Genomic DNA, 54,694 nt, shown 5'->3' with positions numbered 1-54,694 from the left:
CCTCCCAAAAACCGGACCCTAAGCGCGGTACTCCTCCTCCCAACCGCGCTTTTCAGATCGGCCCGCTTCGCTCCTCCTCCCAATCGCGAAGCGGGCTTTTCTATTTCATGCAGTTGCGGTGCCCAATGTTGGCAACCGTTACATTCTGTTATTTCACCATTCGCTAATATGTCCATATCCTGGTGCCGCAAACCTTCTCTGGAATGCATCCGCATCGCATGAACCAGAGCCCCCGCCCCAACATGCGATGCGGAACTCTCTAGAACGGAATATCGTCATCCATTACGTCAGCCAGCCCGGCAGATACTCGGCCATAGTTTGCCGTAGGCACGTTGTCGTTGCTAGCCTCTGGCTCGTTGTCATTCGCAGTGCCCGCAATAGCGTCGACCACTTCCCAGTATTTCCCGTTGGGTTTCACGACGATCTCGGCTGTCGGCAGCAATTCGTTCTGGCGCTCCATGAATTCCAGCACGGTTTTCGGGAACGGTGCCTGACCGCCATGCTTTCGCCACCACCTGTCAGACTTTGACTTAAAGAAGCCGGTATGGGCTGGGCCGAGCCATTCGTTGATTGGCGACATACCAACCCAATAAGACACCTTCACGCTGTCCTGCTTGCCGCCCTTGCCTTCGTGGTATGCAAATGTGCGGCGCTCCACCTGGCGGGTGCTGGCGTTGTCCTTCGACAACATCGGCACGTCTTCGGCCTGCGCAGATATCTTCGGCGTTTCGTCGACCGGGAATTCATATCCGCAGTCAGGACAGGTATGCAGCGAGGCATGGATCAGCGAGCCGCAGCCTACTAAACCACGATCGTCAGGCTCTTGCGGACATTGCTTAACCGGCGCTTCCCCGTCGCCTTTTTTCATACCGGGCGGCGTGACAGCATCGATCGGGCCGTGCTTGCGAACAACACCCGCGAAATCCAAAAAGAGGCAGTTCTCCTTGCCGGGATAAAGCCGCAGACCGCGCCCCGCCATCTGGACATAAAGGCCCGCTGATAAAGTCGGGCGACAAAACGCGACCAGATCGATGATCGGCAGGTTCGTGCCGGTCGTAAGCACCGAGTTGTTTGTCAGAGCGCGGATCTTGCCAGCCTTGAAGTCAGCCAGAATCCGGTCGCGCTCACCGGTTGGGGTGTCGCCGGTCACCGTCTCACAGCTAAATCCCCGGCTGCGAATTTCATCCCGCATATGCCGGGCATGTTCGACGCCACTGCAAAAGCACAGCCATGCCTTGCGCTCCGCACCCGACGCAGTGCCATACGTGACGATCTCATCGACCACGGAAGCCGTGATATCGTCTTTATCGATAGCCGCCTGCAGAGCGTTCTGCTTGTAGTCCCCGCCCTGCTTGCCAACGCCGGACAGGTCGAAGGCAGTCGCCATGCCCTTTGAAATAGGACGGCAGAGATAGCCTTCCTCGATCATCTCGCCAATCGGCTTTTCAAAGCAGATGTCGTCGAAAAGCGCGCCGTCACCTTCCGTCAAAAGCCCCTCGCCCAAGCGATAAGGCGTGGCCGTGAGGCCGACCAGCTTCAGGTCTGGGTTGATGGCGCGCAGGCCTTCAATCAATTTGCCGTATTGCGTTTCCGAATTTCTGGGCATCAGGTGGGCTTCATCGACCAGAACGACGTCGATATGCCCGATCTGGTCGGCTTTGTTTGCGATGGTCTGCACGCCGCCGAAAACGATCTGCGCCTTCGCATCCCGCCGGCCTACGCCAGCCGAAAAAATGCCTGCTGGCGCGAACGGCCAGATGTTCAAAAGCTCCTGATAGTTCGAGAGAATAAGCTCGCGAACATGAGTCACCACGAGCACACGCATGTCGGGCCAGCCTTCAATCAGCTCCTTGCAGATCGTACCCAGCACGAGGCTCTTGCCGCCGCCCGTCGGAAGCACGATAAGAGGCGAGCCGGGTTGTTCGCGCCAGTAGTCGTAAAGGCCGTCAACCGCGGCGCGTTGATAGTCTCTTAGATGGAGCATAAATTGATCCCTGAACTTCAAATAAGTGAATGGATTGCTCTTGTGTCTGCCACTGGTGCGATCATCGCTGCTTCATTTGCGTGGTGGGCTGCGAAACAGGCCAAGCGACAGGCTGATGCGGTCCTCGGCGATGTTCCGCCCTCATTCGGGGCCTATCAACTACCGGACAACAAGAAAGACTATAGAAATAGGCTGGCGATTGAGATCGTAAACCATAATAGACTACCCCTATTCCTCCACTCTTTAAGATTAGAGTACCCACGCGGCGCTGTTATTCATCGCGACACTGACAACACTCGAGACCTGTTAAACGCGCTCTATGATTCGATCGTCTTAGATAAGACTGAATACTCTTTCGATGTTCCGCTGCGTTTATCTGGCCGGTTCAATTCCGAATTACCATCCGTTTCGACATCAATATTTAACGTCAGTTATGCATCAAATCAGGACCCATTCGGGTTCGTCGTTGGCGTAAGAATTCAGTACAAACTTGACGGCGAGAGACATCTTCATACCGCGAATGTCTCTGCCCAATTCGAACCCATCGATCCGGATTAATCTCCCTTCACCCCATCCACCCAAATCTCACCCGTCGCCAACCGGTACGTAACGGTCTCCGCAACCTCGTCCGCATCGATCTGCTCGCCGTTTATTAGCCCCGGCAGATAGAGGTGTGCCGGGCAGCCGTCGCGCTGCTCGTCGATCGACAATGGCTTGTTCCAGCGTGCGCATGACAAGTGGCAATCACCGCCATGCTCGGGCTGGACATGAAGGCAGGTGCGGCAGTTCACGCGCGGCTGGACGCCTTCGTGGCAGACTCCATGGTGCTTGCAGAACACGCAGCCGAAGAACTCCGGATCTTCGCTGATACGGCTGGCCGGCTCGTCCGAAAATACGATGCGTTCGCAGCGTGCCAGCAGTCGAAGGCAGAATTCAACGTCGTATTCGATGCGCTCGGCATAAAGCGTGTCGGTGTTCTTGCACGACGCCAGATACAGGCAGCGCGTCAGGCCGAAAGCCTGCATCCCGAGCTGGCACTGGGCGTAGTGAAGTGGCTTAGCTTTCTGGCAGCCGTGCTTCTGAAGTTCCTTGATGCCCTTCTCGTTGCTCGACTTGAATTCCAGCAGGTGTTCGGTCTTCGGCGCTTCGGGTACGCCCATTGCCTTGCCGTCGCACTTGCCACGGACAAACCCAGAAACCAGCCTGATTTTGTCCTGTTGTCCATAGACATCAACGCCGATGCGTTCGAGGTCGGCAACGAGGCGGTCTTCCTCGATATTGCCGGTGGCGAACAGTCGAAGCTGGCGACCCGAATGAACCTCATGCGCTGAGACCCAGCGGAAGCCGTACCACAAGGCGCGATCGCATTCGGTGCCGGCCTCACCCACACTGATACCCCACGGGTCCCAGGACTTAGCCTGGGCCTCGTAAGCTGCGTAGATGGCGCGGACGGTACTGGATTCAGCTTTTGGGAGGGGAGCCATTCTTAAACCCTCAGAGGCATCAGCACGCCAGTCCACTCGCCCTCGCCTTTGACGACGGCAGGCGAGCCTGCATCGCCGAGAGCAAAGCGCACGTTTGCTTCATCCAACGCGCCAAGCATGTCGTTGACGTACCGGGCGTTAAAGCCGATTTCCAAAGGCTCGCCTTCGAACGTCGCCTCAACTTCATCGCTAGCCTTGTCAACCAGCATCAGTCGCAGCACATCGCCGACGGCGAATTTCACGGCCCGCGATTTGTCGTCCGCAACAGCAGCGACACGTTCGACCGCCTTCACAAGCGCCTGCCGGTCGACGGTAAGCACGTTGCTATTGCCGGTTGGAATAACGCGCACATAGTCGGGGAACGTGCCATCGATCAGCTTGGAAGTGATAACCGTCGAGCCAGACGTGACGCGCACTTTGTTCTGGGAGAGTTCAACCGTAACAGCGCCCTTCGGCAGCAACCCGACCAGCTTGCGCGGCAGGATCACGCCGTAGTCCAAGTCGCCGGTGGGGCCGACATTGCGCATCAGCCGGTGCCCATCGGTTGCGACAGCCACCAAGCGCTCTTCGACGGCATGCAGATAAACGCCAGCCAGGTAATAACGGGTCTCGTCCGTCGAAATGCAGTGCACACACGGCGCCACAAGCGCGGCCAGATCCAGCTCGAGCGTCGTGTCGAACTTCCCAGCACTAAAGGACGGGAAGTCCTCTGCGGGCAAGACATCGAGCTTGTAACGGCTGCGACCCGAAGCGACGGCAAGGCGGCCTCCAGCGCTAGCTGCGTCGAGCTCAAGGGTAATGTCGCCAGTCGCGCGCTTTGCGATATCCGCAAGCATCTTGCCGGGAACGGTTATGCTGCCCGGTTGGCAGTCGAGCACCGGTAAACTGGTCGTAATCTCCACGTCCAGATCGGTACCGGTCAGGCGCAGCTTGCCGTCCTCGACTGCCAAGAGCACGTTGGCAAGAATAGGAATCGTGTTGCGGCTTTCGATGGCACGGTTGACAGTTGCCAAGGCGTGCGCGAGCTGTGAGCGGTCAATGCTGACTCTCATCAAAGTCTCCTCGTGTTCGGTGGTAGAAGGCGCGGCTGGCAACCGCGCCTGTTGTTTAGCTTAGCCCCAAGGTCGCTTCTTGCCTGCCGCAGCAGCCGTTGGCGCCGGCTTATTGCTGTTTGCCGCAGCCGGTCGGTTGTCATTGGCCGGGCGGGCCTGCGCTACGGGCTGGTTGGCGTCGATCGAAGGCTGGGGGACGTTGCCCTCATCGGGGAAGTAGTACTTCTTGATCTCGGCGCGAGCCGGGTATTGGCCGTCCTTGGAAGGCTTTCCGAGACCAATCTTTGCCGTAAACGCCTTGAAGTGCAGTTCTTCGGAATCCTCGACTTCCGAGACGCCGATCGCTCGGCAAAGGCTCGCGAACTGACGCTGTCCGATCTCTTGCGCCTGCGCGTTCTTGTGTTCCAGATTGTAGAAATTGAAGACCTTGCGGCCCTTGTATTCCTCAGGGCGAAGAACCGTCATCGTTGTCTTGAGGCCGGTACCGTTTGCGCCTTCCTTGACCTCCGACGCCTCGATTTCCAGTTCATAGTCGCCGTTCGGCAGCTCTTCGTAGTCGCGTTGCTCCGTATCGTGAGCAGTCGCATCAAATCTGCTGGCTAGTTTTGCCATCTATATATTCCTCGTGTAGTTGGTGGTGTGGTAGCGGCGAGGCCTACGCCTTCGCCCGATGAATGGCCGGGCGAAAGAACCCGCCGATGAAACCAAGCGAAGCGCCGATCTGCCACATCGCAAGGCCCGCCGCGTTGATGCCAACCGCGGCAAGGAAGGCGTGGATTGTTTCTGCGAAAAACAGGCCTACAACCCAGCCGACGAACGCGCCACCGAGAACGCCGATGAGCGGTGCGAAGAAGAGGATGGCTGCGATTGCTACAAGGCCAGCTAGGGCTTTTTCCATTAGGTTTTTCCTATCTTCATAGGATTGGTGTTGTCGTTGGCTGGTATCGCCAACGACGGCTGGAATGGCGCATCAAGTTGGGCGCCCTTCCTGATATTGTCCGCTGCCCACAAGGGCCTCAGATTGGACAGAGCCCAGCATTTCTGGAAGTCGATGTCTTCTGGTTTTTCATAGTTAAAGACCGATCGCGGGATGACGTGGTCTATGTGCCAGCCATCGTTTCCATAGTTGCCCCAAGACATTCCGGGCAGAAAACACTTCTCAAGATGAGCTATAAGTTCATCGACGGTATACCCAACTAGAGATTCCCATTTCCGACCGGCCTTTTGGTCTTTCAGGCTTTTGTATATTCCAACCTTGATGGTATTTGCGACTTTCCACTCTGGCGAATTTTTCTTCTTGGCATACGCCCTTGCCCTTTTTGCGATCACCTTATCTGGGTTTCGTCTCTCCCATTCTTTTCCGTAACCTGGATTGTCTTCGTGGAATTTCCTATTTATTTCCCTACGCTTCTCTGGGTTTTCTTTTTGCCACTTGGACACTCTGGCCAGTGCATCTTCTCGGTTGGATGCGTACCATTCCGCCCAATAGTTTGGGTTTTCTGCGATCCGCTTTGCGTAGTCTTCTTTGTTCTTATTGGGATTCCTAGCCCTATACTCGGCGTCAGTTTTGCGCTTGCATACCTTGCAGATGCTGCTGCGCCCGTCCTTGCGGCTTTTGTTGCGGTTGAATGCAATGACGGGCTTCACCTCTCGGCATGCTGTGCAGGTTTTCACCTGCGCCTCGCGTTCGCCCATTTTTTATGCAGTCTCCTGCCGGCCATTGTCATTGGCTAGAGACCAGTATCGCGCCAAGTCATCGAAACCCTGTCCTTTTTTGTAGGAAACGGTATCCGGCATGCTGAACCGGTTCTTCGCAACGAACCCCGCACCTTCGTTCAGGTGTATCTGTCGCTCTTTGCCACCTTCGGCATGAGCAACCTTCGTTTGACGGGCGACCTCTTTTTCTTTGATCGAAACGCGGTAGTTCAAGAACGCAACGATATCGACTTTTTCGCGAACCAGTGCGTTTGCTCTTTTATGTAGTTTGACCGAATATCTCGAGTATGGATCTGTGATAGGGCTGTCAAAGCGGACAATCTCCGGGTGCGCGAGCATCACCACGTATATTCCAGCCCTCGCCAGAGCCGACACGGCGGCCATCAGCTCATTCCATTCGGTGTCGGCCTCAACATACCCGCGGCCGAACCCAGGTTCTTCAATACTCGCCACGCCCAAGCGCGCGCATGTCGCACGCCAGACAAGTGGTTCCAGCCCGTCGAGGCTGTCGATAATCACGGTGCGCCGGTCGTGCTCTTCGGTCAGCAGTTCGCCGATGACGTTCAGCAGATCGTCGAAGGATTCAATTGTGCCTGGCGTTGCCATTTCGATGTCGGACGGCGGGCGCTCACCTTCGGTTGCGAGATAGATCGGATCTGGAAATTCTGCCGCGAGCGACGTTTTGCCGATGCCATCGACACCGTAGAGAAGTATCACAGGCGGATCGTTTCTCTTGGTCGACTTGAGGCTTGAAAGAGATAGAGCCATAGGTCTCCTCGTGTTCAGTAGGTGTGGTGGGTAACGGTGATTGCGGCGATGACGGCCGCAAGTATGAGCCAGCCTACGAGCCATGCCGGCGGGCTTGTGAGGTCGGCTGCGCAGTTGTCGCGTGGCGGTCTGAGGGGCATCAGTGCGCGCCCCACAGATAAAGCAGCCCGTAGAACGGCAGCAGCAGGTTCCAGAACAGGAAGGCCGCAATTGTCGTGGCGATTGCCAGCGCGAACGCTGCAAGCGCCAAGGACTGCCCGATGCGTCCGACACCGGGCTTGCGCCCGGGATCGATGAACGGCATGTCAGCCGTGGCTTTTGTGGCGAAGGAAATCATGCCAGCACCCATGCGTAGAAGCCGACCGTCAAGGCGAGCACAGCAACGACTGCCAAGCCCCAGAGAAAGCGGTCACCAAGGCCGAGCGTGGTTTCCGGCTCATATAAGGTGTCGCCGTCCGCGTAGTCTTTGGGCGCATAGTTGCGCGTGTGGCTGTACGTGGTGGAGGTCATCACGCTACTCCCCTCGTCTTGGTGTTTTTCGTCAGTTTCTCTTTTTTGGTGAAATCAACCGGAATGACGTTGTCATCTTCAGGCTTGTCAGCCTCGACACCGCCGTCGTCCTCTTCAAAATCTGGCTCGACTTCGAAGCGCGAGACTTCAAGTTGCACAAGGCCGGTGCCGGGGATCATGAAGCGCACGGTCAGCCAGCGAAAGCTGTCGCGCTCCTCAATGATGATGCCCTTCCATTTCCACAGTTTGTGGACGACTATCTCGCCGGGCAAATCCCAGCATTCACCGCATTCGCAGGTCATGCGGCACCTCTTTTCGATGCGCGGCGGTAAGTGACTGGCGCGTTGGAAACGTGCGTCCCATTCCGAAGCACGGCGTTCGCGCGCGCCTTTGCTTTTTGCGCAGCCGTCCGGTAAGGCTTGCGGTTTGTCATGTCCCGCTCGCCCGTTCGTGTATATTTCGTTTTCAAGATGGCCTCCTCGTCGGGAGGTTAGTCGTCGGCCCCGTCATCCTCGCGGTCGGCCTGCCTTTCGGCTATTGTGCTGCCTCAAAAGGCTAATGGACTGTGCCCGTAAACGGCCCGTCCAGAATGGTTATGCGGGGCAGTGAGACATAAATGTCCATGCATCCTCCCGAATAACCGCCGTTAAAAGTTGTGCGCCGCACAACGGTCTTCTCTGTTGGCTCTGGCGCCGGTAGCGTGGGCGATCTTTCCGAAAGCAGCGACCAGGCGTGGCCTCTGGTAATGCCCATCAATTCCGCAATCTTCCCGAACGACGCGCCATTTTTACGGTGCGCGGCGGCAGTTGCCTGCAGTTCGTGCCTTGATGAATGCTGCATGTCTCCTCGAGTGTGGTTTGGTGACTGTTGACAAGTGCCGTGTCTAACGGCATCTGTCTGGTCGCGCGGGGTGGTACCTGCGAAGGAAATCGCGGCGTAGAAGCGGCTTCGGCCCTCCTCGTGTTAACCGCGACGTACGGGCAGGCTGGGGTAACGGGTGGTGCCGACCCATAACAGCCTGCTTTTTAGTTGGCCGTCTTATACTGCGACCAGATAATCGCGGCGAATTCCTGCCGATCAGTTTCGTCTAGCGCGGCCCATGCATCCCAGAACGCTTGACGCTTTCTGTCTTTGTTTGATGCCACTGCTTTTGCGGCGCCCTCGGCAATAATCTCAAGTGCCTTATCGGCGGTTATTGGCTTGGGCTCCGGCGCTGGGCGTGCGCTGACCTTTTCGCCCCGCTCTGCTCGGCTGATAAGGTTTTCGCGTTCGTCGTCAGGCAGGCCAATTAGCGCGTCCATTTCGACGCCCTTGTCTAGGCTAGTGCCAACGATGCGTTGAATGTCATGGCCGAGTTTTTCGGCGCGAGATATTTTTTGATAAATCTGAGTTCGACTATTGCCAGTAATTTCAGAGGTTGACGTCGCGAACCGTTTTTCTTTTTTCGGCGGGTTTTTATATCCAATTCGATCGTCCGCATTCCGTACACTCGAATTGGCTTTATTCATCTCATCCCAGATTACCTTACGCCGCGCGATATGCGCCGCTTCCTCTGCCGGAGACAGTTCCGAACGGGCTAGGTTCTCGTCGATCTCCATGAGCTCGGCATGAAGATCGTCAACATCATGAACAACGCATTCTACATATTCATCGCCGTTCATTTTGAGTGCCGCCAAGCGGTGGCGGCCATAAATCAAAACCGCCACCCCATCGCATAACTCTCCGTCATCCATGACGATTTCGTCACGGATGCAGACCGCCGGCGGTTCATTAGTCCGACTTCGGCAATGCTCTTCGCAATCTCTGCAACTTTGGCGCCATCGGCATTACGATGGCGATTGCCGATAAATATGTCGTCAATGAATAACCGCCGACGTTCCATAGTCAGATCACCTCAGGCAAAGTTGCGGGGGATGTGGCAACGGCCAGGGATCGGCCTGCGCGCCAGATCAGGAAGTGATGCACGATCCCACGTGTCCACTGCTGGCGTGTCCACTTGACTGTCTTTTCGCGCAAAGCCTCGCGAAGCGTATAAATTGGGTTACGACGCTTAAGCATCTCACCAGTGCGGAAGGCCGTGAAGAAATGACGGATATCATCTTCATTAGCGCCCAAAGAAAGAAGGTGGAGCGCGGCGACACCTGGTGCAGCAGACCCAAGTCCCTTCTGTGGATTTCCGATAAGGGAATTGGCAAGAACGATGTGCTCTTGGTTCTCGAAATAATAGTCCTGCGCTTCTGCAGGTGTAGCCGCGCGACCATTGTACATCTCGAACGCAAGGTTTGAGATAGCGGACATATGCACAGCGTTAGGAATGCTTGCGATATTCAACCGATCAACGCCGGTGCGCTTGCGACCGATATTAACGGTGCGCATCGATTCCTTGGTGACGCCGTACTAGACGACCGATTCAATTGGCTGGCCAGTCAGCAAGACGCCGAAAGTGCGATGCTGACCATCGTTCACCGTGCCGTCCTGACATACAACGATTGACTCACCGTTTAGATCAAAGCGATGGGTTGCGATATCTCGCATAATAGCGGCAAGGTTGGCGGCATTAACGCGGCGGTTGCCGATGTTGTGCATGAGTAGGATCTGCGCTCGTTCTGGCGAAATGATATGCACATTGGCGCGAGCATCGCCATCGCGAACAAGGCGCTGATGCCATTCCGATGCCTTGGTGAATTCTGGCGATTTGCCATAGATGAAGAAACCAGTTACCTGCCCCACGTTGATCAGGCGAGCAGCAAGGCGGGCAGCGTCTTCAAACTTTCCTTCACGTACCAGACGGAACACCTTGTCGTGTTCGGTTTCTTCAACCGTAACGAGACGTGTTGCAGCTACCTTAGGCGCATCTTCAAGAATACGCGGTTTGGCAACCGCTGCAGGTTTATGAAACAGCGCTTCCGCACGAGCCCGTTCTGGCGTGTATCTCTTGCTGCGGGTCGTTACAGGGATTTCTCGGCCTCTGGCCTGTACAATCTGCATGTCATTCTCCTCATGGCTGTGTTTCAATTTTCAGCATGCTTATGTGTAGACGTCGGTGGGGAGCAAATAGCCACTCTGCAGCTTCGGCTGTTCTCATGTAGGGCAAGCGGCGCGTTACTGCGTTCGCTGAGAGGCGGCTTTAACCGTCAGAGCGTGGAGGTATTGGCTTATGCTGAAACCTAAGTTGGTCGCAGTTCGTGCTTATGTGCGTCTGCGATTTGGCCGTCTTGAGCATGTGTGTGCTCATTGGCGGTCGTGGCCGGGACAACTGGCCTTCGATTTCTAGGCTGGCATTACAAACCAGCTCAATCCCCACCGACGCCTGCTAATAAGCATGCGTCGCGCGCCACTAGCCATCTCAGGCTAGCAGCGTCCCTATTGTCCTACGGCGGGCGGTTGTCATTGTCTGCTGGTCTGGTGTCCATCGTCATTCTCCTCGTGTTTTCTGGTCGGTCAGCCTTGGGTTGGTACTATCTGTCCGGTCGCGGAAGCTCCGGCTTCTCTTTGTGCAACTCATTCTCCTTTTTTTGTGTCCCGCTCTTCTTTGGGCGGTTGATGACTGGAATATGCGATAAACACATAAACAAGTCAACAAAAATTATTTGATAATCGCAAATGATTTTTCTGGTGGATTATGCGAAAAGGCCATATGAAGAAAATTGACTGGTCAGACTGGATGGAAAGGGCGCGCAAGTTCGCGCACATGACGCAGGTCGAATTGGCTGACAAAATCGGGCTTAGCCAAGACAAGATCAGCAATGTTAAGCGCGGAACTCGCAAGCTATCCAGCGATGAATCGACACTTATATCTCAGGTGACGGGATACCCGCTGCCCGGAGAAAACGCGTCATTGAACGTATTGGGGTATGTAGGCGCTGGCGCTGCAGTCCACCCGATCGACGATGGCGACCCTTTATATTCATTGAATATCGAATATCCGCTACCACCAGGTACCGTTGGGGCCATTGTCCGTGGTGACAGTATGTTCCCCATCTTCGAGGATGGGGATCTGGTCGCCTACTCTGGCGAAACTGTATTACCGGAAGACGCGCTTGGGGAAACTTGCATCGTGCAGGTTTCAGACGGTCGACTTTTAATCAAAACAATTCGACGAGGGTCAGAAGACGGCCTCTATACCCTAACCAGCTATAACGCTCCGGATATCGTTGACGTGCCAGTAGATTGGGCGCGGATGTTCTACAGCCGTATTTCTCGAAGGGTTTGGCGCAAGTTTGTGCGTTAATTCTTGCCCTTATGGACGCAACTAGTAGAATGAGCTTTTCAAGGGGCGAGGGCAACAATGAGCGGCATTACGGGGTTACAAGTTGATACTTATTATAAAGCGGCCTGCACAGTAGGGGCGATCATCTGTGCCTCGGCCATGGCGTTAGGTAATGATGCTTTTGCGCTTTTTGGTGCTGGGGTGGCCATCGCTGGTGTAGGGGAATGGTCGCATATTCGGAAATTCTCAGATTCCCCGCACCCCGATTGGACGCACTATCAAATTCTTCGCGTACCAACCTTCCCTGCCCAGCTACTATTATGGATTGGGATAGTCATAGCGCTAGCTGGGCTGGCCGGGGTGGCGAAGAATATTTTCTGGCCTACAGAAGTGTGCGAGTCACAAATCGATGACCCGATGAAGCCAACTTTATTGAACACATAAAGCATTATCAGGATACAAATAAGGGCGACTGCAAGGGATTGTGCCAACCCCTTCCAGTCGTAGCCTTCAGCAATCACGTCGATTCGGCGGCCCTTGTGATATTCAGTGCGCAAAACCCTGTGTCGCACCCAAACATATCTATCGTGCAGATTATCCATCTTCCGGCTCTCCTCATATAGCGCCCGCACCATTGCGTGGCGTGACGCTATTATGGGCTATTCAAAATTGCCCGCAACAAGATTTATTTGATTTTCGCATTTTTATCACTTGACCCATTTATTTGAATATCGCATATTCTTCTCAACAGCACGAAGAAGCGACCGACGCCGATCTGCTGGCCACCGATCAAAACACGAGGAGACTGCAATTATGGAACCTACCAAGAGAAGAAGAAGCCCCAAGCCTCGCCCGAATGAAATCATCGGCGGCGGATTCTTTGTATTCCGCCGCGGCAAGAAGACTGGCCGGGTTGGAATCTTCACCACCATGCCATACGAGCACGGCTCGTTTGAACAGGCCTTAGCCGAGGCGACGCGCCACGCGGCCCTGTGTCCCGGCGAGACGTTCGAAGTTTTCCAGACGAGCGGCGCCGTTGTAGGGCCCCTAGAGTTGGCGGAGGCTGCTTAAAATGGAGCGGAACCCCACCACCGAGCTCGAAGCCGCGCCTCTCCCACGCGGACAGAAAAACATCGTCGACGCGCTGGCAGCGATTTATCCGCGCCGTATTTACATCAACGACCTCGTCGACAACGTCTATGCTCTCGATCCGAACGGCGGACCGGACAACGCGCACAATACAGTGCGAGTGCAAATCAGCCATCTTCGCAAGCGCCTGCCTTCCTATGGCTGGACGATCCCGATGAACCATCGGGGCGCGGGCAATCACGGGTATTATTGCCTGGAGCCTGTCGCTAACGACAACGTACCGGCGGCAAACCGGAGGGCAGCAGCATGAACCGCGCGCTCCTGGAAATGCTCGCCGACGAAGAATTCGAAACGGAAACCGACGCACCCAAGGCCGGCAATGTCGAGCCTATGCGCCGCCCTGACTACAAGGCTAGGAAACATGGCCGCCCGCAGCCGTGGCAGCGCTATGCGGCACGCGAAGCGGTCGAAATGACCGTCGTTGTGGCCTTTTGTGTTGCTGTATGCGGCGTTGGGTTGGGAGTGGCTGCATGACGCCGGCACAACGAAAGCGGACCTTACAAAGGCTGGTCTCATTACAGGGCGGTTCATGCTGCTACTGTGATCGACAGATCGAAATCCTGCACCACACGCCGGGACGAACAAATCCGCCGCATCGCGCAACGCTCGAGCACCTTCGACGCAAATGTGAAGGCGGCACAGACCAGTTAGACAATCTGGCTGCCGCCTGCTCCGAGTGCAACGGCGGACGCGGCCTGACAGACTGGCTTACCTTCAAGTCCTATCGGATGGGCGAGACGGTCACAGCACACAGATAGCGACGGGGCGCTTAAGCCCCCGAATCTCCAAGAATGACAGCCCTTGCGCGTTTTTGCGCCACGGCTTTTTGCACCCACCAAACACGAGGAGAATAACATGCACAGACATGTATCGACGACGCACGCCGCTATGGCACCCATCCTGACTGCCGCTGAGTTCCAGCTACAAGGCACGACTGCTGCGCAAGTCCTATCGATCTCAAAGGCCGTACGCGCGCTTGGCTATCACTCCGAGGCTGAGACGCTGCGCAACACCGCTTTCGAACTGGCGCGCATTACTGGCGTTCGGTTCCGCTATGGCGCTCCAGGCCAGCGTCGCAATCCAGCCAATGACAACCGCCGCCGGCAGCGGAGGGCGGTGTGATGGTGGTGGGTGAACACGCCGTGAAGGCGGCGCAGAAAGCGTATAGAGAATGCGAAGGTGATAGCACGGAAAGCCACCGCGCCGCACTGCGGGAAAGGGAGTGAGGATGTCAGCGCGAGACTACAAGCGGGTATTTATCGTCATCGCGGCGCTCGTCGCCATATACCTCGCCTACCAGCAGATTCCGCACATTCACATCGGAGAGCGTGCGCAAGGCAGCTACGAGGGCGGCACCGCATCTGACGAGGATGTTTCGAAATCGGTTCGAGAGGCGCAGGAAGCCGCGGATAAGGCAAGCCGTGCCGGCCCGGCAGAAAGCAGCAAGTAATGGCGTCATACACCTTTGCTGACACCGAACGATGGTTGGACGCCATAGCCGGTGTCATTGCCTGCTTTCCGGAAACAGAACAGAATCTCCTGCCACTTTATGAGCGCGTGGAACGAATGCAGCGCAGTCTGACTGCAAACGATAATATTCGCGATCGTATTAAATCACGGCTACGTCGAACGGCAGCGTGAACTTTTCCATTTGCTCTTTTCGCCATTCCAAAGAACCGCCCGTACCATATCGTGGGCGGTCAACTGTATGCCCCATCAACATTCGGCGCAGTTCATCGTCCAGGCCCGCCTCTTTCATGCGGTCCTCGAATGAATGGCGAAGCGAATAAACGGTATAGCCCGCGCCTTTTGGGAACAGCTCGTTGTCCTTGAAATATTTATTCAGCGTCGCCGACAGCGTGTCTTCCTTGTTTTTGTAACGAGGAAAGCCATTCCTATGCTTCCTAAAAACCTCATGCGCTATGCCGACCAACGGCAGCTTGCGAACAGACGAAGCGGTTTTAATCTCACGCGGATCTGCAGCGTCTTTTCGAGGCGCAATCAGGATATGCGGAACCCTGTCGGCCAAGAATATGTGCTCGGCCGTAATGTTGCAAAGTTCACTTGGTCGACAGCCCGTTTCAATCATCGCTAGGACGATGCCGCGAGCTTCATCATTTAGACTGGCGAGTGGTCCATAGGTTAGGAACTTCTCCCGGATTATTGTGGTCGGGATCGGGGGCCTCGACTTTTCGACCTTCTCTGCAAAGCTCAAATCGCGGAAAGGGTTTGGCCGATCCCTATCTCCCATGTGCTTGAAATACTCAGCAAAAAGAACTCGCATCCCGCCCATCATGCGGTTGCCCATGCTGGCCGATATCGGCTGCTTCCCTTTGGCTGGCTTCGTTATCATTTGTAGCCAGACCTTATAGAATTTCTGCGCGTCCTCGCGCGTAATCTCCGCAATAGCCTTATCTGAAACGATCTTCACAAAATGGTCGATCGCCCGCTGCTTGTGTGCGCGCCACCGCTTTTTCTGAATTTCGCTCTTACCCGTCAATTCGTCGGGAGTGATTTCATCAAAGTAGATTTTCAGGGCTTGCGTCACAGACACTGACGGGATGCTCGCGGCGCCCACTGCGGCTGCGTCTTCTACTGGATTGCCAGTTACTAGGTTTAGTCGGGCCGCTAGAGCGTCATCTGGCATCGCAAGCAGCCTATCGGCTGGCACATATGAAATTCCGATGGCTTCTGCTCGCTTGATGGCGGCATCATAGAGGGCCCGAGCTTTATCGCCGTCAGCGCCTGCCACTAGCATTGCCCACAACGCGTCATCGGCCGCTTCGTAATCGTTTCGCTTTGTCATCGCCCGAGCGAGATCGGTGGTTTTTAGGCTTATGCGGACGATAGGAGCGCGACTATCCTTGTCTGCCACAGACTTGGGAACACGGCGAACGTACTGATAAACGCCGTCGCGATCTTTCAAATAACGATGAGGGTCTGATTTAATGCGATAGCCAGCCATGAAGGAATAATAACACGCAATGGCACGCTTTGTATCGCATTTTGTTGCACACTATGTAGCACAAAACGGTACGTTAGAAATCAAACTAGCATCAAAATTCCCGCATAAGCGGTTGATATTGTTGCATAATTCACGCTGAATGGCTTGAAATTAATGGTACGGTCGGTTGGAGTTGAACCAACGACCTCAGGAGCCACAATCCTGCGCTCTAACCAACTGAGCTACGACCGCGTACCTTTGTGTCGGCTGCGTGACGCTCTGGCGTCGCCGACAGGGGGTCACATACGGAGAATCGATCCATATTGCAAGTGATTATAGCTCTATTTTTTGAGAAATTCCCAATTGCGGGATTCTATATCAAATCCGGCTGATAAAGGTCACGGGCTGGTAACCATTCCAGATGACCGGCTGTGCACAACCGGGTTATTGGCCTGGGCCTGTAAAATTACCTTTCCCGTATTAACTAATGAAATAGAAAATGCGGCCCATATCCAATGGCAATGTGGACCCGCGCCCATAAGAGGCTTATTAACAGGGCGTTAACAAGCACTGCGGGCGGTCGAAAGAACAGGTAAGGACTGGTATGTCAGGATCATACCCCTTCATCGATATTGCCGCGCTGGATTCTATCCGCGAGGGCTTTGCAAAGGGCGATGCGCAGCTCGTGCTGACGCACGACCTGTCGGCAGTGCTCTGGGTCAATGGTCCCGGCGCAAAGCTTTTCGGCTTTGATCGCGTGGAAGACATGATCGGCGGAAGCCTTGACCTGCCCATTGCCACGCGCCGGCAGATTGCTTCGTCCAACAGCAATGCGGAGGGTGAGACCCGGACCATTTCCATTCGCCTCGGCGGTGGCCTGCGTTCCGACCTGACCCGTTTCAACGTTTCGCATATCGCACTTCCCGATGGCGTGTCCGGCCTGCTGCTGACGGCCAATGGCGAAAACACCAAGGCCGAAGCCATCATTTCCGGTCTGAGCGATGAAACCACCCATGTGGCCCTGATCGACGCAAACAGCCGCGTGATTGCAGCGAGCCCGCGTTTTGCCGCGCTTGAAATTTCTTCCGCCACGCTGGAAGACCTCGTCATCGAAGCCGCAGACGCGGCTGACCGCATCGTCAAGCGCCGCATCCGCGCTGGAAGACATTCCGTACCGGGAGCGATTGCGCGGCTGACCGATACGCGCCCCATGCATCTCCTCTGCATTATCGGCGATGCGCCGGACGTCGTGCAGGCAGCGCCCGTTGCGCTGCCCGGCGAGGCCGAGGAGATACTCGAAGAGATGCTCCCCGAGCCTGCCGAGAGCGCGAACGTCGATATGGTCGAACAAGCTTCAGCCGATCAGCCGAAGCCCCGGAATTTCGTGTTCGATCAGGATGCACCTCCCGCGCGCTTCATCTGGAAGGTTGGACCGGATGGCGCATTCACCGAAGTGTCTCCGGATCTTGCGGCGACGATCGGGCCGAATGCAGCCGATGTCGTCGGACGCCGCTTTGCCGATGTCGCCAATGTCTTCGGCTTCGATCCGGATGGCAGCATTGCCGCCCTGCTCGACAAGCGCGATACATGGTCGGGAAAACGCCTGATGTGGCCGGTGGAAGGCACGGATCTGCGTGTGCCGGTGGAGCTTGCCGCCCTGCCCGTCTATTCCCGTGATCGGGAGTTCACCGGCTTTCGCGGCTTCGGCGTGGTCCGTCCGGCAGATGCGGAAAAGGACCCTGAAAAAATCGGTCTGGTGCTTGCAGGCGGAATTCCGCAAACGCGCAAGCCCGTCAGCGAGACCGTGGAAACGGTGACGCCTGTAGAAGACGACGACATTCTGGCGTTGAGCGAAGAAGTCGCCAACGACGACAGGCCTGTCGCCACGTTGCCCAAGCCGCCGCTCGATATTGCGCCGACGCCCGGCCGTCGCGAATCCGACAAAGTCATCAGCCTGCTGAACGCCTGCGCTCAGGAAAAAGTGGCGGCGGATCAGGCGCGCATCCTGAAGGAACGGGAGCGTGAAGAGCGCCCCGAAGGCGGTCTCACCAAAACTGAACGCAACGCTTTCCGCGAAATCGCCGACCGACTGCGCAAGCAGGGTCTCGCCAGTTCGCGGTCGACCAGCGAGGCGGGCGCGCTGTCGGAAGAGGCTGTTGCGGGCAGCCCGCAGCCGGTCGCCGTTGAAGAAGCGGCACTGCACATCCCCAGCCCGGCGCACGGCGATGAAACTGCCCTGCTGGCCAATCTGCCTGTGCCGGTCATCATCCATTCGGGCGATACGATCCACTACGTCAATCAGGCCCTGCTCGATTTGACCGGTTATGAATCGCTCGACGATATTCGCGGCGCGGGTGGCGTTGATGTGCTGTTCAACAGCGAAAGCGACGATGGCGAAACGCGGCAGGGCATGGTGCTGCGCCGCGCCGATGGCAGTGAAGAGCCTGTCGATGCGCACCTCAATGCCATTGCCTGGCGCGACGGCCGCGCACTCATGCTGAGCCTGATGCCGGTAGCAGCCCCCGCAGCACCCGCGCCGGTCGAAACCGCTGCCGCTCCGGTTGAAACGCCGGTGGCGATGGACAAGGATGAAGAAAAGCAAGCGCTGGCCGATCATGTCGAGGAACTGAAGACCATTCTCGACACGGCAACCGACGGCGTTGTCCTCATCGACCCGGAAGGCCGCATCCGCTCCATGAACCATTCGGCCTCGGCCCTGTTCGGCTATGACCGCGAGGAGACGGAAGGCAAGTTCTTCTCGATGCTGTTCGCCATTGAAAGCCAGCGCGCTGCGATGGACTATCTGCACGGTCTTTCCGGCAACGGAGTTCTGAGCGTCCTCAATGACGGACGCGAGGTGATTGGCCGCGAAGCCAAGGGCGGGTTTATTCCGCTGTTCATGACCATCGGCAAGCTGCCGCATACGCGTGGGTTCTGTGCCGTGCTGCGTGACATCACGCAATGGAAGCGCACCGAGGAAGAACTGACCAATGCACGCAAGGAGGCGGAGCGCGCCTCAAGCCAGAAGACGGAGTTTCTGGCACGCATCAGCCACGAAATCCGCACGCCGCTTAACGCGATCATCGGCTTTTCCGAACTGATGGCCGACGAGAAGTTCGGCCCTATCGGCAATGACCGCTATCGGGATTATCTGCGCGACATCAATCGTTCCGGCAACCATGTGCTGGCGCTGGTCAATGACCTGCTCGATATCTCGAAGATCGAAGCCGGCGCTCTCGACATGCAGTTTGAAGCGGTGTCGCTCAACGATGCCATCGCCGAAGCCATCGCGCTGATGCAGCCGCAGGCCAATCGCGAGCGCGTCATCATCCGCTCCAGCTTCCAGTCCAACCTGCCCGACATCGTTGCCGATACGCGTTCGATCAAGCAGGTCGCGCTGAACCTTCTGTCCAACGCGGTGCGCTTCACCGCGCCGGGCGGTCAGGTGATCGTGTCGACAAGCTACGAATTGAACGGCGATGTGGTGATGCGGGTGCGCGATACCGGCATCGGCATGACCAAATCCGAGGTGGAACAGGCACTGAAGCCTTTCCGGCAGGTCAACGCGCTGGAGCGGCGCAAGGCTGAAAGCTCCAAGGACTGGCGCAACGAAGGCACCGGCCTGGGCCTGCCGCTGACAAAAGCCATGGTGGAAGCAAATCGGGCGCAATTTGCCATCGATTCCACTCCGGGACATGGAACGGTGGTCGAGATCGCCTTCCCGCCGACCCGCGTTCTGGCGGACTGAGCCTCCTCAGCCCTTGCGCGGGCAAAAAAAAGCGCCGGACGAACCGGCGCTATCGGAATCTCAGAGACAAAAGGACACAAAAGCAATTCGCAACGGAGCACCGGAAACGGCAGCTCGATCATCACTCAGGTGTTGCCTTCCTTATCGCGTGAAGCCGGTTAACAAGGGCTTAAATTCCCCGTTTCGGGTTTACGCCTTGGTAGCCTCTGTAAAATCAGGGTTAATTTCCGCGCAGCAATTGATTAACCAACTGACATTTCCCGCCTGCTTCACCTGGCGAAACAAATCAGGGCGCGCTCTATCTCTTTGTTTTCGCCGCATTTATGCAGCATTCCATCTTTCCATTTGACTGAAAAATACTCTAGTTTACACCGTAACCTTGTTTCACTGATTGGATGGTTGATGCGCTGGCCCCGATTTACGCGCCTCATAATTGCGCTCGTCATTCTCTGCGCCGCGGCTGCAGCAACCTTGCTGGCTGTGGTGCCTTTCATCGTTTCCACCGATGCCATCCGTATCCGCGTTGCTCAGGAAATCAGTGCCTGGACTGGTTACAGCGTCGAACTCAAGCAGGCGCCCCGCCTGAAGGTTTTCCCTGTTTTGCGCGCCTCCCTGAACGGCGTGACGCTCAGCAAGCTCACCGATCAGGGCCAGAAGCCGCTCATGAGCGCGGATCGCATCGATGTCGAGCTTTCGCCGCTCGATGCCATCATGGGGCATATCTCGTTTTCCGAAACGCAGATCGTCCGCCCACATGTAAACCTCGACGGGCCGGTTTCGAATTTCTCGCAACTCCTTGACGCCATCGCCAATTCCAACGGGCGCCTTGGCACCGCTATCCGCGCGCAGCGCGCATTGCAGCAAAGCGGTTCCGGCGACAATGCGCTGGCCGCGCAGCAGGCCTCGCAGCCCTTTGGCCGCGTCGTGGTTCGCGACGGGACGATTGCCTTCAACCGGCCGGGCAGCGAGCCGGAAATCACCAGCGACGAGCAGATCACCAATGTCAGCGCAACATTGGAATGGCCGCGCACATCCAGCGCCGCGACGCTGAAGGGCAGCGCCAAATGGCGTGACGAGACTTCACAGTTCAGCCTGACCGCCGCGCAGGCACTGCCGCTGCTGGCAGGCGGCACATCGGATGTGACCGCGAGCCTCACCGCCAATCCGTTGAGCCTCACCTTTCAGGGCAAGGCAAATATTTCCAAGGATCGTTTTTTCGAAGGCGCGCTGACGGCAAAAACGCCCTCGCTCAGCGGCGCGGTGCGCTGGCTTAGCCTGCCGCCTATGGCGGGCAGTGCGGAGATCGGCGCGTTTTCGCTGGAATCCACCATCACCGCGACACCGAAACGGCTCAAATTTGCTGACGTGGAAATGACCGCCAACGACAGCCCGGCCAAGGGCGTGATCGAAATCGGTCTGGAGCAGGCACAACCGGCGGTGACCGGCACCCTGGCCTTCGACAAGCTGGACCTTCGCCGCCTGTTTTCGGCCTTCATTCCGCTTCCCGACAGCGCCGCGCGTTCGCCGAGCGAGCGCGACAATGCCGACCGGGAGCTGGTCGACACAAGCTTCATCGACCGCGCGGAGGTCGACCTTCGTCTTTCGGCTCAGAACGCCACGGCGGGGCCGGTCAACATGACGGGCGTGGCCGCTGCCGTGCAGATACGTGGTGGCCGTGCCATCTTCGATATCGGCGACGCCAAGGCCTTCAACGGCATCATGCAGGCCAATGTCCAGATCGTGCGCGACCTGAAAAGCGCGAGCGGCGAATTGCGCTTCAACGCTTCGGATATCGACAGCTCGCAGTTCTTCACCGCAATGGGCTTCGAGAAGCCTTTCGTGAGCGGCAAGGGAAATGTTTCCCTGTTCATGAAAGGCCCGGCCAATCGCTGGTCCGGCCTTTTGACCAATGCGCAGGGCAATGTTTCCATCCAGCTCAACAATGGCCAGATGCAGGGCTTTGCCGTGCAGGATTTTCTCTCCAAGGCGCAAAGCCAGCGTTTTTTCGCGCTTGAACGCAAGGAGAATGTTGCACTTGCCTTCAATCGTCTGGATGTGAAGGCCAATCTTTCCGACGGGGTGGCGACGCTGGAAAATGCGCGCCTCGACACATCCGACGGGACGCTGACACTGGCAGGCATCGTGCCTTTCGTGGATCGCAGCCTGGCGCTGAGCGGCGAGGTCGTCTTCCCCAACGGCCAGCCGCAACAACAGCAACAGGAAGGCGGCACCGACGGCCAGAACAGCCAGCCGCCTGCCGAAGCCCCGCCCGCAAAGCCGCCGCTCAATTTCTTTGTCGGCGGCTCGTGGGACAGGCCCTTCATCTCACCGTCCTCGCCGGGAATGGGGCAATAATCCGGTTCCTGCATGCGGGGCGCGCTTACGTCTTTCGGTGATGCGGGCCATCCGAAGGCCCGAATTGACCGAAGGACCCATGGCCCGCAAAGTCGGTTCCCTCACTAAAGCAGGGGATCGCGCTCGTGCCGATACATACCCAGCCGGGACGCTATCCCGAACTTGATGCGTTGCGCGGACTGGCAGCGACCGTCGTCCTGATGCGGCATTTCGTGAACATCTGGCCCTATGATGCCATGGGGCCATACTTTTTCATTCTGCTTCGATCCCCGCTGCGGTTCTTTTTTGCCGCTCATGAAGCAGTCCTGCTCTTCTTCCTGTTGAGCGGCTTCGTTCTCACGCTGCCTTTCATGAACCATGCGCCATCTTATCCAGCCTATCTTATCCGACGCACCTGCCGCATATATCTGCCCTATCTCGTTGCGCTTTCGCTCGCGCTTGTCGGCGCCCTGTTTCTGAACGGGCCGATCCCGCAGCTCAGCAACTGGTTCAACCTCACATGGACCACACCGGTGACGCCGCAAACGATCGCGCAGCATCTGCTGTTCATCGGCGCCTATCCCAATGGCGAAGTGAACACGGCTTTCTGGTCTCTGGTTTACGAGATGCGGATATCCATCATATTTCCGCTGCTCTTCGCCCTCACCATCGCATTACGGCCAACAACGGCCATTGTGGTTGCTTTCGGGCTTTCCATTCTCGCAAATGGCCTTCGATCCGATCCCTATACGGGCGGCTGGTGGATAACCGTGCATTTTGCCAGCTTCTTCCTGCTGGGCAGCCTGATGGCGCAGAACCTGCCTGCCATTCAAAGCTTCTACCGGCGGCTATCAAACCGGATGGCGATCGCGATCAATATCCTGGCTCTGATACTCGTCACCTATGGAGCCGGGCCGCCCATGCTCAAAAGCTGGCTCGGAGACCTGACGGACTGGGCGACGATCACAGGGCTGGTGTGGGTCATGTTGCTTGCGGTTTCCAGCGACACGTTGCGCCGCTTCCTGCTCCTGCCCCTGCCGCAATTTCTGGGCCGCATTTCCTACAGCCTCTATCTCGTCCATGCGACTGTGCTTTTTGCGCTCGTGCATGTGTTTTACGGGCATGTCGCGCTGATTGCGCTGCTGCCGGCCTATCTTGTCCTGAGCGTGGGCGTCGCTACGCTGATGCACCGCTATATCGAGTTGCCGACAATGGCTCGGGGCAAACTTCTCGCGGCGCGGTTTGCCTACTGACCGGAAACGGCCAGCAGGCAGCCACCATTACCCGAGGCGGAATGCCGCCTGCTCATCGCGGCGGCGCTGCACTTCGCGGCGCTTGTTGACGATGGATGCGACGATGACGCCGGTGGTGACCAGCGCGATCAGGATCGTACAGATCGCGTTGATTTCCGGTGTTACACCCCGCCGCATCTGGCTGTAGATTTTCATCGGCAAGGTGCTTGCGCTCGGGCCGGAGGCGAAGCTTGCAATCACCAGATCGTCGAGCGAAAGCGTGAAAGCCAGCATCCAGCCGGAAACCACGGCAGGAAGGATCACCGGTAACGTTACCTTCATGAAAGTCGTGACCGGCGGTGCGCCGAGGTCCATCGCCGCTTCCTCCAGCGAGCGGTCAAAGCTCACCAGGCGCGACTGCACGACGACTGCCACGAAACACATGGCAAAGGTGATATGGGCCAGAACAATCGTCCAGAAGCCGCGGTCGAAATTCATCGCCACGAACAACAGGAGCAGCGAAAGGCCGGTGATGACGTCCGGCATGACAAGCGGGGCATAGACCATGCCCGAAAACAGGATGCGTCCTCGAAAACGCGTATAGCGCGTCAGCGCCAGCGCGGCGAGCGTGCCGAGCACGGTTGCCACGGTCGCTGAAAGAAACGCGATGCGCAGCGTTATCCATGCTGCCGCCATCAGCGATTCATTATCCAGAAGCCCCCGATACCATTTGGTGGAAAAGCCGGCCCAGACAGTCACCAATTGCGATTCATTAAACGAAAAGATCACAAGGATAACGATCGGCAGATACAGGAATGCAAAGCCGAGCACGACTGACGCAATATTGAAACGTGACCAATTGCTATTCATGGTCTATTTCCCCTTTTCCTGCGCACGTGCCTGAACTTGCTGGAATATGACGATCGGAATGATCAGGATGACCAGAAGGACAACGGCCACCGCAGAGGCCACGGCCCAGTCACGGTTGGAGAAGAATTCGTTCCAGATCGTCTTGCCGATCATGAGCGTTTCCGAACCGCCCAGCACGTCCGGGATCACAAATTCGCCGATGGCAGGAATGAACACTAGGAAGCAGCCAGCCAGCACACCCGCAAGCGACAGCGGGAAGGTAGTTTTCCAGAAGGCGGAAAATGGTGTGCAGCCCAGATCCTGCGCCGCTTCGATCAGCGAATAGTCCATCTTTTCCAGCGACGAATAGATCGGGAGCACCATGAAAGGCAGATAGGAATAGACGATACCGATAAAGACCGCCGTATCCGTATTCAGAATAGTCAGCGGCGCATCGATAATATTCAGCCACATCAGAAACTGGTTGAGCAGTCCTTCCGGCTTCAAAATGCCGATCCACGCATAGACGCGGATCAGAAACGATGTCCAGAACGGCAGGATCACCATCATCAAAAGCGTCGGGCGGATCGTCGTCGGCGCACGCGCAATGCCGTAGGCCATCGGATAGGCCACCAGCAAAGTCAGGAAGGTTGAAATCGCCGCGATGCGGACACTCGACAGATAGGCCTTGTAATAGAGCGGATCGTCGAGCAGCCAGAGATAATTGTCGAAGGAGAGCTGTTTGATCTTCGCCCAGTTCGCGGCAAGCCCTTCAGCGATCCCAAAGGTTGGAACATAAGGCGGAATCGACATCGCGACCTGCGACAGCGAAATCTTGAAGACGATGAAGAACGGGACGAGGAAGAATACCAGCAGCCAGAGATAAGGCACCGCGATGACGAGACGGCTGGCAATGGAAGCAATCAGCTTCTGCATGGGGCAATCCTCACGCTGTGAGCACCAGACCGGCGTCGGTATCGAAGGAAACCCAGACGCGCTCGTCATAGGTCAGCGGATTTTCGGTCCTGCGCACGGCGTTGAGGCTTGCGGCCTTGATCGTGCGGCCATTGTCCAGCCGCACATGGAACACCGTCATGTCGCCGAAATAGGCGATATCCCAAAGCTCGCCTTCCACCGCGTTTATCGAAGCATCGTCCGGCTTTTCGCGCGTGATCCGCGTCTTTTCGGGACGCACCGCATACCAGACCTTCTGGCCCGGATCGAGTTCTTCGCGGGTTTCCGTCTGGATATGAAAGCCGAATTTTTCCGTGGCGATCTCAGCCTCGCCATTGGTGGCTTTCACCACCTCACCTTCAATGATGTTCACATTGCCGATGAAGTCGGCCACGAATTTGGAGCGCGGCGCTTCATAGACTTCCGCAGGCGTCGCCACCTGCTTGATGCGCCCCTTGTCCATGACCGCGATGCGGTCGGCCATGGTCATCGCCTCTTCCTGATCGTGGGTGACGACCATGAAGGTCATGCCGAGCTTGACCTGCAGATCCATCAGCTCGAACTGGGTCTGCTCGCGCAGCTTCTTGTCCAGCGCGCCAAGCGGTTCGTCCAGCAGCAGCACCTTCGGGCGCTTGGCGACAGAGCGGGCGAGCGCCACGCGCTGGCGCTGGCCGCCGGAAAGCTGATGCGGCTTGCGCTTGCCATATTGCTCAAGCTTCACGAGCTTCAGCATTTCGGCCACGCGCGCATCGATTTCCGATTTCGCCATGCCGTCCTGTTTCAGGCCGAAGGCGATATTCTTCTCGACCGTCATGTGGGGGAACAGCGCATAGGACTGGAACATCATGTTGACCGGGCGCTTGTAGGGCGGGATGCCGCGCATGTCCTGGCCGTCCAGCGTGATGCGGCCCGATGTCGGCTCCTCGAAGCCCGCCAGCATGCGCATCAGCGTGGTCTTGCCGCAGCCCGAAGCGCCAAGCAGCGCAAAGAACTCGCGATTGAAAACATTGAGCGACAGATCATCGACGGCGGTGAAGTCGCCGAAAATCTTCGTCACATTTTCAAAAGAAATGAAGGGCTTGGCCGCAGGGTCGTTCCAAGGCGCAAACTTGCGGCGAAAACTGCCAAAAGATTCCATTCCGTTCCCCTATAAGCCTGCCGGAACCTGCATGAATATGCTGTTACAAGATTGAAAGCGGCCCCCTGATAAACAGCGAGCCGCTCTTCACGATTTTACCGGGCCTGCCCTCGGCAGGTATTACTGGCCTGTGACGATCTTGGTCCAGGCGCGTGTCACCACGCGCTGGGTCTTGGTGTCGTAAGGCGTCGGCACGAAGAGTTTCTTCATGACATCCTCGGTCGGATAGATTTCCGGATCGTCAAGGATTTCCTTTTCGATGAACTCCTGCGAAGCCTTGTTGCCATTGGCATAGAACACATAGTTCGAAGCCTTGGCGGCCACTTCCGGGCGCATCATGTAGTTCATGAATTCAAGCGCTTCCGGCACATGCTTGGCGTCTGCCGGGATCGCCATCTGGTCGAACCACATCAGCGCGCCTTCCTTCGGGATCGAATAGCCGATCTCGACGCCCTGCTTTGCCTTTTCGGCACGGTCGCGGGCCTGGAAGATATCACCCGAATAGCCGACGGCCATGCAGATATCGCCATTGGCCAGCGCGTTGATATATTCGGACGAGTGGAACTTGCGAATGTTCGGGCGGATCTTCAGATAGAGATCCTGCGCCTTCTGCAAGTCGTCAGGCGACGGGGAATTCGGGTCGAGACCCAGATAGTTCAATGCCGGGCGCAGCATTTCGCTGGCGGAATCGAGCAGGTAGATGCCGCAATCCTTCAACTTGGCCGACTGTTCCGGATCGAAAAGAACGGCCCATGAATCGATGGTGTCGGTGCCGAGCGCTTCCTTGATCTTGGCCTTGTTGTAGCCGATGCCGGTCGTGCCCCACATGTAGTTCACGGAATATTCGTTGCCCGGATCGTAGGTTGCCGCGCGGTCGAAATTTCGTCCCACATGTTCTTGAGGTTCGGCAGCTTGTCCTTGTCGAGCTTCAGGAACACGCCTGCCGGAATCTGGCGGCCAAGGAATTCGCCCGACGGCACCACGAGGTCATAGCCGCTACCGCCTGCCAGAAGCTTCGTTTCCAGAATTTCGTTGGAGTCGTAAACGTCGTAGACGACCTTGATCCCGGTTTCCTTGGTGAAGTCCTTGAGGATGGTGTCGTCGATATAATCCGACCAGTTATAGATATTGACCACCCGCTCCTGTGCGCTCGCGGAAAATGTGGCAGCTGCGACAAGGCCCGTCACGACGGTCGTTGCCAGAAGGAAGGATTTAATCCCCATCATTTGCTCCAATCTGCACAATAAATTCCGGTGCAGGTTCAAGGTGGATATACGGTTTCTTTATTGCACTTTTTTAGATTGCGCCGCGTTCGTCAACAGGGTCGTGACAGGACGAACATAAAAATTGCATCGCAGCCCCCCGCCCCAACCGTAGGGCAAGGAGATTTGGGCTGTGCGGAGTCGAAAATGGTGGGGCTTGAGAACCGGAGCGGAGCGTAATTTGGGGTAGGTGAGCACCGAAAGCGAAAAGCCACGCCATTTGCAGGCCAGCAAAGCCGAAATATCGCGCCCTACTGGAAGTCGAAGGCAGAAAGCCCCGCCACCATCTCGTCCAGCCCGAGCGGTCGGGTCAGCGGCGGCTCGGCGCGGGTGATGCAGCCCTGTCTTTCGCACAGACGACAGGCAGGGCCGATCTCCGTATTGCCGGCCTTTGAAAGCGATGCGCCGTAGAGCGTGTCGGCGCCAGCTTCCAGCGCACAACCAAGCAGCAACGCAGTGCGGCGCGGACGCTCGCTGAACGCGCCCTGCGGCCCTTCCAGCGTGCGGGCAATTGTCAGAAAGGCCGAGCCGTCCGGCAGTTCCACCGGTTCGACCAGTACCTGGCCTGCCTGGGCGAAAGCCGCATAGACCGGCAGCTTGGGACATTGCCCGCCGAAGCGGGTCGGAAAACCTTCCGCACCCGCAACGCGCAGGCGGTTGCCCGCATGGTCGATCTCCATGACGAAGAAGGGCAGCGCACTTGCCCCCTGCCGCTGCAAACTGGTCAGCCGGTTTGCCGCCTGCTGGAACGAGACCCCGAAGCGCGTGCGCAGCACGTCAACATCGTAACGCGCCCGCACGGCTGCATCGCGAAACTGGCGGTAGGGCATCATCAAGGCCTGCGCCGCATAACGCGCCAGCTCGAACCGCGCGATGCGCTTCGCCTCGCCCGATGACAGCTTCAAGCCTTCCGTTTCAGCACCGATCACCACCTGCATGCGGACAAGTGCTGCCTCCATGGCGATTTCCTGCAACTGATCGAAGGGCGACAGGCGCTCGGAAATGAAAAGCCGCTGCGAATGCCGGTCATAACGCCTGCGCCAGTTCGGCATTGTGGCAACCGGCAGCGTGCGAACCGTAATGCCGTGCTCGCGGCGCAACCAATCCTTCAGGGCGCTCGATAAATCGCCGTCCGGTTTAAGCAGGGTATAGAAACTCTCTGCCTCCTCCTCGATGCGCGGATAATGATTGACCCGCCGCGCCATCACATCGCGCACTTCATCGAGCGGCAGACGTGTGGCGGAAAGTTCCGCCCCGCTTCCCTCATGCGACAGCAATTGCGACAGATCAGACAAGCGTTGCTGCTGCTCGCGATAGGCGCGGTAAAGCTTCATGATGCCGACGGCGGCATTGGGCGCCGCCTCGCCGATCTCCACCAGTTCCTGATCGCCCGGCAGTTCGCCGGTCAAAAGCGGATCAGAAAACACTTCCTTAAGGCCCGTGATCGTGGAGCCGCTTTCTGCCTGGAGACTGTCGAGGTCGAGCTTGTAGACGCTGGCAAGCTTTAAAAGAAGCTGCACCGTCAGCGGGCGCTGGTTGCGCTCGATCAGGTTCAGATAGGACGGCGAAATGCCGAGCGCCTCGGCCATCGCCGTCTGGGTCAAACCGCGTTCATTGCGGATGCGCCTGATGCGCGGCCCGGCAAATATCTTGCGCTCGCTCAACTCGACCCTCCCGATCTTTACAATTCATGACAAGATAGATGCAAAGATCGACTTTGACAATATTTACAATTTTACACCTCTCGTCAGTCAAAACACCGACAGCATTACCTCAACTATGCGGCGGTTTTGTCGGTTTTTCTGGTGGAAACCGAAACACAATTGTAAATCTGGTCACAGAAAGAGCGCAGGAAAATTGCTCTTCCCGAACCAATTCAAAGTGTGAGGAGACACCGAAATGACAGATTTTTACAGCCTTATTCCTTCGGCACCCAAGGGTCGCTTCGACGGCATCCAGCGTGCGCATACGGCCGAGGACGTAAAAAGGCTGCGCGGTTCGGTGGAGATCAAGTATTCGCTGGCTGAAATGGGTGCCAACCGTCTGTGGAAGCTGATCCATGAGGAAGATTTCGTCAATGCGCTCGGCGCGCTTTCCGGCAATCAGGCCATGCAGATGGTTCGCGCCGGTCTGAAGGCAATCTACCTCTCCGGCTGGCAGGTTGCAGCGGATGCCAACACGGCTTCGGCCATGTACCCCGACCAGTCGCTCTATCCGGCAAATGCCGCCCCTGAACTGGCCAAGCGCATCAACAAGACCTTGCAGCGCGCCGACCAGATCGAAACTGCCGAAGGCAAGGGACTTTCCGTCGACACGTGGTTCGCGCCCATCGTTGCCGATGCGGAAGCAGGCTTCGGCGGTCCGCTGAATGCATTCGAGATCATGAAGGCCTTCATCGAGGCAGGCGCCGCCGGTGTTCACTATGAAGACCAGCTCGCTTCGGAAAAGAAGTGCGGCCATCTTGGCGGCAAGGTCCTGATCCCGACGGCAGCGCATATCCGCAACCTCAACGCGGCGCGTCTGGCAGCGGACGTGATGGGAACGGCCACGCTGGTCATCGCCCGCACGGATGCGGAAGCCGCCAAGCTTCTGACTTCCGATATCGACGAGCGCGACCAGCCATTCGTCGATTACGATGCGGGCCGCACGGCGGAAGGCTTCTATCAGGTGAAGAACGGCATCGAGCCATGCATCGCCCGTGCGATTGCCTATGCGCCCTATTGCGATCTGATCTGGATGGAAACATCCAAGCCCGATCTCGAACAGGCCCGCCGCTTCGCCGAAGCCGTGCACAAGGCGCATCCGGGCAAGAAGCTGGCCTATAACTGCTCGCCGTCGTTCAACTGGAAGAAGAACCTCGACGACGCCACGATTGCCAAGTTTCAGCGCGAGCTGGGCGCGATGGGCTACAAGTTCCAGTTCATCACGCTGGCCGGTTTCCACCAGCTCAACTACGGCATGTTCGAACTGGCACGCGGTTACAAGGACCGGCAGATGGCAGCCTATTCCGAACTGCAGGAAGCGGAATTTGCAGCCGAAGCCAACGGCTACACCGCGACCAAGCACCAGCGCGAAGTCGGCACCGGCTATTTCGATGCCGTGTCGCTTGCAATCACCGGCGGTCAGTCTTCGACCACCGCCATGAAGGAATCGACTGAAACAGCACAGTTCAGACCGGCTGCTGAATAACAGCCCGGCGACAAACAGGAGGAAGTTCCATGAATTCGCCAGCACGCGTCAAGGAAAGAGCAGAAGAACAATCTTCAAGCATGACCACGGATCAGCAGACCGTTATCCGTATGCTCGCCAACGATCTGCATCGCCTTAACTACACCGTCATGAAGGCGGTCGAGGCAGGCGTTTCCGTGGAACTGGTCCGCTCGGCCCGTCATCATGGCGGCGACGGCAACTGGGGTGATCTCTTGCCCCCCTTCATCGTCACCCACGAGAAACGATGGCGCTCTCGACCATCTCCGTCGCTGCCATGCTCACCCATCTGGGTTTTGGCAGCGACACAATGTCCAAACGCGCGGTTGTCCGTAAAATTCGATGAAACGGACTTGATATACCACTCGCTTTATGGTCGGATTTCCTCAACTGACCTCCCCGGCTGGTCCTGCCAGTCGGGGCTTTTTTTGCCTCACGCAATCGAGACGCGGTGGCAACCGCCAATACAGCAATCTGAATCTTGACCAAAAATTCACCGAACCCCGACAAAGCGGCGTCCCATGCATTGACGCCGGTGCCTCATTGATGGTCCCTGCATCCCGGCCCGGTTTCTGTTTTCGGGTCGCCTGTAGATGGTTGGGGCGGATGCCGTAGCGCCTTGCCTCCAACCGCGGTTTGAACCGCCCCTTGCGGGGGCAAGGAATACGGAATTTTCATGTCTCTCCAATCTCTCATCGACAGCATCGCCACCAAGATCAACATCGATCCGCAGCTTGCCGAAAAGCTCGCCGGCTCGGTGTTTTCCGTGCTGCAGCACAGCGCGCCTGAAATCGGCAACAAGATTTTCGCGCTCCTGCCGGATGCGCAGCAGCTCGCCAGCGCCCACGACGTGCTCGCCAACAGCGCCGGCGGCATCATGGGTGCGTTGTCGGGCCTGATGGATAATGTGGCAGGCGAAAAGATGAGCGCGCTTTTGAAAGCTGCGGCCACGCTCCGCTCCAGCGGCCTTTCCAGCGACCAGATCACCGAAGCAGGCGGACAGGTAATCAACTATGTGCGTGACCATGACCCGCAATTGATCGACCAGTTGGTGGCGAATGTGCCCGCGCTGAAGGGCCATTTCGGCCTCTGACACATGGATTTTCTTTTGTGTGCGCTTTCTGCGACGGCGCACACAAAAGCTTGGCCAACCCATTTGTCATTGCGGCCGGTCACGGCTATCATGCCGATATCGAAATCATTTTCTGGTGATGGATGTCTGCTGATACGACGGAAAAGAAGGTTACGCGCGCGCCGCGTCGCCGTACGCCTGCCTATGTCAAATCTCTTCGCGGTGTGAAGAACTGGAAGCAGGCAACCGAATGGCTCGCCTGGCGCGACATCGAAGACATTGAATGCATTACCCCCGATCAAGCGGGGGTTGCCCGCGGCAAGATGATGCCGTCGAAGAAATTCACCTCCAATACCTCGCTGGCATTGCCCTCCGCCGTCTTCATGACGACGATTTCCGGCGATTATCCGGAAGACGGCTACGGCTTCCACTATCCGGAAGATGACGGCGACCTCAAGCTGATGCCGGATCTTTCGACCCTTTCGGCTGTGCCGTGGGAGTCCGATCCGACGGCGCAGGTCATCTGCGATCTGGTCTATCAGGATGGGCGCGCGGTGGAATTCACCCCGCGCAACGTACTGCGCAATGTGGTTGCCGCCTATAACAAGCGCGGATTGAAGCCCGTCGTGGCGCCGGAAATCGAGTTCTATCTGGTTCGCAAGAACCCCGATCCCGATTATCCGCTGACGCCGCCCGTCGGCCGTTCCGGCCGCGCCATTGGCGGTGGTCAGGGCTATTCGATTGCGGGCGTCAACGAATTCGACGAACTGATCGACGATATCTATCATTTCTCCGAAGGTCAGGGGCTGGAGATCGACACGCTGATCCACGAGGAAGGCGCAGGCCAGCTTGAAATCAACCTGCGCCACGGCGACCCGGTGGAACTGGCCGATCAGGTGTTCATGTTCAAGCGCACAATCCGCGAGGCGGCGCTGAAACACGACATGTATGCCACCTTCATGGCCAAGCCCATTCAGGGTCAGCCGGGATCGGCGATGCATATCCACCAGTCCATCGTGGACAAGAAGACCGGGCGCAACATCTTCACCAATGAGGATGGCAGCGAAAGCGAGGCTTTCCGCCATTTCATCGGCGGCATGCAGCGCCATGTGCCGAACGCGCTCGTCATGTTCGCGCCCTATGTGAACTCCTACCGCCGTCTGACGCCGGACGCTTCGGCACCGGTCAATGTCAAATGGGGCTATGACAACCGCACCACGGCTTTCCGCGTTCCGCGCTCCGACCCCAATGGACGGCGTGTGGAAAACCGCATTCCCTCCTCCGACGCCAACCCCTACCTTGCCCTTGCTGCGTCCCTCGCCTGCGGCCTGATCGGCCTTGTGAACAAGATCGAGGCGGAACAGCCTGCGACCACGAGCGTCAACACCAAGGAAATCGACCTGCCGCGTGGCCTCATCGACGCGGTGGAGCTGTTCGAGGAAGACGCCGAACTGCGCAATCTGTTCGGCAGTTCCTTCATGACCACCTATGCCGCCATCAAGCGCGCCGAATTCGAAACCTTCATGGAAGTCATCAGCCCGTGGGAACGGGAGTTTCTGCTGCTCAACGTTTAAGGGAGTAAGGGAGTAAGGGAGTAAGGGAGTAAGCAGATATGCGGGGGCGTGGCTGTGGCAATCAATTCTTATCGCGATATACTTGCGTGGCAACAAGCAATGGAGCTCGTGACGGTCATATACAAATCGACTGACACCTGGCCGAAAGAGGAAATTCATGGCCTTATCGGCCAGATTCGGCGCGCTGCCGTTTCCGTGCCAGCCAATATTGCCGAAGGTTACGGACGCGACACGCGCGGTTCCTACCAGCAGTTTCTGCGTATTGCTCAAGGCTCACTGAAAGAAGTCGAAACTCACTTGCTCATTGCTGAAAGGTTGGGTTTCATCAGAAGCGAGAAAATGGAACCCATAATGGCCAAGAGTGAAAGTGTCGGAAAACTGCTACGGCTTCTGATCCGCAAATTATCGGAAACCTGACATACTCCCCTATTCCCCTACTCCCTTAAACGGAATCGCCCATGCCCTACCAGTCCCCAATCTCGCCCGGCTATTCCTGGTACGAGGCGACCGTTCCGGACCGCCCGCAATATCCGGAGATGGATGGGTCGCGGCAGGCGGATGTCGTTGTCATCGGCGGCGGGTATACGGGGCTTTCGGCGGCTTATCATCTCGCAAGGCAGGGCGTGGACGTCACGCTGATCGACGGCGCGCGGTTCGGGGATGGGGCGTCGGGCCGCAATGGCGGGCAGTTCGGCACCGGCCAGCGCACATGGGCCGAAGACCTCGAAGCCCAATATGGCTTTGAACGCGCCAAGGCCCTCTTCGATGTGGCGGAGGAAGCCAAGGCCCATCTTCTCGCCTTTGCCGACCAGCACGGGATCGACATGGAATATGTGCCCGGCCAGATTTCGGTCGTGCACAAGCCGCGCTATCTGAAATCGTATGAGCGTCACGTCGAGCTGATGGCAAGCCGGTTCAACTATCCGCATCTGCGTCTGCTCGACCGTGGGGAAGCGGCGAGCCTGCTCGGGTCCGAACGGTATCATGGCGGCGTCTATGATGCGGGGACCGGCCACATTCATCCGCTGAAACTGCTGGTCGGAACCGCAAAAGCGGCGCAGGCGGCAGGCGCAAAACTGTTCGAAGACACCAGAGCCACCAAAATCAGCACGGCGAGCGGGCGGGTCGAGGTCGAAACCGATCGCGGAACCATCGTCGCGAAAAACGCCTTCATCGCCGTCAATGCTTACGGTGGGCTGCTGGAGCCGGTCAGCGCATCGCATGTCATGCCGATCCGCTCCTTCATCGGGGCGACGGTGCCGCTGGGCGATGACAGCCCGGTTATTCCGGGCGGTGAATCCATCGACGATTCCCGCTTCGTGGTGCGCTATTTCCGCCGCTCGAAGGACGGCAGGCTGCTTTTCGGCGGGCGCGAGGCCTATACCGCCGACAATCCGCGCGACATCAGCACTCATATTCGTCGCCAGATCGCCGAGATTTATCCGGCGCTGGACAATGTCGAAATCACCCATGCATGGGGCGGTTCGGTCGGCATAACCATGCCGCGCCAGCCCTTCGTGCGCGAGGTCATGCCGGGCGTCATTTCAGCAGGCGGCTATTCCGGCCATGGCGTCATGCTGGCCAACTACATGGGCAAGCTTTATGCGGAAACCCTGGCAGGCAATCGCGACAGGCTGAAACTGTTCGAAGAACTGCGCATCCCCGCCTTCCCCGGCGGTCGCACCTTCCGCTCGCCGCTCCTGTTCCTTGCCCTGTCATGGTATGCATTGATGGACAGGATCTAGGCCGGACTTCTTCACGAAAAAGGCGGGGTGCAGTCGGCACCCCGCCATTCTTACCATCGTCCGGTGCTTCATGTTCTACGCTACGATTGCACCTGCCTTCGCGGCCAGACGCTGATAGGTTTCCTCAACCACGTCCCGCACAGGGAGAATACCGCTCATGCACAACAGCGCATGGATGTGCTGGCGGGCACCTTCATAGCCCATCAACGGCGCATAGGGCTGCATGATGATATTGGCTTCCTCCGGATATAATTCCTGATATTCGGCAAAATTGGTAAAACTCCTGTAGCTGTCGCCGCGCATCAGGTAGGTCTCCACGGCAGCCCCTTCCGCCAGCACGGCATCATGGCTGTCGAGAACGATGTTGTAATAGTCGATCGGCTTGTCCATCGACACGCGCGCGATGCTCTGGCCGTTGACCAGATCCTTGACGCGGATCAGCACGTCATCGATGAGCAGCGCGTGGTTGGGCGAAAGATAAAGGTCGCGCTGCGGTGTTTTCCCGTCGATGGCATGGCGCCTGACGCGGATCGGCATCACGCTCTCGTCCCATTGCGTGCCGCCCTTTCTGTGGCTCTGCCAGCCGACCCACTTGATCGGGCGCGCGTCGCCCCGGACCGTCGTCACAAGATCGCCGACAGATAATGCCTCCACCGCCACCGGGCCGCCGGGCGTTTCGACCAGCGTTCCTTTCAGGAGACAATTGGCGCCGGAGCCTCCGCCGCCCCCGCCATGTCCGCCATGCCACCATTTCGTGCCCAGCGCCTGTGATGGACGGGAAGACACCGTTGCAGCAAACACGCCCAGCGCCGCAACCTTGGCGGCAGTGGCGGCTGTGAGGCCCAGAAAATGCCGTCGCGCACGACTGCGCGGCGAATGCCCGTTCTTGTCTGAAGACATGAATCCCTCCGCTCTTCTCGTTACGGCACCGGCCTGAAAATCAGCGTGGATTTCTAGCAAAGCACGATGCGCAGCTTCAAAATCCGAAGCGTCGTTCCGCGTTGCCCGGACCAGCGGCGCTTCGATGCTTTGCCCCAAGTTACGACTCCGATATTAGCCGATCCCGCCCCCGAAAAGATTCCTGCAATCAGGCCATAAGGCCTCTCGAATAGGTGTAGGTCCTACCGCTAAAGGTGAATTTTTCTGCCGTTGAGAGGCGTTGCCAGCGGTCATTCCTGCTGATCGAGGTTAAACGCTCCCCATGAAAGTGTGATTTGTAACGCGCGTGAAAATAGTATACCCCCCTATTCTAAAAAGGGAGCGTTTCCATGAGCACGCATCACCATGCCGACCATTCCGTGCGTCATCCAGTCTCCGGACACGACCATGTCTTTCTGGGAGAAAACCACCGGCGCAATGAAAAGCGGACCTGGCTCGTTATCGCCATCACGGCGACGATGATGATCGTGGAGATCATCGCCGGAAACCTTTACGGCTCCATGGCACTCACCGCCGACGGCTGGCATATGTCCACCCATGCTGCGGCGATGCTGATCGCTGCCCTCGCCTATGTTTATGCACGCAAACACGCGCATAATTCGCGGTTCACCTTCGGCACCGGCAAGCTCGGCGATCTGGCAGGCTTTGCCAGCGCCATCGTTCTGGCGCTGATCGCACTCCTGATCGGCTGGGAAAGCTTCTGGCGGTTCAGCGCACCGGTCAACATCGGCTTTCAGGAGGCCATTCTGGTCGCTGTCATCGGGCTGGTCGTCAATCTAATCTGCGCCTGGCTCCTGAGGGACGACCATTCGCACCACCATAGCCATCATCACCATGAACCGGGCCACGATCATCATCACGGTCATGACCAGAACCTGCGCGCCGCCTATATGCATGTGCTCGCCGACGCACTGACATCGGTGCTTGCCATCGCGGCGCTTCTGCTGGGCAGTCTTTATGGATGGCTTTGGCTTGACCCGGCGATCGGCATCGTCGGTGCGGTGGTGATCGCACGCTGGTCGTGGGGGCTGATCAAGGACACCGGCTCGACCCTGCTCGACTACCTGCCCGATGGAGAAGACCTGCCGGACGAGATCGCCGAAATCATCAGCCGCGAGGGCGGGGAGATCGCCGACCTGCATGTCTGGCAGCTCGGGCCGGGCCATCACGGCGCCATCGTTTCCATCATCGCGGAGGAGCCGCGAGCGCCGTCCTATTACCGGAACAAGCTTGCTGCAATCCATGATTTGTCGCATGTGACGGTGGAGGTTGAACCGCGCACCGCGTGAATGCCAGCAACATTGCCATGAAGGACCGAAGCGCTCATGACCCATACCATCCGCGAGAAGCAGAAGCTCATCAACCGCGTGCGCCGCATTCGTGGCCAGCTGGAGGGCGTGGAACGGATGCTCGAAGACGAGAAGGGCTGCGCGGAAGTCATGCAGGTGATTGCGGGCGTTCGCGGCGCGGTCAACGGGCTGATGGCGGAAGTGATCGAAGACCATATTCTCATGCATGTGGCCGATGGCGCCCTTCCGCAAAAGGAGCGTGATGAAGGCGCAGGCGAACTTGTCGACGTGGTTCGCGCCTATCTGAAATAAACCACATGTTGACATGCGCCCGAAGCAGGAATAGCTAGACAGCATGAACAAAGCACGCATCAGCACCCGGTCTTATTACGCCCCGCGCACATAGCGGCGGGTTTGCTTTGTCATAGTTCAACCGCCGCATTGCCAGCGGTTGAGTTTCAAGGACAGCGCCTCTGGCCATGCGGCCCTTAAGAGGTCAGTCCATGTCTCGCGACAGAAATCAGCATACGAAAATCGGCATTATCGGCTTTGGTGCATTCGGGCAGCTTATTGCCCGTCACCTGAACCCGTATTTCCGGCTCTATGTTTACGATCCTGCCGCAGAGCCGGAACAGACCGCACTTGTGCACGGTGTTGCCCTGGCCTCCGTGGAGCAGGTTGCGGCCTGCGATATCGTCATCCTTGCAACGCCGGTTGCAACGCTCGAAAGCGTGGTGGATAAGATCGCTCCGCATCTTTGCCCCGGCGCGCTCGTTCTGGACGTAGGCTCGGTCAAGGTCGGGCCTGCCGACATCATGCGGCGTGGCCTTCCCGCGCATGTCGATATCGTCGCCACGCATCCGCTGTTCGGTCCGCAAAGCGCGCGCCACGGCATTGCCGGACTGAAAATCGCCATCTGCCCCGTGCGCGGCACGCGCTTCCACCGCGTTGCGGCCTTCCTGAAAAAGAATCTTTCCCTCAATGTCTTCATAACGACACCGGAGGACCACGACCGCGAGGCGGCGATGGTTCAGGGCCTGACGCATCTGATCGCCCGGGTTCTGGTGCAGATGGAACCATTGCCAACCCGCATGACGACGAAGAGCTTCGATCTTCTGATGCAGGCGGTCGGCATGGTGCGCCACGATGCGCCGGAAGTATTTCAGGCGATCGAACACGCCAACCCCTATGCTCCGCAGGTGCGAAGGCACTTCTTCGCACTGGCCGATCAGATCAATGAGGAGCTGGCGCGCGCGCACCCGATGCCTGCCAGAGAGGAGGCTGCATAATCGCATCCCCCCGACAAATGCCGCTACAGGGGCATTTCGGAAGTCTGCTTGACCGTCTGGCTCGGCACGTCGGTCTTCAGGTTCTGAACGCCCTTGATCCGGCTCAGATATTCCGACTGGAAGCGGCGGTAATCCTCGATATCCGCCGCGACCACCCGGATCATCGCATCATAGTCGCCCAGCATGAAATAGCATTCGAGCACCTGCGGCAGCTTCAGGATTTCCTTGGCGAAGGTCTGCAGCGTCTCCTCGTCCTGCTGGTCCAGCCGGATGCGCGTGAAGAAAGTCAAACCCTTGCCGACCTTGGCCGGGTTCAACACGGCGACATAGCGGTCGATCACGCCCGCCTCTTCCAGAAGCTTCACCCGCCGCAAGCAGGGCGAAGGCGACAGGCCGACCTCGCGTGCCAGATCATTATTGGCAATGCGGCCATCGCGCTGCAGCACGCGGAGAATCCGTTTATCGATCTCATCCAGCTTCATTGGCTTTGAATTCCATTTATGGCGATATCTGTGGCATTTCCTGCCAAACATTGGCGCAAACCGGCGTAATTCGCAACCAAATTGCCGAAGAGAACGGTTATAGTTGCGAAACCTCTCAAGAAAGCCCGCAAGAGACTGACCAAGGGGCGGCCGCGAACCAGCGGCCAGCCACAGTATCTTGCAGCCAGATGAGACGCCCGACGCTGCACAAGCGCCGCCAAACAACCAGACAGAGCGCACCGCTCCAGCAGGAATTCTATGGATATTTCACAGGCCTATGCGCCTCAAAAAAGCAGATCCGGGCGCGGCTCGGAATTCCGTCGCGGGGCCGCAGCCGGTCTGCCGGTTCTGCTTGGCATCATTCCCTATGCGCTGGTGCTGGGCGCGCAGGCGGCTCAAAAAGGCCTCAGCATCGTGGAAGTGCCGCTGATGACCGGACTGAACTTTGCAGGCGGGTCGGAATTTGCGGCCATCCAGCTCTGGACCTCACCGCCGCATGTCCTGCTGATCGTCGCCATCACCTTTCTGGTCAACAGCCGCCACCTGCTGATGGGCGCGGCGCTGGCCCCGTTCATCCGCCATCTGCCCAAGCGCAAGGCATTCGCCAGCCTGTTTCTGATGTGCGATGAAAGCTGGGCGCTCGGCCTTGCCGACGCCAAACGTCGCCAGTCGAAGGGCGTCAATCCGGCCTTGAGCCTCACCTTCTATGCCGGCGTGGCGATTCCTTTCTACCTTGCATGGGTTTTATTCACCACGCTGGGTGCGGCCTTTGGGCCGATGATGGGAGACCTGCGCCCCTATGGTTTCGACATGGCGTTTCCGGCGGTATTTCTGGTGCTGCTGGCGGGCATGTGGAAAGGCTTCGCGGCCGCGCGGCCCTGGCTGGTCAGCCTTGTCGTGGCCGCACTGACCTATCTCACCATTCCCGGCGCCTGGTATGTCGCCGCCGGGGCCTTGTCCGGTCTCGTTGCAGCCTATCTGCTGGCAGGTGAAGAATGATCGATCCGTTAGCTGTTCTGACCATCGTCCTGATGGCAAGCGTCACCTATCTCACGCGGATCGGCGGCTATGTGCTGCTGCGCAACCGTACGCTCAGCAAACGTGCGACGGCGGTGATGGAAGCAGCCCCCGGCTGCGTCCTGATCTCGGTCATCGCGCCCGATTTCGTGTCGGACAAGCCTGCCGACCTGATAGCGCTCGCGATCACCATCTTCGCTGCAACGCGCTTTTCCATGCTGCCGACCGTGCTGATCGGCATTAGCGCGGCGGGGCTTTGCCGCTATTTCATCGGATAGTGGCGCTCCAGTTCAGTGCAAGTGCTTCAGCTTGTCGGGATTGCGCACGACATAAATCCCGACGATCTTTCCTTCTTCGATATCCAGCGCCGTTGTCTGGATTTCTCCATCGGCTTCTTGCGTGATGAAGCCGGGCAACCCATTGATGAAAACCGTGCGCAACAGCGTGGACTGGTTGCCGCTGAAATAGGCGGCCAGTTTCTCGTGGGTCTTCATCACCTCGTCGAAGCCGAAAACAGGCTTCGGGAAAGCCGGGCGCTTGCCGCCGCCATCGGCATGAAGGTTCACATCTGCCGCCAGCATCGCACCAAGCGCTTTCATGTCGCCGCTGCGCGACGCCGTGAAAAAGGCCTGCGCCAGTTCGAGCCCGCGCTGCCTGTCGACCTGAAAACGCGGACGCTCCTCGCGCACATGCTTGCGAGCCCGCGCCGCAAGCTGGCGGCAGGCTGCGGCATCGCGCTGGATGGTCCGCGCTATCTCGTCGAAATCCAGCCCGAAGACGTCGTGCAGCAGGAAGGCCGCACGTTCCAGCGGCGAAAGACGCTCCAGCGCCAGCATCAGCGGCAGGGTGACATCGTCATCCGCCTCTTCTTCCACAACCGGGTCGGGAATCCACGGCCCGAAATAGGTTTCGCGCTGGTTGCGCCCGGATTTCAGGAAATCGAGGCATAGACGGGTGACAGTGCGGCGCAGGAAGGCTTCCGGCTCGCGCACCTCGCTGCGGTCGGCGTTCATCCATCGGATGAACGCCTCCTGCACCATATCCTCGGCATCGGCGACCGAACCCAGCATACGATAGGCAACGCGGATCAGTTTCGGGCGCAGCGGATCGAAGCTTTCGGCTGCATCGCCTTGTGAGGATATGTCGGTCATCAGACGGCTGCCTTTGCGACAGGCTGCTTGGTTTCGGGTTCGAACCAGAGATTGAAGCCGACCGCCATGCGGTTCCAGCCATTGATGATGTTGATCATCAGCGTAAGGTTCACCTGTTCTTCCTCGGAGAACTGTGCCTGCATGGCGCGGCGTGCTTCTTCCAGATCGTGGCCTTGTGACAGGCGGGTCAGCGCGTCGACCCAGCCCAGCGCCGCACGCTCGCGCTCAGAATAGCACGGTGCTTCGCGCCATGCCGACAACAAATAGATGCGCTGTTCGGTCTCGCCCAGCGAACGCGCCTCGACCGTATGCATGTTGATGCAATTGGCGCAGGCATTGATCTGCGACGAGCGGATTTTGACGAGTTCGATCAGGCTCGCTTCCAGACTGGAGGCGATGGTCATCGAAGCGGCCATCCAGGATTTCATCGTGGCGGGGGCAACGTTGAACGGGTTGAGCAGAGGGGTCATGGTATCGTTCCTTTTGGTTGAAGGGCTTTCGATAGACATGACGAGCGGGCAATGCCGAATGTGACATGAGACAGAAAAAAATTTGAGCGCCTGGCGTTCTGGCGCTTATGCGATGGAGCAAGTCTCCCCCGTAGAGCGACGAAGGAAAAGACGCACGAGCAGGCCCCACGATCGGCATTGCATGTTTTGACTGGACAATTGGACTGCTGCATCTGGATGTTTACGCGGGTCTCCTCCCCGTTGCGATGGTATCTCCCTTTCGCTGTTCTCTTCGCACCTGCCGCCACCTTCCCGGCTTTTCATTGCCCGGCACGCTGCTTCGCCCCCGCCTCTTTCTCCGTTTCCCAATCCGTCCCTCCTTTTCTGTTATCCTCGGCCCGATCTCCTCACCGTGTCTCCCCTTCCTGAAACAACAGTTGCGTTCCTCGTGATGCCGGGCGGCAAAGAACATTTTTTGCGCTCCGGTGCTCGCGTATCCTTAACCCCGCTCCCCTCCGTGCTCGAAAATCGCTCTGTTCGCCACGACCTGATGAATGTGCAACTGTAGTGCTAGCTTTTCACCCGCGTTGACAACATACCAACTGGTCGGTATTGTTTGGAGAACAAGGCGGAGATTGCATCGGAAAGCCCGGCTTGCATTTGAAGTGATGTTGAGGAGGAACCATCATGACGAAAACGCCTTCCAGCGGCGACAGTCCGCCACGTCCTATCATCACCGCATTTGAAAATTCTCCCGATCGCGGCCGAGGGATGGCGCGGGACATGCCCGTTCGATGGGCGCTTGAAGAGACCGGGCGGGACTATGATATGCGCCTCGTCTCGTTTGAGGCGATGAAAGCCCGCCCCCACCTCGATCTTCAACCCTTCGGGCAGATACCGACCTATCAAGAGGGCGATCTGGCGCTGTTTGAATCCGGCGCGATCGTGCTTCATATCGCGGAGCAGAACCCCGGTCTTCTGCCGGATGACGCCAATGGCCGCGCACGCGCCATCACATGGATGTTCGCTGCGCATAACACCATCGAACCGGTAATCGTCGAACGGGAAATGGCCGGTTTTGTCGAACGGCAGGAAAGCTGGTACGAGCAGCGCATGCCGATCGTGGAAGCGCGTATCCGCAAAAGACTGGACGCACTTTCCGCCTGTCTGGGCGATAATGACTGGCTTGAGGGCGCATTCAGTGCCGGTGATCTTTTGATGGTGTCCGTACTGCGGCGGCTGAAGAGTTCAGGCATATTGAACGACTATCCGAACCTTGCCGCCTATGTCGCGCGCGGGGAGGCACGCGCGGCTTTCAAGCGCGCATATGACGCCCAGCACGCGGTTTTCCTCGCCGCATCGAAAGATTGAGCCTTTCTGCTGCCATCTATCCGCAGTCGAGTTCGCTCAATATCCATTCCCTGAATGCGCGGATTTTTGGCGTGGTGCGGCGGGATTTGGGATAGACCAGCCAATAGGCGCGACCATCGTCGCCGAGAATGTCGAAGGGCTGGATAAGCTGGCCGGTGGCGATTTCCATCTGGTGGAAAGCGGGCGTCAGGATGCCGACGCCCTGCCCTGCGGCAGCCGCCCGCCCTTCAATGTGCTGCGCTCCAAGCCGGTTCTGCGTATTGCCCGGTAATTGCGGGTTTTCGATCCCCGCCGCCTCGAACCAGATTTTCCACCAGGGGTCGCTCGCGTCGATGATCTTGAGCCGTAGCAGGTCGGCAGGTTCCTTCACCCCGCCGATGGTTGCGGCCAGAGCCGGGCTCAGCATCGGCGTGAAACTCGCCTTGATGAGCTGATGCGCTTCCAGTCCCGGCCATTTGCCGAAGCCGCTTCGGATCGCGATATCGACATTGGTCGTCGCGAAGTCGATCAAGCTGTCGGACGTGTCGAGCCTGACCGCAAGCGATGGATGCCGCATCTGGAACGAGCCGAGCCGATGCGCCAGCCAGTTGGCGGCAAAGGTGGCCAGAACGCTGATCGACAGGGTGCCCTCCGCATCCTCCCGCAGGCTGGCAAAGGCATTGCGCATCGTCTCGAAGGCTTCCGTGATGGAAGGCGCCAGACATTTGCCAAGTTCCGTCAGTTCCACCTGTCGCGGCATACGCAGAAACAGGGGCGCGCCGACGCGCTCCTCCAATATCTTGATCTGATAGCTGACCGCAGCCTGCGTCATGCCCAGCTCCGCCGCAGCGCGGGTGAAACTTGCATGGCGGGCGGCGGATTCAAAAACGCGAATGGCCGATAAAGGGGGAAGCGCTGTCGTCATGATGCATAAGTTTTCCTTATGCACACTACTCGATGTTCGATTGGAAAACAAAGGTTTTCCGGCGCATAGCTATAGGCAGAATTTAACAGGCGGCTGCCTCCCACAGCCGCTTCATCCGATAGGTGAGATCATGAAAAACCTCGATTCTGCCTGCACGACCGCCACGGCCTCCGCGATCAGCCACGCAACGGAAAGCGGCTGGAGCGCGCTGTTTTCACGCCTGTTTTCGTTCAGGCGCACCCGTATCACCATCAACGAATATTCGCCGGAATATCTCTTGCGGGATATCGGCATCGGTGATGGGCGCACGCAATATTATTCGCGAGACGGGCATAAGCTGCCCGAATGGCGGTGACCCCTGTCACGCGCTGATGACGGCAAAGCCGCGCGCCTTGAGGCCGCGACGGTCCTCGTGGAGATTGCTGACGAGGCGGCTGCGGCTTCCGTCCAGATGCGCGCCCATCAGCGCCGTCGCCTTTTCGGCATTTCCTTCGCGCACCGCGTCGAGAATGGCGCGGTGTTCGGCCCATGCGCGGGCGAGCGCCGCCTCGTCGCGCACCTCCAGCCAGCGCGCCCGTGAGAGGCGCTGCATGGCATCGCGCACGCCACGGCTGAGAAACTCGTTGCCGGAAAGCCGCGCCAGCTCGATATGAAAATCCATGCCGATCCGGTGCCATTCCTCGCGCGAGGTGTCGGCGTCGCAACTGTCCAGCATGGCCGCAATAGGCTCCACGCCGCTGCGATCTTCCAGCGCGCAGGTCAGCTTTAACGCGGCGATTTCCAGCGCCTCGCGATAGACGCCGATCTGTTCGATCTCGCCGAGATTGATTGGCGAAACCGTCCAGCCGCGCCCTTCGCGGCAGATCAGCCCCTCCGCTTCCAGCCGCAGAAGTGCCGCCCGGATCGGTGTGCGCGAGGCGGCAAACTGCGCCTCGATCCAGCGTTCGGTCAAACGCTCGCCCGGCCCCAGTTCCAGGCCGAGGATCATGTCGCGAAGCTGCGTTTCAACCTGCCTCATCTGTGACATCGGCAACCATTCTCCGTTTTAAGGCAGCGCCCCGATTGACAAGTCGTTTCGACAGGCGCATTCATGCATACCGTTTTGGTATCCCAAAATGGAATACATTGCAATCGCGAGATATGACATGAGCACCGCCCAAGCCGCTGCCGACGATGAGACCGCAGCCTGCCAGGAAAATGTGACCGCCGAAGACAACCCGGAACGCTACTGGAAGCAGAACCTGCTGATCTGCCTCCTCGGTTCCTTCACTACGCTCATAGCCATGTCGCTCCTCCTGCCCTTCCTGCCGCTCTATGTGGAACAGCTGGGTGTCGCGGATCATGCGGCGATCGTGCAATGGTCGGGCATCGCCTATGGCGCGACCTTTCTGGCCGCAGCCTTCGTCGCGCCGCTGTGGGGCAAGCTCGGCGACCGTTACGGACGCAAGCTGATGCTGATCCGCGCCAGCCTCGGCATGGCCATCGCCATGTCGCTGATCGGCATGGTGACGAGCGTGTGGCAACTGGTGGCGCTGCGCCTGTTCGTCGGCATTGCGGGCGGCTATTCGTCCGGCTCCATGATCCTCGTCGCCACGCAGACGCCAAGGGAAAAAACCGGCTGGGCGCTGGGCGCGCTTTCTGCGGGCATCATGGCGGGCAATCTGGCAGGCCCGCTGCTCGGCGGCGCATTGCCGCCGCTGATCGGCATCCGCGCAACCTTCTGGCTGGCGGGCGGCGTGATCTTTCTCACCTTTCTGGCCACGACATTTCTGATCCGCGAAGAGCGCAAGCCGCCCAAGCCGACGAAAGAGCAGAAGGCGGAATCCATCTGGGCAGCCGTTCCCGACAGGAAACCGGTTATCGCCATGCTGGTGACGGGCATGCTGCTGCTTTTCGCCAATATGTCGATAGAGCCGATCATCACCGTCTATGTGATGCAGTTGATGGACGACCAGACGAAAGTGACGCTAATTTCCGGCGTGGTGATGGCGGCTGCCGCACTCGGCAGCATCCTGTCGTCATCGCGGCTCGGTCGCCTTGCCGACCGCATCGGCCATACGCGCGTCATCATCGGCGCGCTGTCGATTTCCGCACTCCTGTTGATCCCGCAGGCCTTCGTGACCGAAGCCTGGCAGCTGATCGGCCTGCGCTTTCTGATGGGGCTGGCACTGGGCGGCCTCCTGCCCTGCATCAGCAGCGTCATAAGGCACAATGTCCCCGACCGTGTGGCGGGCGGCATTCTCGGGCTTTCCGTCTCGGCGCAATATGTCGGCCAGGTTGCCGGGCCGGTCGCGGGCGGCTTTGTCGGCGGTCACTTCGGCATGCGCTCCGTGTTTCTCGGCACATGCCTGATCATGATGCTCGGCGCATTTTATAACTGGACCGTGCTGCGCAGGAACCCGTAATTCTGTCATGGACCGAATCCCCCAACCATGGCGGAACCAGCATGACAGCACATATCTTCACGCCCTTTGAAACGCTCGCCGAAAGGCTGCTGCCTCATGCGCTCGAACATGGCGAGGACGGGTCGCACGACCTGTCCCACCTTGCCCGCGTCTGGAAGAATGCAGCCGCCATTCAGCGTCATGAAGGCGGCGATGCGGAAGTGCTTTGCGCCGCCGCCCTGCTGCATGATTGCGTGAGCGTGGAAAAGAATTCGCCCGACCGAAACCGCGCTTCGCGTCTGGCGGCAGAAAAGGCGACGGGGCTGCTGCGCGATCTCGGCTGGAATGAAGCGAGCATCGGCCTTGCCGCCCACGCCATCGAGGCGCACAGTTTTTCGGCGAATATCGAGCCTGTCACGGTGGAAGCGAAAATATTGCAGGATGCCGACCGGCTCGATGCCATCGGCGTCATTGGTGCAGCGCGGTGCTTCTACATTGCGGGCCGCATGGGCAGTGCGCTTTACGACTGGCGCGACCCGCACGCCGAAAACCGCCCGCTGGACGACAAGCGTTTCGCGCTCGACCATTTCCGCACGAAACTGTTCGGCCTTGCCTCCGGTTTCAAGACGGAAACCGGAAAGCTCATGGCAGCCGAACGGCACAGGCGGCTGGAAGCCATCTTCGATGACTTCCTCGCCGAAGCCAACGGCTAGATTGGTAGATTGTGGTTATGGTGAGCATGAGCACCGGAGGCGCAAAACAACGCCATTTGCAGGCCGCCAGAGCTGCAATCTCAGATTGAGTAACCGCCGTCGATATTGAGTGCCGTCCCCGTCACCATCGACGCGGCGTCCGAGGCCAGCCAGAGAGCGGCTTCCGCCACATCGTCGGGCGTCGAGAACCGGTCGAGCGGAATGGTCGCCTTGAGCGCTGCCCGCGCTTCCGGCGTATCCTCCTCCAGAAACAGCTTCAATGCCTCACCCTCGCTTTCGGCAGGGCAGATGCAGTTGACGCGGATGTTCTTTTCCGCCAGCTCCAGCGCCATGGCCTTGGTCGCGCTGATGATCCAGCCCTTGGAGGCGCTGTACCAGACCAGCCCCTTGCGCGGACGCAGCGCAGTTGCGGAAGCCGTGTTGATGATGACGCCGCTGCCCTGATGCTCCATGATCGGCACCACGATCTGGGTCGAATAATAAAGCGCCTTCATGTTGACCGCGGCGATCAGATCGAAATTGTCCTCCGTGACTTCCGTCAGCGGCATGTTTCGATGTGTGAAACCGGCATTGTTGATCATGATGTCGATGGAGCCGAATGCTTCAAACGCCGCGCGCGCCACGCGCTCCATGTCGTCCTTGCGCGAAACATCGGCCTGCACGGCAAGGCCGTTCTTGCCGATCTCGGCGAGTTCATCCTCAACATGCTTCACGTTCACATCGGCGAGAACGACCTTGGCACCCTCGGCTGCAAATCGGCGCGCCATGCCTGAACCGAGCAGCCGACCGCGCGTGATGATTGCGACCTTATCCTGCAGCCTCTTCATGTCATTCTCCTTTGGCATAACCAAGATACCGTCCAACTTGGCCAAATCACTTGAATCCAGATTGTTTGTTCCAATATGGCCTTAAGATGAACATGTCATGTGTGCACAAGCCGTTAATCCGTCAATTATCGCAGGATGCTTTCACTTTCGCGGGAATGCGGCATTGCGACTGTTGAATTTAAATCGATTAGATAATAGACAAGGGCAGCGTTAAAATCGCATGCTGCCCACAGGCAGACTGATTTGCGCAAGAAGAGAAGAGAGCGATAGATGACCAGCCAGACAATTCCGGTAGAGCCCTTCGACTGCATCGTGTTCGGCGGTTCCGGCGATCTTGCCGAACGCAAGCTCATCCCGGCGCTGTATCAGCGTCAGCGTGCAGGCCAGCTCACCGACCCGACGCGCATCATCGGCGCATCGCGCAGCGCCATGACGGATGACGAATACCGGCAGTTCGCACGCAATGCCATCCATGAGCATGTGAAGCCAGAGGAAGTCGACGAGAAGGAAGTCGACGGGTTTCTCGCCCGCCTCAGCTATGTGGCTGTCGATGCCAAGTCGGAAGAAGGCTGGGATGCACTCAAGACCCTGATCGGCAAGAAGCCGGAAAAGATCCGCGCTTTCTATCTCGCCGTCAGCCCGACGCTGTTCGGTGATATCGCCACTCGGCTGAAAGCGCATGGGCTAATCACCCGCGACACGCGCATCATCGTGGAAAAGCCGATCGGTCGCGATCTGGAATCCGCCATGGCGCTCAACGACACGCTCGGCAGCGTTTTCCGCGAAGACCAGATTTTCCGCATCGATCACTATCTCGGCAAGGAAACCGTGCAGAACCTGATGGCGCTGCGCTTTGCCAATGCGCTTTATGAGCCGTTGTGGAACTCCGCCCATATCGACCATGTGCAGATCACCGTCGCCGAAGCGGTCGGCCTGGAAGGACGCGCCGGTTATTACGACAAGGCGGGCGCGCTGCGCGACATGGTGCAGAACCACATTCTCCAGCTTCTCTGCCTTGTTGCGATGGAGCCGCCTTCATCGGTCGAAGCCGATGCGGTCCATGACGAAAAGGTCAAGGTTCTGCGCTCCTTGAAGCCGATTACCAATCTCAATGTCGAAGATGTGACGGTGCGCGGCCAATATCGCGCCGGTGCCTCGGCGGGCGGGCCGGTGCGCGGCTATCTGGAAGATCTGGAAAGCGACACCAGCAATACCGAAACCTTTGTGGCGCTGAAGGCCGAAATCGCCAACTGGCGCTGGGCTGGCGTACCCTTCTACCTGCGCACCGGCAAGCGGCTTGCCACGCGCGTTTCGGAAATCGTCGTTACCTTCAAGCCGATCCCGCATTCGATCTTTGGCGAAAGCGCCGGCAAGGTGATCGCCAACCAGCTCGTCATCCGGCTCCAGCCCGATGAGGGCGTGAAGCAGTGGCTGATGATCAAGGATCCGGGTCCGGGCGGCATGCGCCTGCGCCATGTGCCGCTGGACATGAGCTTTGCCGAATCCTTCAGCGAGCGCAATCCGGATGCCTATGAACGCCTCATCATGGATGTGGTTCGCGGCAACCAGACGCTGTTCATGCGGCGCGACGAAGTTGAAGCCGCATGGCGCTGGGTCGATCCGATCCTGCAGGGTTGGGAGTTGAACAGCCAGCCTGTGCAGGGCTACACGGCAGGAACATGGGGGCCGTCATCGTCCATCGCGCTCATCGAGCGTGACGGGCGCACATGGCACGAAAGCCTCTGATTTCTGTCTTGGAAGGGAATGGAATGAGCATCGAACGGCACGATTTCACCAGCGGAACAGAACTGGCGCAGGCGCTCTCCGAAGCCATTGCGAACAAGCTGAATGCCGCCATCGCTGAACGGGGACAGGCGACGCTCGCCGTCTCCGGCGGCACCACGCCGCTCAGGCTGTTCGAAGTGCTCTCCCGCAAGATGATCGACTGGAACCTTGTTACGATCACACTTGTGGATGAGCGTTTCGTGCCCGTCGAAAGCGACCGCTCCAACGAAAAGCTGGTGCGTGAGCATCTTCTGCGCGACCATGCGGGCGTGGCAAGGTTCGTCGGCCTTTACAATCCGGCAGCGACCGCTGAAACGGCGGCGCTTGCCGCCGCCAGCCGCATCGATGCGCTGCGCCGTCCTTTCGACGTGGTGGTGCTTGGCATGGGCAATGACGGGCATACCGCCTCCTTCTTTCCGGGTGCGGACCGCCTCGATCAGGCGATCAACCCGAAAACCCGGGCGCTCGTGCTGCCCATCCATGCCGAGGGTGCTGGTGAGAAACGCCTGACCCTGACCCTTCCCATCATCGCCGAAGCCGAAATGCTGGTTCTGCATATCGAAGGCGCCGCCAAGCAGGCAACGCTGGAAAAGGCGCTTTCCGGCGATGACGAGAATGAAATGCCCGTGCGGGCTGTCTTCCATCATGCCCGCACACCGATCCAGCTTTACTGGAGCAGCTAGAGCGCATCCCGAAAAGTGGGAACCGGTTTTCGGAAAAGATGCGCGATAAAACAAACAGATCGAGCATTTCCAGCGATTCATCAAAAACAGGAAATGCTCTGGTTATATCGGCAAAGGTGACACCCATGCCCACCGAGACGGCGCATAAACGCATTCAGGAAATCACCGCGCGCATTCGCGAACGGTCCAAGCCGACGCGCGAAGCCTATCTTGGCCGTGTGCGTGAGGCTGCATCCAACAAGCCGAAGCGGGCGGTGCTGGGCTGCGCCAACCTCGCGCATGGATTTGCCGCCTGCGGTCCGCACGATAAGGCGGCGCTGACCGGCGACGAGATTCCGAACCTCGGCATCATCACCGCCTATAACGACATGCTGTCGGCGCATCAGCCGTTCGAAACCTTTCCGCAGCTCATCAAGCAGGCTGCGCGTGAAGCAGGCGGCGTGGCGCAGGTTGCAGGCGGCGTGCCCGCCATGTGCGATGGTGTCACGCAAGGGTTCGCGGGCATGGAACTGTCGTTGTTCTCCCGCGAAGTGATTGCGATGGCGACCGCCGTCGGCCTGTCGCATGATATGTTCGATGCCGCCGTTTATCTCGGCGTCTGCGACAAGATCGTTCCCGGCCTCATCATCGGTGCGCTGGCCTTCGGCCACCTGCCCGCCGTGTTCGTGCCTGCCGGGCCGATGACCAGCGGCCTGCCGAACGACGAAAAGGCCAAGACCCGCCAGCTTTATGCCGAAGGCAAGGTCGGGCGCGCCGAATTGCTGGAATCGGAGTCGAAATCCTATCACGGCCCCGGCACCTGCACTTTCTACGGCACGGCCAATTCCAACCAGATGCTGATGGAAATCATGGGCCTGCATCTGCCGGGCGCATCCTTCATCAATCCGGGAACGCCGCTGCGCGACGCCTTGACCCGCGAAGCGGCAAAGCGTGCGCTGGCGATCACCGCGCTCGGCAATGAATACACGCCGGTCGGCGAAATGCTGGACGAGCGTTCCTTCGTCAATGGCGTCATCGGTCTCAATGCGACCGGCGGTTCCACCAACCATACCATCCACCTGATCGCCATGGCCGCCGCCGCCGGCATCAAGCTGACATGGCATGATATTTCCGAGATTTCGGACGTGGTCCCGCTGCTGGCGCGTGTCTATCCGAACGGTCTTGCCGATGTGAACCATTTCCATGCCGCTGGCGGCATGGGCTTTCTCATCCGCGAGCTTCTCGATGGCGGCATTCTGCATGAGGATGTGCGCACCGTCTTCGGCGAAGGTCTGCGGCCTTACGCCATCGAGCCGAAGCTTGGCGCTGACGGCAATGTCGTGCGCGAGCCGGTGCCGGAAAAAAGCGGCGACGACAAGGTTCTGGCGAAGATTCACGCGCCCTTCCAGCCTACCGGCGGCATCAAGGTCCTGACCGGCAATATCGGCAATGCGATCATCAAGGTTTCCGCCGTGAAGCCGGAACGTCAGGTTATCGAAGCGCCCGCCAGGGTATTCAACGATCAGGCGGAAATGCAGGCCGCGTTCAAGGCGGGCGAGCTGACCGGCGATTTCATCGCCGTGGTTCGCTATCAGGGCCCGAAAGCCAATGGCATGCCGGAACTGCACAAGCTGATGACAGTTCTGGGCATCTTGCAGGATCGCGGCCAGCGTGTCGCCCTTGTCACCGATGGCCGCCTGTCCGGCGCATCGGGCAAGGTTCCCTCTGCCATCCATGTCACGCCGGAAGCGCTTGATGGCGGCATCATCGGGAAAATCCGCGACGGCGATGTTATCCGCCTCGATGCCGTCAACGGTACGCTGGAAGCCTTGACCAATATCGCCCTGCTGAACGATCGCGGCGAGGATCGCCCCGATCTTTCCGGCAATGAACATGGCATGGGACGCGAATTGTTTCGTGCTTTCCGCCAGATCGCCGGTCGGGCTGACGAAGGCGCTTCGGTGTTCTGAAAAGGCCGGAAATGAAATTAAGGCAAAACAGTGATTTCAGCTGTTTTGCCTCTCAAACCATCAAAACCGGAATGAAACTGCACAAAAAGCGCAGTTCAATTGTGTCAAAAAACTGGCTTTTTCACGCCAGCAGTGCGGCAAGCCGAGGTGAGCGTGTTCGCCATGAGCATGGCGATGGTCATCGGACCGACGCCGCCCGGAACCGGGGTGATCGCTCCGGCGACCTTTTCGGCTTCCGCGAAATCGACATCGCCGACCAGTCGCGTCTTGCCTTCGCCCCTTTCAGGCGCCGGAATGCGATTGATGCCGACATCGATCACTGTTGCGCCCGGCTTGACCCAGTCGCCCTTGACCATCTGCGGGCGTCCGACCGCCGCCACCAGAATGTCCGCCGTGCGGGCAATCGCGGGCAGGTCTTTCGTGCGGCTATGCGCTACCGTAACCGTCGCATTGGCGGCGAGCAGGAGATTGAACATCGGCTTGCCGACAATGTTGGAACGCCCGATCACCACGGCATTGAGCCCCGAAAGATCGCGGCCATGCACGCGCTCGATCATGATCATCGCGCCCGCTGGCGTGCAGGGTACGAAAGCCGTTTCAACCTCGCCGGTGCCAAGCTTTCCGACATTGATGAAATGGAAACCGTCGACATCCTTGTCGGGGGAAATGGTCTGGATCACCCGGCCTGAATCAATGTGCCTGGGCAGCGGCAACTGCACCAGAATGCCATGGATGGCGGGGTCGTTGTTCAGGCTCTCGATCAGGTCGAGAAGCTCGCGCTCCGACGCCGTTTCCGGGAGGTCATGCTGAACGGAGTGAAAACCGCATTCCTTGGCCTTGCGGCTCTTGGAAGCGACATAGACCTGGCTTGCCGGGTCTTCGCCGACAATCACCACTGCAATACCGGGCACAATGCCGGTTGCAGCCACGAGCTTTTCGGTCTCGGTCTTCACCGTGGAAACCACATCCTCGGCGAGCTTCTTGCCATCAATCAATTGGGCCATAGCGAGCGCTCCGTTCATTCGGGATTGTCTGGGAAATACACGACATATTTTCCGCACACATGCCCATAAGCGTCATGACGCCCGATGACAATTGGCGAATGCGCGACAATGCAGGATTTTATGGCAGGATTTTATGAAATTTCAGAACGCCGGGTCATGTCAGAGCCGCGAAGCACGGGACGAACGCACCTCGTCGATGGCACGACCGAGGGCGGTGTTTTCCCTCGGTCGGCTGACGCCTTCATTCTCGGCTTCCCACCGCGCATTGGCCTCGCGGATTACGGCGGCAAGACGCGTCTCGCCGTAGGTTTCAAGAACCTCTTCCGGTTCAGCTTCCATCTTTGACGGCGACCGAGGCTTGCGACCGGCCAGCGCCATGGAAAGAAGGCCAAGCAGGAAACCGCCCCCAAAGCCAAGGGCGATGATCCACTGCGGCGGGAGATCGCGCGGGTTCGGTTCAGCAATGGCCGGCGCTACAATCCGCACCGTCGCCGCGGAACCAGCGGAGGCCGGTTCACCGCGCGCCGCACGCATCTGCAAATCTTCAAACAGCGCCTGCTTCGCCGCTGCATCGCGCTCCAGCATTTGCAGGCGGGCTTTGTCTTCGTCCGTGGCGGGCGTCGAGCCGAAACCGGCAATGGCGGCGGCTGCTTTTTGTTCACGTTCGACCGCATTCTTAAGATCGGCCTGCAAGACGCTGCGCTGGCTTGAAATCTCCGTCGCGATCTGGGCCTCGATCTGCTTCGCTTCGCCCCCCTGCCCCGCTGTGCGATAGCGCTCCACCAGCGCTCCGAGGGCTCCCGAACGCATGCTTTCCGGCACGCCCTTGCGGACGAGACTTTCGGCGCTGGCCCCATTCAGGCTGTTGGCCTCGGCTGCGATCCGCGCCGTCTCGGCCTTGCTGTCGGCGAACTCGCGCTGAAGCGCGGCCTTGTTGTTGTCATCGCCGAAATCCCGGCTCATACGAAAGGCATTTGCCGCCTGCCGTGCCGCTTCGGCATCCGCTTCCAACCGTTGCAGTCGCGCCGGAAGGTCGCCTTCAGGCCCGCCCGGCGAAGCGCCGCCCTGCAGATGATCGCGAAACGCCTGCGCAACGGCATTGGCGAGAAGTGCCGCCGTTTCCGGCTTGTCTGCCGTCGCTTCGACATTCACCGTCCCGCTGTCCAGCGCCTGCGTGAAATCGAGGCGCTGGCGCAGCAATTGCGCGCCCGGCAAGTGGGGCCATGCAACTGCGGGAGACCGCAGGTCTTCGGGCAGCAGTCGGGTCAGGCGAAAACGCAGTTCCTCCAGAACGGATGGGGCACCGAGGTCGGTGGCACGTTCGATACGCGCCATCTGCGCGGCCCGCTCAAGAACGGCATTGGAGGCAATTTCGCTGCGCCGCTCCGGCGGGAAGACCTGCATGGAAGCCGTAGCCGCATATTGTGGCGGCACCAGAAAGGCATAGGTAGTTCCGATAATTCCGCCCAGCAGCGTGAAACCGGCCAGAAGCCCCCAGCGCCGCCTGCGACGGGGCAATTTCACCG

The 54,694-nt window shown here is 58.5% G+C and carries 57 protein-coding genes, 1 tRNA gene and 2 pseudogenes (1 of these 60 running past the window's edge); 30 read left to right on the top strand and 30 right to left on the bottom strand.

Features of this window, described 5'->3' with window-relative positions:
• Window positions 1-259: 259 nt before the first annotated feature.
• Window positions 260-1,984 carry a DEAD/DEAH box helicase gene (locus ACS5UA_RS19170; protein ID WP_350303231.1) on the bottom strand — a complete coding sequence of 575 codons (1,725 nt, stop codon included), beginning with the start codon at window positions 1,982-1,984 and terminating at the stop codon, window positions 260-262.
• A gap of 3 nt (window positions 1,985-1,987) precedes the next feature.
• Between ACS5UA_RS19170 and ACS5UA_RS19165 the strand changes: the two genes are divergently transcribed.
• Window positions 1,988-2,542, top strand: a complete 555-nt coding sequence (locus ACS5UA_RS19165; RefSeq protein ID WP_350303230.1) for a hypothetical protein — start codon at window positions 1,988-1,990, stop codon at window positions 2,540-2,542.
• Here ACS5UA_RS19165 and ACS5UA_RS19160 read toward each other — a convergent pair.
• The 13 genes from ACS5UA_RS19160 to ACS5UA_RS19100 all read right to left on the bottom strand — a co-directional run bounded on the left by ACS5UA_RS19160 (window position 2,539) and on the right by ACS5UA_RS19100 (window position 10,502).
• A complete protein-coding gene (locus ACS5UA_RS19160) occupies window positions 2,539-3,468 on the bottom strand; it encodes an oxidoreductase (protein WP_350303229.1) in 930 nt (309 codons plus the stop codon). The two genes, ACS5UA_RS19165 and ACS5UA_RS19160, sit on opposite strands and share 4 nt — an antisense overlap.
• Before the next feature lie 2 nt (window positions 3,469-3,470).
• Entirely contained in the window at window positions 3,471-4,520 is a 1,050-nt protein-coding gene (dnaN, locus tag ACS5UA_RS19155) for a DNA polymerase III subunit beta (protein ID WP_368649784.1), read from the bottom strand.
• A 60-nt stretch (window positions 4,521-4,580) separates the two neighbouring features.
• Window positions 4,581-5,132, bottom strand: a complete 552-nt coding sequence (locus ACS5UA_RS19150; protein WP_262077266.1) for a DUF669 domain-containing protein — start codon at window positions 5,130-5,132, stop codon at window positions 4,581-4,583.
• A 43-nt stretch (window positions 5,133-5,175) separates the two neighbouring features.
• The gene (locus ACS5UA_RS19145; protein WP_021587370.1) at window positions 5,176-5,418 is read right to left on the bottom strand and encodes a hypothetical protein; all 243 of its coding nucleotides are present in this window, start codon (window positions 5,416-5,418) and stop codon (window positions 5,176-5,178) included.
• Complete coding sequence (locus ACS5UA_RS19140; RefSeq protein WP_368649783.1) at window positions 5,418-6,215, bottom strand: hypothetical protein; 798 nt, start codon at window positions 6,213-6,215, stop codon at window positions 5,418-5,420. The genes ACS5UA_RS19145 and ACS5UA_RS19140 overlap by 1 nt, the downstream gene beginning before the upstream one ends.
• A gap of 3 nt (window positions 6,216-6,218) precedes the next feature.
• Window positions 6,219-7,004: an ATP-binding protein gene (locus ACS5UA_RS19135; protein ID WP_109986309.1), complete on the bottom strand. Its 786-nt coding sequence runs from the start codon at window positions 7,002-7,004 to the stop codon at window positions 6,219-6,221.
• A gap of 14 nt (window positions 7,005-7,018) precedes the next feature.
• The gene (locus ACS5UA_RS19130) at window positions 7,019-7,144 is read right to left on the bottom strand and encodes a hypothetical protein (protein ID WP_318276565.1); all 126 of its coding nucleotides are present in this window, start codon (window positions 7,142-7,144) and stop codon (window positions 7,019-7,021) included.
• Complete coding sequence (locus ACS5UA_RS19125) at window positions 7,144-7,341, bottom strand: hypothetical protein (RefSeq protein WP_313012473.1); 198 nt, start codon at window positions 7,339-7,341, stop codon at window positions 7,144-7,146. Before ACS5UA_RS19125 ends, ACS5UA_RS19130 begins: the two co-directional genes overlap by 1 nt.
• The gene (locus ACS5UA_RS19120) at window positions 7,338-7,514 is read right to left on the bottom strand and encodes a hypothetical protein (protein WP_164874671.1); all 177 of its coding nucleotides are present in this window, start codon (window positions 7,512-7,514) and stop codon (window positions 7,338-7,340) included. The genes ACS5UA_RS19125 and ACS5UA_RS19120 overlap by 4 nt, the downstream gene beginning before the upstream one ends.
• Complete coding sequence (locus ACS5UA_RS19115; protein ID WP_368649782.1) at window positions 7,514-7,816, bottom strand: hypothetical protein; 303 nt, start codon at window positions 7,814-7,816, stop codon at window positions 7,514-7,516. The genes ACS5UA_RS19120 and ACS5UA_RS19115 overlap by 1 nt, the downstream gene beginning before the upstream one ends.
• A gap of 723 nt (window positions 7,817-8,539) precedes the next feature.
• Window positions 8,540-9,247: a ParB/RepB/Spo0J family partition protein gene (locus ACS5UA_RS19110; RefSeq protein ID WP_443101638.1), complete on the bottom strand. Its 708-nt coding sequence runs from the start codon at window positions 9,245-9,247 to the stop codon at window positions 8,540-8,542.
• Window positions 9,248-9,398: 151 nt separating this feature from the next.
• The gene (locus ACS5UA_RS19105) at window positions 9,399-9,890 is read right to left on the bottom strand and encodes a hypothetical protein (protein WP_443101637.1); all 492 of its coding nucleotides are present in this window, start codon (window positions 9,888-9,890) and stop codon (window positions 9,399-9,401) included.
• Window positions 9,891-9,911: 21 nt separating this feature from the next.
• The gene (locus ACS5UA_RS19100) at window positions 9,912-10,502 is read right to left on the bottom strand and encodes a hypothetical protein (protein WP_443101636.1); all 591 of its coding nucleotides are present in this window, start codon (window positions 10,500-10,502) and stop codon (window positions 9,912-9,914) included.
• 649 nt (window positions 10,503-11,151) lie between these two features.
• Between ACS5UA_RS19100 and ACS5UA_RS19095 the strand changes: the two genes are divergently transcribed.
• The 8 genes from ACS5UA_RS19095 to ACS5UA_RS19060 all read left to right on the top strand — a co-directional run bounded on the left by ACS5UA_RS19095 (window position 11,152) and on the right by ACS5UA_RS19060 (window position 14,323).
• Window positions 11,152-11,745 (top strand): LexA family transcriptional regulator, encoded by a 594-nt coding sequence (locus ACS5UA_RS19095; RefSeq protein WP_368649779.1) that lies wholly within the window; start codon window positions 11,152-11,154, stop codon window positions 11,743-11,745.
• Window positions 11,746-11,802: 57 nt separating this feature from the next.
• Entirely contained in the window at window positions 11,803-12,168 is a 366-nt protein-coding gene (locus ACS5UA_RS19090; protein WP_368649778.1) for a hypothetical protein, read from the top strand.
• 369 nt (window positions 12,169-12,537) lie between these two features.
• On the top strand, window positions 12,538-12,795 hold the full coding sequence (locus ACS5UA_RS19085; RefSeq protein WP_368649777.1) for a hypothetical protein: 258 nt from the start codon (window positions 12,538-12,540) through the stop codon (window positions 12,793-12,795).
• Window position 12,796: 1 nt separating this feature from the next.
• Complete coding sequence (locus ACS5UA_RS19080) at window positions 12,797-13,123, top strand: hypothetical protein (RefSeq protein ID WP_368649776.1); 327 nt, start codon at window positions 12,797-12,799, stop codon at window positions 13,121-13,123.
• The gene (locus tag ACS5UA_RS19075) at window positions 13,120-13,347 is read left to right on the top strand and encodes a hypothetical protein (protein WP_266063849.1); all 228 of its coding nucleotides are present in this window, start codon (window positions 13,120-13,122) and stop codon (window positions 13,345-13,347) included. Before ACS5UA_RS19080 ends, ACS5UA_RS19075 begins: the two co-directional genes overlap by 4 nt.
• On the top strand, window positions 13,317-13,631 hold the full coding sequence (locus ACS5UA_RS19070; protein ID WP_368649775.1) for an HNH endonuclease: 315 nt from the start codon (window positions 13,317-13,319) through the stop codon (window positions 13,629-13,631). The genes ACS5UA_RS19075 and ACS5UA_RS19070 overlap by 31 nt, the downstream gene beginning before the upstream one ends.
• 97 nt (window positions 13,632-13,728) lie before the next feature.
• Window positions 13,729-13,995: a hypothetical protein gene (locus ACS5UA_RS19065; RefSeq protein ID WP_006471940.1), complete on the top strand. Its 267-nt coding sequence runs from the start codon at window positions 13,729-13,731 to the stop codon at window positions 13,993-13,995.
• A gap of 106 nt (window positions 13,996-14,101) precedes the next feature.
• Window positions 14,102-14,323: a hypothetical protein gene (locus ACS5UA_RS19060; RefSeq protein WP_006471939.1), complete on the top strand. Its 222-nt coding sequence runs from the start codon at window positions 14,102-14,104 to the stop codon at window positions 14,321-14,323.
• A gap of 159 nt (window positions 14,324-14,482) precedes the next feature.
• On the opposite strand, the gene ACS5UA_RS19055 is transcribed toward ACS5UA_RS19060, so the two are convergent.
• Both ACS5UA_RS19055 and ACS5UA_RS19050 read right to left on the bottom strand, forming a co-directional pair.
• Window positions 14,483-15,838: a site-specific integrase gene (locus ACS5UA_RS19055; RefSeq protein ID WP_313709164.1), complete on the bottom strand. Its 1,356-nt coding sequence runs from the start codon at window positions 15,836-15,838 to the stop codon at window positions 14,483-14,485.
• 154 nt (window positions 15,839-15,992) lie between these two features.
• Window positions 15,993-16,069: transfer RNA gene (locus ACS5UA_RS19050), tRNA-His, on the bottom strand.
• Window positions 16,070-16,421: 352 nt separating this feature from the next.
• Between ACS5UA_RS19050 and pdhS the strand changes: the two genes are divergently transcribed.
• From pdhS to ACS5UA_RS19035, 3 genes are all read left to right on the top strand, one after another.
• A complete protein-coding gene (gene pdhS, locus ACS5UA_RS19045) occupies window positions 16,422-19,565 on the top strand; it encodes a cell-division control histidine kinase PdhS (RefSeq protein WP_443101635.1) in 3,144 nt (1,047 codons plus the stop codon).
• A 402-nt stretch (window positions 19,566-19,967) separates the two neighbouring features.
• Window positions 19,968-21,920, top strand: coding sequence for an AsmA family protein (locus tag ACS5UA_RS19040; protein WP_063620258.1), 1,953 nt, complete (start codon window positions 19,968-19,970; stop codon window positions 21,918-21,920).
• 125 nt (window positions 21,921-22,045) lie between these two features.
• Complete coding sequence (locus ACS5UA_RS19035; RefSeq protein ID WP_063620259.1) at window positions 22,046-23,152, top strand: acyltransferase family protein; 1,107 nt, start codon at window positions 22,046-22,048, stop codon at window positions 23,150-23,152.
• Window positions 23,153-23,179: 27 nt separating this feature from the next.
• On the opposite strand, the gene ACS5UA_RS19030 is transcribed toward ACS5UA_RS19035, so the two are convergent.
• The 5 genes and pseudogenes from ACS5UA_RS19030 to ACS5UA_RS19010 form a co-directional block, all read right to left on the bottom strand.
• Window positions 23,180-24,001 (bottom strand): ABC transporter permease, encoded by an 822-nt coding sequence (locus ACS5UA_RS19030; RefSeq protein ID WP_025091033.1) that lies wholly within the window; start codon window positions 23,999-24,001, stop codon window positions 23,180-23,182.
• Window positions 24,002-24,004: 3 nt separating this feature from the next.
• Window positions 24,005-24,916, bottom strand: coding sequence for an ABC transporter permease subunit (locus tag ACS5UA_RS19025; RefSeq protein ID WP_063620260.1), 912 nt, complete (start codon window positions 24,914-24,916; stop codon window positions 24,005-24,007).
• Window positions 24,917-24,926: 10 nt separating this feature from the next.
• Complete coding sequence (locus ACS5UA_RS19020; RefSeq protein ID WP_063620261.1) at window positions 24,927-26,072, bottom strand: ABC transporter ATP-binding protein; 1,146 nt, start codon at window positions 26,070-26,072, stop codon at window positions 24,927-24,929.
• A gap of 120 nt (window positions 26,073-26,192) precedes the next feature.
• Window positions 26,193-27,295: pseudogene (locus ACS5UA_RS19015) on the bottom strand (polyamine ABC transporter substrate-binding protein).
• A gap of 290 nt (window positions 27,296-27,585) precedes the next feature.
• Window positions 27,586-28,998: a helix-turn-helix domain-containing protein gene (locus ACS5UA_RS19010; RefSeq protein ID WP_443101634.1), complete on the bottom strand. Its 1,413-nt coding sequence runs from the start codon at window positions 28,996-28,998 to the stop codon at window positions 27,586-27,588.
• 235 nt (window positions 28,999-29,233) lie between these two features.
• Between ACS5UA_RS19010 and aceA the strand changes: the two genes are divergently transcribed.
• From aceA to ACS5UA_RS18980, 6 genes and pseudogenes are all read left to right on the top strand, one after another.
• Window positions 29,234-30,523 (top strand): isocitrate lyase, encoded by a 1,290-nt coding sequence (aceA, locus tag ACS5UA_RS19005; protein ID WP_006469275.1) that lies wholly within the window; start codon window positions 29,234-29,236, stop codon window positions 30,521-30,523.
• Between the two features lie 29 nt (window positions 30,524-30,552).
• Window positions 30,553-30,786, top strand: a pseudogene (locus ACS5UA_RS19000) (SMc00767 family acetate metabolism repressor); the annotation flags it as partial.
• A 431-nt stretch (window positions 30,787-31,217) separates the two neighbouring features.
• On the top strand, window positions 31,218-31,634 hold the full coding sequence (locus tag ACS5UA_RS18995) for a DUF2267 domain-containing protein (RefSeq protein ID WP_021587386.1): 417 nt from the start codon (window positions 31,218-31,220) through the stop codon (window positions 31,632-31,634).
• Between the two features lie 122 nt (window positions 31,635-31,756).
• Window positions 31,757-33,187: a glutamine synthetase family protein gene (locus ACS5UA_RS18990; RefSeq protein ID WP_006469280.1), complete on the top strand. Its 1,431-nt coding sequence runs from the start codon at window positions 31,757-31,759 to the stop codon at window positions 33,185-33,187.
• 54 nt (window positions 33,188-33,241) lie between these two features.
• The gene (locus ACS5UA_RS18985; RefSeq protein WP_025091029.1) at window positions 33,242-33,604 is read left to right on the top strand and encodes a four helix bundle protein; all 363 of its coding nucleotides are present in this window, start codon (window positions 33,242-33,244) and stop codon (window positions 33,602-33,604) included.
• A gap of 41 nt (window positions 33,605-33,645) precedes the next feature.
• Complete coding sequence (locus ACS5UA_RS18980; protein ID WP_075041844.1) at window positions 33,646-34,932, top strand: NAD(P)/FAD-dependent oxidoreductase; 1,287 nt, start codon at window positions 33,646-33,648, stop codon at window positions 34,930-34,932.
• Window positions 34,933-35,007: 75 nt separating this feature from the next.
• Here the strand turns inward: ACS5UA_RS18980 and ACS5UA_RS18975 are convergent, their stop codons facing one another.
• Window positions 35,008-35,832: a Hint domain-containing protein gene (locus ACS5UA_RS18975; RefSeq protein WP_075041914.1), complete on the bottom strand. Its 825-nt coding sequence runs from the start codon at window positions 35,830-35,832 to the stop codon at window positions 35,008-35,010.
• 368 nt (window positions 35,833-36,200) lie between these two features.
• Between ACS5UA_RS18975 and dmeF the strand changes: the two genes are divergently transcribed.
• The 3 genes from dmeF to ACS5UA_RS18960 all read left to right on the top strand — a co-directional run bounded on the left by dmeF (window position 36,201) and on the right by ACS5UA_RS18960 (window position 38,449).
• Window positions 36,201-37,160 carry a CDF family Co(II)/Ni(II) efflux transporter DmeF gene (dmeF, locus tag ACS5UA_RS18970; RefSeq protein WP_075041843.1) on the top strand — a complete coding sequence of 320 codons (960 nt, stop codon included), beginning with the start codon at window positions 36,201-36,203 and terminating at the stop codon, window positions 37,158-37,160.
• 36 nt (window positions 37,161-37,196) lie between these two features.
• Window positions 37,197-37,472: a metal/formaldehyde-sensitive transcriptional repressor gene (locus tag ACS5UA_RS18965; protein WP_021587391.1), complete on the top strand. Its 276-nt coding sequence runs from the start codon at window positions 37,197-37,199 to the stop codon at window positions 37,470-37,472.
• Window positions 37,473-37,663: 191 nt separating this feature from the next.
• Window positions 37,664-38,449, top strand: coding sequence for a prephenate dehydrogenase/arogenate dehydrogenase family protein (locus ACS5UA_RS18960; protein WP_063620268.1), 786 nt, complete (start codon window positions 37,664-37,666; stop codon window positions 38,447-38,449).
• A 23-nt stretch (window positions 38,450-38,472) separates the two neighbouring features.
• On the opposite strand, the gene ACS5UA_RS18955 is transcribed toward ACS5UA_RS18960, so the two are convergent.
• Window positions 38,473-38,931, bottom strand: a complete 459-nt coding sequence (locus ACS5UA_RS18955) for an Lrp/AsnC family transcriptional regulator (protein ID WP_006473061.1) — start codon at window positions 38,929-38,931, stop codon at window positions 38,473-38,475.
• A gap of 258 nt (window positions 38,932-39,189) precedes the next feature.
• On the opposite strand from ACS5UA_RS18955, the gene ACS5UA_RS18950 reads away from it, so the two are divergent.
• Both ACS5UA_RS18950 and ACS5UA_RS18945 read left to right on the top strand, forming a co-directional pair.
• Window positions 39,190-39,930, top strand: coding sequence for an AzlC family ABC transporter permease (locus ACS5UA_RS18950; protein WP_006473062.1), 741 nt, complete (start codon window positions 39,190-39,192; stop codon window positions 39,928-39,930).
• Window positions 39,927-40,226 (top strand): AzlD family protein, encoded by a 300-nt coding sequence (locus ACS5UA_RS18945; RefSeq protein WP_063620269.1) that lies wholly within the window; start codon window positions 39,927-39,929, stop codon window positions 40,224-40,226. The genes ACS5UA_RS18950 and ACS5UA_RS18945 overlap by 4 nt, the downstream gene beginning before the upstream one ends.
• A 12-nt stretch (window positions 40,227-40,238) precedes the next feature.
• On the opposite strand, the gene ACS5UA_RS18940 is transcribed toward ACS5UA_RS18945, so the two are convergent.
• Window positions 40,239-41,099: a sigma-70 family RNA polymerase sigma factor gene (locus ACS5UA_RS18940; RefSeq protein ID WP_063620270.1), complete on the bottom strand. Its 861-nt coding sequence runs from the start codon at window positions 41,097-41,099 to the stop codon at window positions 40,239-40,241.
• Window positions 41,099-41,569: a carboxymuconolactone decarboxylase family protein gene (locus ACS5UA_RS18935; protein ID WP_063620271.1), complete on the bottom strand. Its 471-nt coding sequence runs from the start codon at window positions 41,567-41,569 to the stop codon at window positions 41,099-41,101. The genes ACS5UA_RS18940 and ACS5UA_RS18935 overlap by 1 nt, the downstream gene beginning before the upstream one ends.
• Window positions 41,570-42,235: 666 nt before the next feature.
• Between ACS5UA_RS18935 and ACS5UA_RS18930 the strand changes: the two genes are divergently transcribed.
• Complete coding sequence (locus ACS5UA_RS18930; RefSeq protein WP_075041842.1) at window positions 42,236-42,919, top strand: glutathione S-transferase family protein; 684 nt, start codon at window positions 42,236-42,238, stop codon at window positions 42,917-42,919.
• 16 nt (window positions 42,920-42,935) lie between these two features.
• On the opposite strand, the gene gcvA is transcribed toward ACS5UA_RS18930, so the two are convergent.
• Window positions 42,936-43,823: a transcriptional regulator GcvA gene (gcvA, locus tag ACS5UA_RS18925; RefSeq protein ID WP_063620273.1), complete on the bottom strand. Its 888-nt coding sequence runs from the start codon at window positions 43,821-43,823 to the stop codon at window positions 42,936-42,938.
• 130 nt (window positions 43,824-43,953) lie between these two features.
• Between gcvA and ACS5UA_RS18920 the strand changes: the two genes are divergently transcribed.
• Window positions 43,954-44,178, top strand: coding sequence for a hypothetical protein (locus ACS5UA_RS18920; RefSeq protein ID WP_063620274.1), 225 nt, complete (start codon window positions 43,954-43,956; stop codon window positions 44,176-44,178).
• A 6-nt stretch (window positions 44,179-44,184) separates the two neighbouring features.
• Here the strand turns inward: ACS5UA_RS18920 and ACS5UA_RS18915 are convergent, their stop codons facing one another.
• On the bottom strand, window positions 44,185-44,850 hold the full coding sequence (locus ACS5UA_RS18915) for a GntR family transcriptional regulator (RefSeq protein ID WP_006473066.1): 666 nt from the start codon (window positions 44,848-44,850) through the stop codon (window positions 44,185-44,187).
• Between the two features lie 118 nt (window positions 44,851-44,968).
• On the opposite strand from ACS5UA_RS18915, the gene ACS5UA_RS18910 reads away from it, so the two are divergent.
• Both ACS5UA_RS18910 and ACS5UA_RS18905 read left to right on the top strand, forming a co-directional pair.
• Window positions 44,969-46,228, top strand: coding sequence for a multidrug efflux MFS transporter (locus ACS5UA_RS18910; RefSeq protein WP_063620275.1), 1,260 nt, complete (start codon window positions 44,969-44,971; stop codon window positions 46,226-46,228).
• 41 nt (window positions 46,229-46,269) lie between these two features.
• Window positions 46,270-46,920 (top strand): HD domain-containing protein, encoded by a 651-nt coding sequence (locus tag ACS5UA_RS18905; RefSeq protein WP_063620276.1) that lies wholly within the window; start codon window positions 46,270-46,272, stop codon window positions 46,918-46,920.
• Window positions 46,921-47,000: 80 nt separating this feature from the next.
• Here ACS5UA_RS18905 and ACS5UA_RS18900 read toward each other — a convergent pair whose 3' ends face one another.
• Window positions 47,001-47,747 (bottom strand): glucose 1-dehydrogenase, encoded by a 747-nt coding sequence (locus ACS5UA_RS18900; RefSeq protein ID WP_443101633.1) that lies wholly within the window; start codon window positions 47,745-47,747, stop codon window positions 47,001-47,003.
• A 270-nt stretch (window positions 47,748-48,017) separates the two neighbouring features.
• Here ACS5UA_RS18900 and zwf point away from each other — a divergent pair, with 270 nt between their 5' ends.
• The 3 genes from zwf (at window position 48,018) to edd (ending at window position 52,164) form a co-directional block, all read left to right on the top strand.
• On the top strand, window positions 48,018-49,493 hold the full coding sequence (gene zwf / locus ACS5UA_RS18895; protein WP_006469298.1) for a glucose-6-phosphate dehydrogenase: 1,476 nt from the start codon (window positions 48,018-48,020) through the stop codon (window positions 49,491-49,493).
• Window positions 49,494-49,516: 23 nt separating this feature from the next.
• Window positions 49,517-50,215 carry a 6-phosphogluconolactonase gene (gene pgl, locus ACS5UA_RS18890; RefSeq protein ID WP_021587394.1) on the top strand — a complete coding sequence of 233 codons (699 nt, stop codon included), beginning with the start codon at window positions 49,517-49,519 and terminating at the stop codon, window positions 50,213-50,215.
• A 125-nt stretch (window positions 50,216-50,340) separates the two neighbouring features.
• Window positions 50,341-52,164: a phosphogluconate dehydratase gene (edd, locus tag ACS5UA_RS18885; RefSeq protein ID WP_025091016.1), complete on the top strand. Its 1,824-nt coding sequence runs from the start codon at window positions 50,341-50,343 to the stop codon at window positions 52,162-52,164.
• A gap of 104 nt (window positions 52,165-52,268) precedes the next feature.
• Here the strand turns inward: edd and folD are convergent, their stop codons facing one another.
• Both folD and ACS5UA_RS18875 read right to left on the bottom strand, forming a co-directional pair.
• Window positions 52,269-53,168, bottom strand: a complete 900-nt coding sequence (folD, locus tag ACS5UA_RS18880) for a bifunctional methylenetetrahydrofolate dehydrogenase/methenyltetrahydrofolate cyclohydrolase FolD (RefSeq protein WP_025091015.1) — start codon at window positions 53,166-53,168, stop codon at window positions 52,269-52,271.
• A gap of 159 nt (window positions 53,169-53,327) precedes the next feature.
• Window positions 53,328-54,694, bottom strand: the 3' portion of a protein-coding gene (locus tag ACS5UA_RS18875) for a Wzz/FepE/Etk N-terminal domain-containing protein (RefSeq protein ID WP_443101632.1). The gene runs 325 nt beyond the window's last position; 1,367 of the gene's 1,692 nt are visible here — the last part of the coding sequence; the start codon falls outside the window, past its right edge — the gene reads right to left on this strand; its stop codon occupies window positions 53,328-53,330.

It is taken from the genome of Brucella sp. RRSP16 (genome assembly GCF_052246815.1).
Taxonomy (GTDB): Bacteria; Pseudomonadota; Alphaproteobacteria; order Rhizobiales; family Rhizobiaceae; genus Brucella; species Brucella intermedia.
The sequence above is the reverse complement of the archived record's forward strand: the minus strand, read 5'-3'. Positions and strand labels throughout refer to the sequence as shown.

Bases quoted from the DNA above. Each gene is read 5' to 3' on its own strand.
- ACS5UA_RS18905 (WP_063620276.1), top strand. From the start codon at position 46,270: ATGACAGCACATATCTTCACGCCCTTTGAAACGCTCGCCGAAAGGCTG.
- zwf (WP_006469298.1), top strand. From the start codon at position 48,018: ATGACCAGCCAGACAATTCCGGTAGAGCCCTTCGACTGCATCGTGTTC.
- ACS5UA_RS19080 (WP_368649776.1), top strand. From the start codon at position 12,797: ATGGAGCGGAACCCCACCACCGAGCTCGAAGCCGCGCCTCTCCCACGC.
- aceA (WP_006469275.1), top strand. From the start codon at position 29,234: ATGACAGATTTTTACAGCCTTATTCCTTCGGCACCCAAGGGTCGCTTC.
- ACS5UA_RS18900 (WP_443101633.1), bottom strand. From the start codon at position 47,747: ATGAAGAGGCTGCAGGATAAGGTCGCAATCATCACGCGCGGTCGGCTG.
- ACS5UA_RS18975 (WP_075041914.1), bottom strand. From the start codon at position 35,832: ATGTCTTCAGACAAGAACGGGCATTCGCCGCGCAGTCGTGCGCGACGG.
- edd (WP_025091016.1), top strand. From the start codon at position 50,341: ATGCCCACCGAGACGGCGCATAAACGCATTCAGGAAATCACCGCGCGC.
- ACS5UA_RS19030 (WP_025091033.1), bottom strand. From the start codon at position 24,001: ATGAATAGCAATTGGTCACGTTTCAATATTGCGTCAGTCGTGCTCGGC.
- ACS5UA_RS18940 (WP_063620270.1), bottom strand. From the start codon at position 41,099: ATGACCGACATATCCTCACAAGGCGATGCAGCCGAAAGCTTCGATCCG.
- ACS5UA_RS18950 (WP_006473062.1), top strand. From the start codon at position 39,190: ATGGATATTTCACAGGCCTATGCGCCTCAAAAAAGCAGATCCGGGCGC.
- ACS5UA_RS19145 (WP_021587370.1), bottom strand. From the start codon at position 5,418: ATGGAAAAAGCCCTAGCTGGCCTTGTAGCAATCGCAGCCATCCTCTTC.
- ACS5UA_RS19065 (WP_006471940.1), top strand. From the start codon at position 13,729: ATGCACAGACATGTATCGACGACGCACGCCGCTATGGCACCCATCCTG.
- ACS5UA_RS19025 (WP_063620260.1), bottom strand. From the start codon at position 24,916: ATGCAGAAGCTGATTGCTTCCATTGCCAGCCGTCTCGTCATCGCGGTG.
- ACS5UA_RS18995 (WP_021587386.1), top strand. From the start codon at position 31,218: ATGTCTCTCCAATCTCTCATCGACAGCATCGCCACCAAGATCAACATC.
- ACS5UA_RS19060 (WP_006471939.1), top strand. From the start codon at position 14,102: ATGTCAGCGCGAGACTACAAGCGGGTATTTATCGTCATCGCGGCGCTC.
- ACS5UA_RS19085 (WP_368649777.1), top strand. From the start codon at position 12,538: ATGGAACCTACCAAGAGAAGAAGAAGCCCCAAGCCTCGCCCGAATGAA.
- ACS5UA_RS18990 (WP_006469280.1), top strand. From the start codon at position 31,757: ATGTCTGCTGATACGACGGAAAAGAAGGTTACGCGCGCGCCGCGTCGC.
- ACS5UA_RS18920 (WP_063620274.1), top strand. From the start codon at position 43,954: ATGAAAAACCTCGATTCTGCCTGCACGACCGCCACGGCCTCCGCGATC.
- gcvA (WP_063620273.1), bottom strand. From the start codon at position 43,823: ATGACGACAGCGCTTCCCCCTTTATCGGCCATTCGCGTTTTTGAATCC.
- ACS5UA_RS19160 (WP_350303229.1), bottom strand. From the start codon at position 3,468: ATGGCTCCCCTCCCAAAAGCTGAATCCAGTACCGTCCGCGCCATCTAC.
- ACS5UA_RS19070 (WP_368649775.1), top strand. From the start codon at position 13,317: ATGCGGCGTTGGGTTGGGAGTGGCTGCATGACGCCGGCACAACGAAAG.
- ACS5UA_RS18930 (WP_075041842.1), top strand. From the start codon at position 42,236: ATGACGAAAACGCCTTCCAGCGGCGACAGTCCGCCACGTCCTATCATC.
- ACS5UA_RS18955 (WP_006473061.1), bottom strand. From the start codon at position 38,931: ATGAAGCTGGATGAGATCGATAAACGGATTCTCCGCGTGCTGCAGCGC.
- ACS5UA_RS19055 (WP_313709164.1), bottom strand. From the start codon at position 15,838: ATGGCTGGCTATCGCATTAAATCAGACCCTCATCGTTATTTGAAAGAT.
- ACS5UA_RS18915 (WP_006473066.1), bottom strand. From the start codon at position 44,850: ATGTCACAGATGAGGCAGGTTGAAACGCAGCTTCGCGACATGATCCTC.
- ACS5UA_RS19135 (WP_109986309.1), bottom strand. From the start codon at position 7,004: ATGGCTCTATCTCTTTCAAGCCTCAAGTCGACCAAGAGAAACGATCCG.
- pgl (WP_021587394.1), top strand. From the start codon at position 49,517: ATGAGCATCGAACGGCACGATTTCACCAGCGGAACAGAACTGGCGCAG.
- dnaN (WP_368649784.1), bottom strand. From the start codon at position 4,520: ATGAGAGTCAGCATTGACCGCTCACAGCTCGCGCACGCCTTGGCAACT.
- ACS5UA_RS19150 (WP_262077266.1), bottom strand. From the start codon at position 5,132: ATGGCAAAACTAGCCAGCAGATTTGATGCGACTGCTCACGATACGGAG.
- ACS5UA_RS19115 (WP_368649782.1), bottom strand. From the start codon at position 7,816: ATGACCTGCGAATGCGGTGAATGCTGGGATTTGCCCGGCGAGATAGTC.
- ACS5UA_RS19090 (WP_368649778.1), top strand. From the start codon at position 11,803: ATGAGCGGCATTACGGGGTTACAAGTTGATACTTATTATAAAGCGGCC.
- folD (WP_025091015.1), bottom strand. From the start codon at position 53,168: ATGGCCCAATTGATTGATGGCAAGAAGCTCGCCGAGGATGTGGTTTCC.
- ACS5UA_RS18935 (WP_063620271.1), bottom strand. From the start codon at position 41,569: ATGACCCCTCTGCTCAACCCGTTCAACGTTGCCCCCGCCACGATGAAA.
- ACS5UA_RS19130 (WP_318276565.1), bottom strand. From the start codon at position 7,144: ATGCCCCTCAGACCGCCACGCGACAACTGCGCAGCCGACCTCACAAGC.
- ACS5UA_RS19120 (WP_164874671.1), bottom strand. From the start codon at position 7,514: ATGACCTCCACCACGTACAGCCACACGCGCAACTATGCGCCCAAAGAC.
- pdhS (WP_443101635.1), top strand. From the start codon at position 16,422: ATGTCAGGATCATACCCCTTCATCGATATTGCCGCGCTGGATTCTATC.
- ACS5UA_RS19100 (WP_443101636.1), bottom strand. From the start codon at position 10,502: ATGCAGATTGTACAGGCCAGAGGCCGAGAAATCCCTGTAACGACCCGC.
- ACS5UA_RS19170 (WP_350303231.1), bottom strand. From the start codon at position 1,984: ATGCTCCATCTAAGAGACTATCAACGCGCCGCGGTTGACGGCCTTTAC.
- ACS5UA_RS18910 (WP_063620275.1), top strand. From the start codon at position 44,969: ATGAGCACCGCCCAAGCCGCTGCCGACGATGAGACCGCAGCCTGCCAG.
- ACS5UA_RS19095 (WP_368649779.1), top strand. From the start codon at position 11,152: ATGAAGAAAATTGACTGGTCAGACTGGATGGAAAGGGCGCGCAAGTTC.
- ACS5UA_RS18945 (WP_063620269.1), top strand. From the start codon at position 39,927: ATGATCGATCCGTTAGCTGTTCTGACCATCGTCCTGATGGCAAGCGTC.
- ACS5UA_RS19125 (WP_313012473.1), bottom strand. From the start codon at position 7,341: ATGATTTCCTTCGCCACAAAAGCCACGGCTGACATGCCGTTCATCGAT.
- ACS5UA_RS19020 (WP_063620261.1), bottom strand. From the start codon at position 26,072: ATGGAATCTTTTGGCAGTTTTCGCCGCAAGTTTGCGCCTTGGAACGAC.
- dmeF (WP_075041843.1), top strand. From the start codon at position 36,201: ATGAGCACGCATCACCATGCCGACCATTCCGTGCGTCATCCAGTCTCC.
- ACS5UA_RS18965 (WP_021587391.1), top strand. From the start codon at position 37,197: ATGACCCATACCATCCGCGAGAAGCAGAAGCTCATCAACCGCGTGCGC.
- ACS5UA_RS19105 (WP_443101637.1), bottom strand. From the start codon at position 9,890: ATGCGCACCGTTAATATCGGTCGCAAGCGCACCGGCGTTGATCGGTTG.
- ACS5UA_RS18960 (WP_063620268.1), top strand. From the start codon at position 37,664: ATGTCTCGCGACAGAAATCAGCATACGAAAATCGGCATTATCGGCTTT.
- ACS5UA_RS18980 (WP_075041844.1), top strand. From the start codon at position 33,646: ATGCCCTACCAGTCCCCAATCTCGCCCGGCTATTCCTGGTACGAGGCG.
- ACS5UA_RS19140 (WP_368649783.1), bottom strand. From the start codon at position 6,215: ATGGGCGAACGCGAGGCGCAGGTGAAAACCTGCACAGCATGCCGAGAG.
- ACS5UA_RS19075 (WP_266063849.1), top strand. From the start codon at position 13,120: ATGAACCGCGCGCTCCTGGAAATGCTCGCCGACGAAGAATTCGAAACG.
- ACS5UA_RS19040 (WP_063620258.1), top strand. From the start codon at position 19,968: ATGCGCTGGCCCCGATTTACGCGCCTCATAATTGCGCTCGTCATTCTC.
- ACS5UA_RS19110 (WP_443101638.1), bottom strand. From the start codon at position 9,247: ATGGATGACGGAGAGTTATGCGATGGGGTGGCGGTTTTGATTTATGGC.